52 protein-coding genes, 2 pseudogenes and 2 riboswitches (1 of these 56 cut by a window edge) are annotated in these 56,884 nt (G+C 61.2%); of the genes and pseudogenes, 22 read left to right on the plus strand and 32 right to left on the minus strand.

Translation table 11 applies throughout. The features are described from left to right. Window positions 1-176: 176 nt before the first annotated feature. The 3 genes from CIK76_RS00005 to CIK76_RS00015 all read right to left on the minus strand — a co-directional run bounded on the left by CIK76_RS00005 (window position 177) and on the right by CIK76_RS00015 (window position 1,510). Window positions 177-593 (minus strand): DUF6069 family protein, encoded by a 417-nt coding sequence (locus tag CIK76_RS00005; protein ID WP_096282659.1) that lies wholly within the window; start codon window positions 591-593, stop codon window positions 177-179. A gap of 207 nt (window positions 594-800) precedes the next feature. Next, a complete protein-coding gene (locus CIK76_RS00010; protein WP_096254338.1) occupies window positions 801-1,130 on the minus strand; it encodes a DUF202 domain-containing protein in 330 nt (109 codons plus the stop codon). Continuing rightward, entirely contained in the window at window positions 1,130-1,510 is a 381-nt protein-coding gene (locus CIK76_RS00015; protein ID WP_096254339.1) for a DUF202 domain-containing protein, read from the minus strand. Before CIK76_RS00015 ends, CIK76_RS00010 begins: the two co-directional genes overlap by 1 nt. Before the next feature lie 208 nt (window positions 1,511-1,718). Between CIK76_RS00015 and CIK76_RS00020 the strand changes: the two genes are divergently transcribed. Beyond that, on the plus strand, window positions 1,719-2,765 hold the full coding sequence (locus CIK76_RS00020; protein ID WP_096282661.1) for an MBL fold metallo-hydrolase: 1,047 nt from the start codon (window positions 1,719-1,721) through the stop codon (window positions 2,763-2,765). Further along, window positions 2,762-4,111 (plus strand): MFS transporter, encoded by a 1,350-nt coding sequence (locus CIK76_RS00025; protein WP_096282663.1) that lies wholly within the window; start codon window positions 2,762-2,764, stop codon window positions 4,109-4,111. The genes CIK76_RS00020 and CIK76_RS00025 overlap by 4 nt, the downstream gene beginning before the upstream one ends. A 42-nt stretch (window positions 4,112-4,153) precedes the next feature. Here the strand turns inward: CIK76_RS00025 and CIK76_RS00030 are convergent, their stop codons facing one another. From CIK76_RS00030 to CIK76_RS00045, 3 genes are all read right to left on the minus strand, one after another. Beyond that, complete coding sequence (locus CIK76_RS00030; RefSeq protein ID WP_096257500.1) at window positions 4,154-5,071, minus strand: LysR substrate-binding domain-containing protein; 918 nt, start codon at window positions 5,069-5,071, stop codon at window positions 4,154-4,156. 490 nt (window positions 5,072-5,561) lie between these two features. Continuing rightward, window positions 5,562-6,794, minus strand: a complete 1,233-nt coding sequence (locus CIK76_RS00040) for an acyl-CoA dehydrogenase family protein (RefSeq protein ID WP_096282667.1) — start codon at window positions 6,792-6,794, stop codon at window positions 5,562-5,564. A 32-nt stretch (window positions 6,795-6,826) separates the two neighbouring features. Beyond that, a complete protein-coding gene (locus CIK76_RS00045; protein ID WP_096282668.1) occupies window positions 6,827-8,053 on the minus strand; it encodes an acyl-CoA dehydrogenase family protein in 1,227 nt (408 codons plus the stop codon). A 54-nt stretch (window positions 8,054-8,107) separates the two neighbouring features. Then, window positions 8,108-8,198, minus strand: a riboswitch (SAM riboswitch). A gap of 216 nt (window positions 8,199-8,414) precedes the next feature. Here CIK76_RS00045 and CIK76_RS00050 point away from each other — a divergent pair. Next, entirely contained in the window at window positions 8,415-8,789 is a 375-nt protein-coding gene (locus CIK76_RS00050; protein ID WP_096282670.1) for an SdpI family protein, read from the plus strand. A gap of 75 nt (window positions 8,790-8,864) precedes the next feature. On the opposite strand, the gene CIK76_RS00055 is transcribed toward CIK76_RS00050, so the two are convergent. The 4 genes and pseudogenes from CIK76_RS00055 to CIK76_RS00070 all read right to left on the minus strand — a co-directional run bounded on the left by CIK76_RS00055 (window position 8,865) and on the right by CIK76_RS00070 (window position 12,661). Beyond that, complete coding sequence (locus CIK76_RS00055; protein ID WP_096282672.1) at window positions 8,865-10,226, minus strand: GntP family permease; 1,362 nt, start codon at window positions 10,224-10,226, stop codon at window positions 8,865-8,867. A 262-nt stretch (window positions 10,227-10,488) separates the two neighbouring features. Next, window positions 10,489-11,550 (minus strand): sugar diacid recognition domain-containing protein, encoded by a 1,062-nt coding sequence (locus tag CIK76_RS00060; RefSeq protein WP_096257491.1) that lies wholly within the window; start codon window positions 11,548-11,550, stop codon window positions 10,489-10,491. Further along, window positions 11,547-11,849 (minus strand): annotated as a pseudogene (locus CIK76_RS00065) (aldehyde dehydrogenase family protein); the annotation flags it as partial. The pseudogene CIK76_RS00065 and the gene CIK76_RS00060, both read right to left, overlap by 4 nt. A gap of 509 nt (window positions 11,850-12,358) precedes the next feature. Beyond that, a complete protein-coding gene (locus tag CIK76_RS00070) occupies window positions 12,359-12,661 on the minus strand; it encodes a helix-turn-helix transcriptional regulator (protein ID WP_096257488.1) in 303 nt (100 codons plus the stop codon). A gap of 64 nt (window positions 12,662-12,725) precedes the next feature. On the opposite strand from CIK76_RS00070, the gene map reads away from it, so the two are divergent. Next, entirely contained in the window at window positions 12,726-13,502 is a 777-nt protein-coding gene (gene map / locus CIK76_RS00075; protein ID WP_096282673.1) for a type I methionyl aminopeptidase, read from the plus strand. 7 nt (window positions 13,503-13,509) lie between these two features. Here the strand turns inward: map and CIK76_RS00080 are convergent, their stop codons facing one another. The 5 genes from CIK76_RS00080 to CIK76_RS00095 all read right to left on the minus strand — a co-directional run bounded on the left by CIK76_RS00080 (window position 13,510) and on the right by CIK76_RS00095 (window position 19,032). Further along, a complete protein-coding gene (locus CIK76_RS00080) occupies window positions 13,510-14,046 on the minus strand; it encodes a hypothetical protein (RefSeq protein ID WP_096257484.1) in 537 nt (178 codons plus the stop codon). Window positions 14,047-15,085: 1,039 nt separating this feature from the next. Further along, on the minus strand, window positions 15,086-15,211 hold the full coding sequence (locus CIK76_RS19710; RefSeq protein WP_255248283.1) for a hypothetical protein: 126 nt from the start codon (window positions 15,209-15,211) through the stop codon (window positions 15,086-15,088). Window positions 15,212-15,516: 305 nt separating this feature from the next. After that, on the minus strand, window positions 15,517-16,608 hold the full coding sequence (locus CIK76_RS00085; RefSeq protein WP_096282675.1) for an SDR family oxidoreductase: 1,092 nt from the start codon (window positions 16,606-16,608) through the stop codon (window positions 15,517-15,519). A 704-nt stretch (window positions 16,609-17,312) separates the two neighbouring features. Continuing rightward, window positions 17,313-18,482 carry a glycerate kinase gene (locus CIK76_RS00090; RefSeq protein WP_096257480.1) on the minus strand — a complete coding sequence of 390 codons (1,170 nt, stop codon included), beginning with the start codon at window positions 18,480-18,482 and terminating at the stop codon, window positions 17,313-17,315. A 109-nt stretch (window positions 18,483-18,591) separates the two neighbouring features. Further along, window positions 18,592-19,032, minus strand: coding sequence for a MarR family winged helix-turn-helix transcriptional regulator (locus CIK76_RS00095; RefSeq protein ID WP_096257478.1), 441 nt, complete (start codon window positions 19,030-19,032; stop codon window positions 18,592-18,594). A 93-nt stretch (window positions 19,033-19,125) separates the two neighbouring features. On the opposite strand from CIK76_RS00095, the gene CIK76_RS00100 reads away from it, so the two are divergent. From CIK76_RS00100 to CIK76_RS00110, 3 genes are all read left to right on the plus strand, one after another. Further along, window positions 19,126-20,574, plus strand: coding sequence for an MFS transporter (locus tag CIK76_RS00100; RefSeq protein WP_096282677.1), 1,449 nt, complete (start codon window positions 19,126-19,128; stop codon window positions 20,572-20,574). Between the two features lie 194 nt (window positions 20,575-20,768). Then, window positions 20,769-20,876, plus strand: a riboswitch (TPP riboswitch). Next, on the plus strand, window positions 20,874-22,616 hold the full coding sequence (gene thiC, locus CIK76_RS00105; protein WP_096282679.1) for a phosphomethylpyrimidine synthase ThiC: 1,743 nt from the start codon (window positions 20,874-20,876) through the stop codon (window positions 22,614-22,616). (Overlaps the previous riboswitch by 3 nt.) A 1,036-nt stretch (window positions 22,617-23,652) precedes the next feature. Continuing rightward, on the plus strand, window positions 23,653-25,158 hold the full coding sequence (locus CIK76_RS00110; RefSeq protein ID WP_096282681.1) for a SulP family inorganic anion transporter: 1,506 nt from the start codon (window positions 23,653-23,655) through the stop codon (window positions 25,156-25,158). A 17-nt stretch (window positions 25,159-25,175) separates the two neighbouring features. Here the strand turns inward: CIK76_RS00110 and CIK76_RS00115 are convergent, their stop codons facing one another. Next, the gene (locus CIK76_RS00115; RefSeq protein ID WP_240520576.1) at window positions 25,176-25,640 is read right to left on the minus strand and encodes a GNAT family N-acetyltransferase; all 465 of its coding nucleotides are present in this window, start codon (window positions 25,638-25,640) and stop codon (window positions 25,176-25,178) included. Window positions 25,641-25,912: 272 nt separating this feature from the next. On the opposite strand from CIK76_RS00115, the gene CIK76_RS00120 reads away from it, so the two are divergent. Beyond that, on the plus strand, window positions 25,913-27,208 hold the full coding sequence (locus CIK76_RS00120; protein ID WP_255248302.1) for an MFS transporter: 1,296 nt from the start codon (window positions 25,913-25,915) through the stop codon (window positions 27,206-27,208). After that, entirely contained in the window at window positions 27,205-27,627 is a 423-nt protein-coding gene (locus tag CIK76_RS00125) for a DUF1801 domain-containing protein (protein ID WP_096282684.1), read from the plus strand. Before CIK76_RS00120 ends, CIK76_RS00125 begins: the two co-directional genes overlap by 4 nt. 9 nt (window positions 27,628-27,636) lie before the next feature. Here CIK76_RS00125 and CIK76_RS00130 read toward each other — a convergent pair whose 3' ends face one another. Then, entirely contained in the window at window positions 27,637-28,746 is a 1,110-nt protein-coding gene (locus tag CIK76_RS00130; RefSeq protein ID WP_096282686.1) for a hypothetical protein, read from the minus strand. A gap of 238 nt (window positions 28,747-28,984) precedes the next feature. Between CIK76_RS00130 and CIK76_RS00135 the strand changes: the two genes are divergently transcribed. Then, window positions 28,985-29,635, plus strand: a complete 651-nt coding sequence (locus CIK76_RS00135) for a class I SAM-dependent methyltransferase (protein ID WP_096282688.1) — start codon at window positions 28,985-28,987, stop codon at window positions 29,633-29,635. 181 nt (window positions 29,636-29,816) lie between these two features. Here CIK76_RS00135 and CIK76_RS00140 read toward each other — a convergent pair whose 3' ends face one another. Genes CIK76_RS00140 through CIK76_RS00160 form a run of 5 tightly spaced genes read right to left on the minus strand, consistent with a single transcriptional unit; the run spans window position 29,817 to window position 36,225 of the window. Then, window positions 29,817-31,301 (minus strand): rhamnulokinase family protein, encoded by a 1,485-nt coding sequence (locus CIK76_RS00140; protein ID WP_096282689.1) that lies wholly within the window; start codon window positions 31,299-31,301, stop codon window positions 29,817-29,819. Continuing rightward, complete coding sequence (locus tag CIK76_RS00145) at window positions 31,298-33,334, minus strand: bifunctional aldolase/short-chain dehydrogenase (RefSeq protein WP_096282691.1); 2,037 nt, start codon at window positions 33,332-33,334, stop codon at window positions 31,298-31,300. Before CIK76_RS00145 ends, CIK76_RS00140 begins: the two co-directional genes overlap by 4 nt. A gap of 40 nt (window positions 33,335-33,374) precedes the next feature. Beyond that, entirely contained in the window at window positions 33,375-34,670 is a 1,296-nt protein-coding gene (locus CIK76_RS00150; protein ID WP_205738301.1) for an MFS transporter, read from the minus strand. Continuing rightward, a complete protein-coding gene (gene rhaI, locus CIK76_RS00155; protein WP_096257460.1) occupies window positions 34,670-35,842 on the minus strand; it encodes an L-rhamnose isomerase in 1,173 nt (390 codons plus the stop codon). Before rhaI ends, CIK76_RS00150 begins: the two co-directional genes overlap by 1 nt. 47 nt (window positions 35,843-35,889) lie before the next feature. After that, entirely contained in the window at window positions 35,890-36,225 is a 336-nt protein-coding gene (locus CIK76_RS00160; protein WP_096257458.1) for an L-rhamnose mutarotase, read from the minus strand. Window positions 36,226-36,394: 169 nt separating this feature from the next. On the opposite strand from CIK76_RS00160, the gene CIK76_RS00165 reads away from it, so the two are divergent. From CIK76_RS00165 to CIK76_RS00175, 4 genes are all read left to right on the plus strand, one after another. Further along, window positions 36,395-37,501, plus strand: a complete 1,107-nt coding sequence (locus CIK76_RS00165; protein WP_343251934.1) for a LacI family DNA-binding transcriptional regulator — start codon at window positions 36,395-36,397, stop codon at window positions 37,499-37,501. Window positions 37,502-37,603: 102 nt separating this feature from the next. Then, complete coding sequence (locus tag CIK76_RS19235; RefSeq protein WP_176484034.1) at window positions 37,604-38,002, plus strand: LysR family transcriptional regulator; 399 nt, start codon at window positions 37,604-37,606, stop codon at window positions 38,000-38,002. Next, a complete protein-coding gene (locus CIK76_RS00170) occupies window positions 37,966-38,469 on the plus strand; it encodes a substrate-binding domain-containing protein (RefSeq protein ID WP_255248303.1) in 504 nt (167 codons plus the stop codon). The genes CIK76_RS19235 and CIK76_RS00170 overlap by 37 nt, the downstream gene beginning before the upstream one ends. 165 nt (window positions 38,470-38,634) lie before the next feature. Then, a complete protein-coding gene (locus tag CIK76_RS00175; RefSeq protein WP_176484035.1) occupies window positions 38,635-40,014 on the plus strand; it encodes an LCP family protein in 1,380 nt (459 codons plus the stop codon). 11 nt (window positions 40,015-40,025) lie between these two features. Here CIK76_RS00175 and CIK76_RS00180 read toward each other — a convergent pair whose 3' ends face one another. Both CIK76_RS00180 and CIK76_RS00185 read right to left on the minus strand, forming a co-directional pair. Next, window positions 40,026-41,777 (minus strand): plasmid pRiA4b ORF-3 family protein, encoded by a 1,752-nt coding sequence (locus CIK76_RS00180; protein WP_096282694.1) that lies wholly within the window; start codon window positions 41,775-41,777, stop codon window positions 40,026-40,028. 94 nt (window positions 41,778-41,871) lie between these two features. Then, window positions 41,872-43,557, minus strand: coding sequence for a formate--tetrahydrofolate ligase (locus CIK76_RS00185; RefSeq protein ID WP_096282696.1), 1,686 nt, complete (start codon window positions 43,555-43,557; stop codon window positions 41,872-41,874). Between the two features lie 199 nt (window positions 43,558-43,756). Here CIK76_RS00185 and CIK76_RS00190 point away from each other — a divergent pair, with 199 nt between their 5' ends. The 3 genes from CIK76_RS00190 (at window position 43,757) to CIK76_RS00200 (ending at window position 46,189) form a co-directional block, all read left to right on the plus strand. After that, entirely contained in the window at window positions 43,757-44,236 is a 480-nt protein-coding gene (locus tag CIK76_RS00190; protein ID WP_096257449.1) for a DUF2975 domain-containing protein, read from the plus strand. Between the two features lie 237 nt (window positions 44,237-44,473). Continuing rightward, window positions 44,474-44,644 carry a hypothetical protein gene (locus CIK76_RS19240; RefSeq protein WP_170947924.1) on the plus strand — a complete coding sequence of 57 codons (171 nt, stop codon included), beginning with the start codon at window positions 44,474-44,476 and terminating at the stop codon, window positions 44,642-44,644. A 471-nt stretch (window positions 44,645-45,115) separates the two neighbouring features. Beyond that, a complete protein-coding gene (locus CIK76_RS00200) occupies window positions 45,116-46,189 on the plus strand; it encodes a Fic family protein (RefSeq protein WP_096282698.1) in 1,074 nt (357 codons plus the stop codon). A 107-nt stretch (window positions 46,190-46,296) separates the two neighbouring features. On the opposite strand, the gene CIK76_RS00205 is transcribed toward CIK76_RS00200, so the two are convergent. Next, window positions 46,297-46,866, minus strand: coding sequence for a plasmid pRiA4b ORF-3 family protein (locus CIK76_RS00205; RefSeq protein WP_096282700.1), 570 nt, complete (start codon window positions 46,864-46,866; stop codon window positions 46,297-46,299). A gap of 155 nt (window positions 46,867-47,021) precedes the next feature. Between CIK76_RS00205 and CIK76_RS00210 the strand changes: the two genes are divergently transcribed. After that, window positions 47,022-47,720: a maleylpyruvate isomerase family mycothiol-dependent enzyme gene (locus CIK76_RS00210; RefSeq protein ID WP_096282702.1), complete on the plus strand. Its 699-nt coding sequence runs from the start codon at window positions 47,022-47,024 to the stop codon at window positions 47,718-47,720. Between the two features lie 97 nt (window positions 47,721-47,817). Here the strand turns inward: CIK76_RS00210 and CIK76_RS00215 are convergent. The 5 genes and pseudogenes from CIK76_RS00215 to CIK76_RS00230 form a co-directional block, all read right to left on the minus strand. Next, a pseudogene (locus tag CIK76_RS00215) lies at window positions 47,818-47,946 on the minus strand ((S)-ureidoglycine aminohydrolase); the annotation flags it as partial. Between the two features lie 350 nt (window positions 47,947-48,296). Beyond that, on the minus strand, window positions 48,297-49,283 hold the full coding sequence (locus CIK76_RS19715; protein WP_255248284.1) for an IS1634 family transposase: 987 nt from the start codon (window positions 49,281-49,283) through the stop codon (window positions 48,297-48,299). Window positions 49,284-49,316: 33 nt separating this feature from the next. Continuing rightward, window positions 49,317-49,886 (minus strand): hypothetical protein, encoded by a 570-nt coding sequence (locus CIK76_RS19720; RefSeq protein ID WP_255248285.1) that lies wholly within the window; start codon window positions 49,884-49,886, stop codon window positions 49,317-49,319. Between the two features lie 242 nt (window positions 49,887-50,128). After that, a complete protein-coding gene (locus CIK76_RS19245; protein WP_176484037.1) occupies window positions 50,129-50,584 on the minus strand; it encodes a helix-turn-helix transcriptional regulator in 456 nt (151 codons plus the stop codon). Between the two features lie 606 nt (window positions 50,585-51,190). After that, window positions 51,191-52,603 (minus strand): MFS transporter, encoded by a 1,413-nt coding sequence (locus tag CIK76_RS00230; protein WP_096282706.1) that lies wholly within the window; start codon window positions 52,601-52,603, stop codon window positions 51,191-51,193. 90 nt (window positions 52,604-52,693) lie between these two features. Here CIK76_RS00230 and CIK76_RS00235 point away from each other — a divergent pair, with 90 nt between their 5' ends. From CIK76_RS00235 to CIK76_RS00250, 4 genes are all read left to right on the plus strand, one after another. Then, window positions 52,694-53,350, plus strand: a complete 657-nt coding sequence (locus CIK76_RS00235; protein ID WP_096282708.1) for a MerR family transcriptional regulator — start codon at window positions 52,694-52,696, stop codon at window positions 53,348-53,350. After that, on the plus strand, window positions 53,347-53,628 hold the full coding sequence (locus CIK76_RS00240) for a 2TM domain-containing protein (protein WP_096282710.1): 282 nt from the start codon (window positions 53,347-53,349) through the stop codon (window positions 53,626-53,628). The genes CIK76_RS00235 and CIK76_RS00240 overlap by 4 nt, the downstream gene beginning before the upstream one ends. Further along, the gene (locus CIK76_RS00245) at window positions 53,628-54,212 is read left to right on the plus strand and encodes an NAD(P)H-dependent oxidoreductase (RefSeq protein WP_096282712.1); all 585 of its coding nucleotides are present in this window, start codon (window positions 53,628-53,630) and stop codon (window positions 54,210-54,212) included. Before CIK76_RS00240 ends, CIK76_RS00245 begins: the two co-directional genes overlap by 1 nt. A gap of 80 nt (window positions 54,213-54,292) precedes the next feature. After that, window positions 54,293-54,517, plus strand: a complete 225-nt coding sequence (locus tag CIK76_RS00250) for a relaxase domain-containing protein (RefSeq protein ID WP_176484033.1) — start codon at window positions 54,293-54,295, stop codon at window positions 54,515-54,517. A 395-nt stretch (window positions 54,518-54,912) separates the two neighbouring features. Here the strand turns inward: CIK76_RS00250 and CIK76_RS00255 are convergent, their stop codons facing one another. Both CIK76_RS00255 and CIK76_RS00260 read right to left on the minus strand, forming a co-directional pair. Further along, entirely contained in the window at window positions 54,913-55,749 is an 837-nt protein-coding gene (locus tag CIK76_RS00255; RefSeq protein ID WP_096282716.1) for a bifunctional allantoicase/(S)-ureidoglycine aminohydrolase, read from the minus strand. A 10-nt stretch (window positions 55,750-55,759) separates the two neighbouring features. Continuing rightward, on the minus strand, window positions 55,760-56,884 hold the 3' portion of the coding sequence (locus tag CIK76_RS00260) for an aldolase/citrate lyase family protein (protein WP_096282718.1). The gene runs 129 nt beyond the window's last position; the window shows 1,125 of its 1,254 coding nt (coding positions 130-1,254); the start codon falls outside the window, past its right edge; its stop codon occupies window positions 55,760-55,762.

Here is a 56,884-nt window from a genome sequence, read left to right on the forward strand (position 1 = left end):
TCATGAAATATCGAGGCTAAGGGCCGCGGGCCGGGACAATCTTGGGATTGTCCCGGCCCGCGGCCTTGCAGCTCTAGAGCACAACTCAATAACTACGAGCTCACAAATGCCTGCTGCCCACGGATTTCTATCCGTGGGCAGCAGGCATTTTGCGTCGAGTTGCAGGAGCTCGGTTGCTAGTTCGTGTGCAGGCTCTTGTTGCCGTAGTGCACCGCGAAGAACAAGCCAAGGCCCACGAACAGGTGAATGATGCTTAAGGTGAGCGCGGTAGCGATGTCGCCGGCGGCCATGATTGGCAAGATGATCGAAACAACCGCAACGACCAGACCCAACCACTGGGCGACCGTGCAGAATGCTGGCTTGGCGCGGCCGATAACAAAGACCACCGCACCGAGGATGAGGATCGGCAGCAAGGTGAAACCGTAGACCTGAGCGAAGCCAATGTGCTCACCGGTGTTCTCACCGAGCACCATGGAGGCTCCTGCGGAACTGCCAATGAAGTAGGTGATGACGTTGAGGAAGCCAGTACCAGCGGCGGCAATCAGGACCTGAACGAAGTTAAACGGGCTTTTGGGTTGAGTCTCAGCGTTCATGAGCCGGAGCGCTCCTCTAAATAGTTGATTTTATCCAACTAAGTCTAGAACCTGACCCGCGTTCCGCGCGTCTCACTTGCCAGTGAAATCCGCAACACCGCAGTGCGCTACCGCCGCTCACCGCGAATCGACACCCCAAGCGCCAACGGGATATGCGGCAGCAAAGCCAGATGGCTCGCCCGGGAGGCCCGGCTCGACAGACCTGGCTTAGCTCGGGCCGAGCACCAAGATGATTCCGAACACGCCGATGGCGATCAGCACCAGGGTAGTCATGAGCACCGCGACGATATCCGGCCTGACCCGCTCGGATTTCACGCCCAGCGCCATGCGCCGGTAGCGAGCGCGCTGCGAGGCAAAGATTCCCAGCGCCATCGTCGCGGAAATCGCGATCATCAACACGATGCCCACGCCATAGTGCGGCAGCCAGCGCAAGAAGACGGCACTGACCACAAGGAATGACACCAGGGTGCGGCTCCACGCAAATACCGTGCGCTCTGGCTGCAGCCCCGGATCGGCGATCTGGATGGGCTCGCGCATCAGGCCCGCGAACCGACAATCATGGCCACGGCCGCGATGGAAGCGGCCACGGCGCCGAAACCCAGGAGCGGAACGATGGCCGGAATCGGCAGCGGGCGCCCGGTGCGCATGCTGCGCTCCACGCGGACCCAGCGGACCGCGGCACCTGTGGCAATCAGGATTCCCACGCCGATGATCAGCACCGCGAGCCACGTGCGCAGCGGCGAGGGGAAAGCCTCGGCGGCAAATGCCTCTAGCGCGGTGCCGCCGGCAAGGAATGCCAGCGAGGTGCGGATCCACGCCAGGAAGGTACGTTCGTTGGCCAGCGTAAACCGGGGATCCGGCTCTGCGCCATGAGGCAGGACCCAGCGCGAGAGGCGGCTTCGTTCGTGATCAGACATGCCACTCCTACAGGTACGTGTTTCTTCCACTCAGTACATCATGCACAACGCTCGCTCATCGCCCGAAGATGCTTCGCGTCGCATTGAAGTCTACCGACCAGTTCATAAGTAAAACCATTGTTAATGGTAGATAAAAACAGTTTTACGAATGTGAGCCAGGGCATAAGAATGATTGGTAGATACTAGAACAACGAAAGGTCGCAGAGACATGGCCTCCACTAATTTGAATCCACACGTCGTCACCCTCGGCACCGCAGGCGGTCCACGCTGGTGGACCGGCGAGCACGCCGGCGAGCGGGCAGGAATCTCCACCGCGGTAGTCGTCGGTGACAGCGTCTATCTCGTAGATGCCGGCACCGGCGTGGGAAACCAGCTGATGAAGGCGGGGTACAGCCCGGCGAACCTGCGCGGCATCTTCCTCACCCACCTGCACTCCGACCACAGCATCGATCTGGCCTCGCTAGCCATCTTCGGACTGTTCACGCTGCCCTCCGATAAGGAACCCATCACCATCCTCGGCCCCGGCGAGCGCGGCGCCTTACCACCGGTCTCCCCGAGGGCGAGCGTTCCACCGCAGGCGCTCTACCCGCAGAATCCGACGCCGGGCACCGCCTCGATGTTCGACCATCTGATGCAGGCCTACGCAACGGACCTCAACGACCGGGTGATCAACGCCTTGCGCCCCTCCCCGCTGGATCACTTCTCGGCCCAGGACATCCAGATTCCTGCGGGCACCGGTTATCACCCGAATGAGAACCCGACGCCGGAGGCGTTCAAGCCATTCGTGATCTACCAAGATGAATTGGCGACGGTGAGCGCCACGCTGGTGAAGCATCCGCCGATCGCGCCGGCCTTCGCTTTCCGCTTTGACACCGCCGAAGGCTCGGTCACCATCTCCGGAGACACCTCGCCTTGCCAGAACCTTGTCACCCTGGCCCGGGACACGGATCTGCTGCTGCATGAAGCCATCGATTTCGAGTGGGTACAGCGCACCTACGGCCCGATTGGAACGCTGGAATCCCAAGCCTCCATGGACCATCACCGACGGGCCCATACCTCGGCCGAACAAGCCATCGAGATCGCGGCCCAAGCCGGGGCACGCACCCTGGCCCTGCACCACCTGGTGCCGGGCACCACTCCGCTCTCCGTCTGGCATTCGCACGCCGGCAAGTTCTCCGGGACCTACCTGGTCCCCGACGACCTCGATAAAATATCCTTCTCCCGCATCCACAGTGAAATGGCGGCATCCCGATGAGCAATGCAGTGAAGCCACAAAACCAGCCGACAGGCGATGGCGAGCTCAAAGTTCCCTCGCTCAATTCCCCGCAGATGCGGCGCATCCTCGCCTCGAGCTTCATTGGAAGCGCGATCGAGTTCTACGACTTCATCCTCTACGCCACGGCCGCCTCGCTGGTCTTCAACAAGGTGTTCTTCATTGGGCTCACCCCAGGCGTGGCGCTCTTCGCCTCCTTCTCCACTCTCGCCGTCGGCTACCTGGCCCGCCCGCTGGGCGGAATCGTCTTCGGCCACTTCGGCGACAAGGTGGGCCGCAAGGGCGTGCTGATTACCTCGATGGTGATGATGGGCGGCGCCTCAACGCTGATCGGCCTGCTGCCTCCGGCCGCGCAAATCGGCATGATCGCGCCGATCGCGTTGATCACGCTGCGCATCGTCCAGGGCCTGGCCGTGGGCGGCGAATGGGGAGGCGCCATGCTGATGGCGCTGGAGCATGCTCCGAAGGAACGCCGCGGCTTCGCCGCGAGCTTCGCGAATATGGGCGGGCCGGCCGGCGCCGTGCTGGCGACCCTCGCCGTTTCCGCGGTCTCCATCCTGCCCGATGACCAGTTCCTGGCTTGGGGCTGGCGCATCCCGTTCCTGATCAGCATCGCGCTGGTAGGCATCGGCCTGATCATCCGGCTCAAGGTGGCCGAGTCCCCGCTCTTCCTCGCCTTGGAAGACAAAGCCGAAGAACGCAAGACCCCATTCTTGGAGGTCATCACCAAGTACCCCGGTTCGGTGATCCGCGGAACGCTGGTCGGCATGAGCTCCTACACGGTGCAGGGCCTGATGACCGTTTGGGCCGTCGCCTATGTGGTTGAAGAGGTTGGCATGGACCGCACGGCCGTGCTGAATGTGAAAGCCATCGGCGCTGCGTTGACCGTCGTCGGCATCTGGTTCGCCGCCCGCTACTCCGACAGGCTCGGACGCCGCCCGGTCATGATGGTTGGCATAGCCGCCGGCGCGGTCATGGCCCTGCCGATCATGTGGATGCTGGAAATGGGCGAGCTGTGGCTCTTTGCCATCGCCCTGTTCATCGCCAACGGCATCATCCAGGCCACCATCTTCGGACCCTTCGGCGCGTTCACCGCCGAGCTGTTCCCCACCCGGATCCGCTACACCGGCGCCTCGCTGGTGTACCAGCTCTCCTCCACCGTGGGGGCAGGCTTCACCCCGATGATCGTCACCGGCTTGGTGCTGCTCGGTGGCGGAACGCTGTGGATCGCCGGTGCCGTCTGGGCGGGCGCATTCATTGTCGCCGGGCTCGCCATACGCGGAGTGAAAGAGGGCCGCGAGGCGGATCTCGAAGCAGAAAACCTGTAGTCCGCTGAACAGGATCCAGGGCTGGCCGGAGTCGCAAGGACTCTACCCAGCCCTGTTTTCTTTGTCGGCTCCAACTTCTTCACAGAAGTCGAGGAATGCGCGCAGCCGCAGGCTCGGACGGTCCGAGGCAGTATAGGCGACACAAATATCGCTCTCGCCGACCGGACCCTCAATTTCCAGGATTGCCAGCGGCAGTCCGTCATAGCTGAGATTGACCGGAGGCCGCTGCACCAGCACCGTGTAGCCCAACCCCCGGGCCACCAAACCGCGCACGGCCTCGAAGCTCTGCGAACTCCAACGCACCTTGGGATCCAGCCCGGACATCCGCAGATTCACCAGCTGGTTATCGCGTACCGTCGGAATGTCCAGGGACACAAAATCGTCTCCCGCCAATTCCGACAGGGCCACACTGCCTCGCTTGGCCAGGCGGTGATTGCCTCCGACCAGGACATATGGCCGCCCCGACATGACGCGGCGCCACCCCACATGGGGCAGGAGATGCCGGGTATGCGTGAGCACCGCATCCAGATGCCCTTGCAGCATCCGTTCCTGCAGCTCGGCGCCGTCTCCCTCGATGAGGGTCACCTGCAGGTCCGGGTGCACGTTGGTGAAGCGTTCGCAGATCACCGGAATCCAGAAGGCTGCCAGCGAGGAGTAGCAGCCGATGACCAGCGGCCCGGAAAGCTTGGTCTGGCGCTCCACGATCTGGTCCTGCACCTCTTCGGCATGGCGCACCAGCTGCTTGGCATCATGGAGGAAATCCGTACCCACCGCGGTGAGGACCACGCCGCGCGCCCGGCGCCGCACCAGCAGCTGCGATCCAACCACCCGTTCAAGTTCATCCATCGCCTGCGACATGGCGGCCTGCGAAATGTGGCAGGCGCCAGCAGCCGCGGAGATGGACCCGGTTTCGGCGACGGCGACAAAATACTGTATTTGACGCAGGGTGTAGTTGATCACCCACACAGTCTAGCCAGCGGCATCAGACCCGCCGAAGCAGATTCCATAAAGCACGCTGCGCGCAGCCGTTCGAAACAACCTGCTCGGAGCCCCCTTGGAACGGGCGCCTGCGATGGAAATGCCCGTGATCTTCAGGCATGCCTGCCTAGTGACGAGGGCATAGGTTGCCGCAACGCAGTACCTTCAGAAATACGCTGAGAGCCCTCTTCCGGAACGGATCAGCACCGCGCCTCGAGATCTATCTGGTCTTCGGCAAGCATCGGATTGCAGACGGTGACGTCCGCTACGGAATCAGGCAATCGCCGAGACCGGGCGCTGCCTACTATCTGAGGGACACCGCCGACCAAGAATCCCCGGAGCATTATCTGCAGAGAGTTGTTGCCGGCGAGGTGAATCCAGGGGGTGCCGGAGAGCTGCTCGGTCATTGATGCGCTACACGCAGCAGGCCCAGCACTCCAGATGTGTGCTGGGCCTGCAGCATCCGGGGATGCTACTTCGAGGCGCCGATGGCCCAAACCCGCGGCAGCTCGGTGCCGTTAACCGCCAGGTCGCCGATCAGCCGGGCCTTGAACACCCACGGGTTGTGGTTTCCGGCGGTGCGGGCATTGCGCCAGTGCCGGTCCAGGTTCTTCGAAACGCTGGTGGCCGAAGCGGCCAGCGCGTCGAAGGCGTGGGTGATCGCGTTGAGCACCAGAGGTGTTAAGACCACCTGGGCCTGCGCGCTGGCCAGCTCGGCCGCGTCATTGGCCGCCTCGTCTTCCTCCAACGTCACCTCGCCCTCGTGCAGCGCCAACGCGGTTTCATAGGCTCCCTGCAGGGACTGCGACACGCGTTCCACGGTTCCGGCCGCCGCGAACGCAGCCGCTGACACCTCGCCGATGACCTGCAGCAGCTGCGGATCCTCGGCGGCCACGTTGGCGGCGCCATGGCTGAAGGTGCGCTTGCGGGCCTTCAGCTCGGCGGCGAAGTCACGTTCGGCGGCCTTGGCGGACCCCGCCAGCACAACCAGCAGCACCTGCTGGTAGAACGCGGTCTGGTATTTGAAGCGGGTGTCGAAGTCGATCAGGTCCTCTTCGGCGACGACCGCGTCGGTGAAGGTGGAGGTTCCGGTGCCGGTGGTGCGCTGTCCGAAGCCGTCCCAGTCATCGGCCAGCACCACGCCGGGCTGGTGGCGGTTGACCGCGGCGATCACGCGCTTGCCGGTATCGGTGCGTTCGGCGTAGGTATCCAGCCAGTCGGCGAAGATCGAGCCGGTGGAATAGTACTTGGTGCCGTTGACCAGGAACCCTCCTGCGCCATCCGGAGTGACCTTGGTGATCACCTCGCCGACCTTCACGGTGCCGATCTCGGTCCAGGAGTTCCCCACCAGCTCCCCCGCGGCGAAGCGGGCCAGCCATTTGTCGCGGCCCGGCCCCGGAGCGGCGACCAGGCGGTCCTCAACGAAGGCGAAGTGCGCGCGCAAGGCCTGAGCGATGCTGGAGTCCGCGGCGGCCAACTCCACGAGCAATTCGAAGAGCTCGGCCAGGGTGGCCCCTGCCCCGCCGTGGGAGACCGGGACGCGCAATGCGCTGAAGCCGGCGGCGGCCAGCTCGGCCACCTGCTGGTGCGGCAGCTCTCCGCTCCGGTCGCGTTGGGCGGCGCCGTCGGCGATCTTTGCAAAGTGCGGGGCGAAGCGTTCCTTGAGTTGGGCAAGGCGATTGCGCGAGATGGCAAGTGCAGTCATCAGTTCGGTCCAATCCGTGGGTGGGGTGAGGTTTAGGTGTAGAGCGAGAGCGGCTGGGTTTCCCCGCGCAGGAAGTACGCGCCGACCTCGATCTTCTTGTAGTCCACCGGGTCATGCAGCGAGTGGGTGCGCACATTGCGCCAGAACAGATCCAGGCCCACATCATTCTGCGTCGAGGAGGAACCGGTGACCTCGAAGATGCGGTTGGCGACCTCCACGCCGATCTCGGTGGAGACCACCTTGGCTTCGGCGATTTCCACCGCCAGCGCTGCGCGTTCAGGCTGGGTGACATTCCCGGCCTTGGCCAGCAGCGCATCGAACTTGCGGCCGAGCTTCTCGGTCAGGGCGGCCACCGCGGCGGTGCGCGCCTTCAGCTCGCCCACGGTGCGCTGGAAGACGACGTCCTGCGAGTAGGTCTCCGCCTCCGAGAGGAACCAGGCGTTCTTGCGGCCCAGCAGGATCTGCTTGCCGCGGGCCAACGCGCCCTCGGCAATGCCCAGGTAGAAGTTCGCGAAGGCCAGCTGGATCCCGGGGGTGAGCAGGGTGGACACCGGCTCGTCGGTTACCGCCCCGAGCAGATCGGCGGCCTCGATGCGCACGTTGTGGTACTTCAGCGAGTTCGAGGCACTCAAGCGCTGGCCCAGGTAATCCCAGTCATCAACGATTTCCAGTCCTTCCCGGTCGCGCGGGAGGACAAAGGCCAGCACTTCGCCGTGGCGCGTTCCTCCGGAGACCTCGGCGTTCACGACGATCACCTCGCCGACTCCGGAGCCGGTGGAGAAACGCTTGGCACCGTTCAGGCGGAAGCCATCGCCCTCCGCGGTGAGCGTCAGCTGCGGGTCCACCGGATTCACCGAATCGCCCCAGAGCCAGCCGCCGGCCACGGTGCGCTGCCACCACTCGGCCTGGGTTTCGGCCGGAGCGTAGAAGGCGATGCCGGACTGGTTGATGTAGTGGTAGGCCAGCAGCTGGGAGATGGACCCGTCGGCCGCGGCCAGGATGCGGATGGTTTCAAAGGCGGTGGCCCAATGCGCTCCGGCTCCCCCGAATTCGGCCGGAACCAGCAGGTTCAGCAGACCGGCTTCGCGCAGCAGCTGCACCTCGGCGAAGGGCTGCTCGTTTTTGCGGTCGCGCTCCAGCGCATCGGCGGCCAGTGTGGCCGCGACCTGGCCGGCGATCTCGCGCCAGTGGGCGAGCTCGGCCTCGTCTGCGCTCCCGGTGTAGGGAACCCGGGGCAGTTGCGTGCTCAGTGCGGTCATTTTCGTTCTCCCTTAGAGTCTTGCTCCGAAGGAAGCAGAAAGTTGCTTTCTGCTGATCCATCGAACCTGGCGTTAGCACTAGCTGCGGAATGCAGGCTTGCTGCGGCGTCGTCGAGCCAGGTCTCTTAGCCGCTCTGGATGGTTGGTACTTCGAGTGAAACACCGCGGCATGAGCAGATGGAAGAAGGATGTAACTCGGCGGAACAGTCGGTCAGAAGTCGTCATCTTCGAGCTACATGCCTGCCGGATCAGTGGCGGAACGGCCGTCATATGACCCTCGCATGACGAAGTTTGAACTCGGGAACTCAAATGCGACCGCATAGGATGGCTGTTCACGGCAAAACGGCAGAATAGGTTGAAAGTGGATCCAGCAGGCGTCATTGCCTTCATGTTCGGGTTGCTGAGCATAACGTTGGTGGCAGCGTTCCTCGCCCCGATGGCACGGGACCGAAAGCTCGCTCGCAATGCGTCGATCGGCATCAAGACGCGCCACACTTTGGCCAGCGATGGTGCCTGGCTTGCCGGGCATCAGCAGGCTGCGCCCCTAATTGCCGTGGCCTCCTTGGCCGGCTGGGCGGCATTGGCCAGTGCAGCAGTCCTTTGCGTGCTGGGCCAGTTCGGTTTCGCCTTCGCCGCAACCGGGACCGGCTACTTGGCCGCCATCGCGTTGCTGGTGATCTCGACTGCCAAAGCGAATAAAGCCGCGCGGGGCGTCGATGCGGCTGGCCTCGGCTAATCCAGCACTGCTTAAAGAAACGGATCGCGCCATCTGCCGATGGTGCGATCCGTTTCTTTCTTGGAAAGCGTGCTGCTACAGCAGTACGGCTCCGAGAACCAGTACAGTCAGGAATGCCGCGGTGCCCTGGATGGCGGTGGCCACGCTCAAGGTCTTGTAGGCCGTGATGACCGGGATGCGGCTGAGCTGGGAGACCACCCAGAAGTAGGAATCGTTGGCATGCGAGACGACCATCGCGCCGGCGCCAACTGCCAGAACACTGAGCACCATGCCCAGTTCGGAGTCCAGACCGAGGGAACCGAGCATCGGGGCGACCAGCGCCGAGGTGGTCACCATCGACACGGTGGACGAGCCCTGCGCAGATTTCAATGCCGCGGCGATCAGGAATGGCACAGCCAAGCCGAGACCCAGACCGCTGAGCGAATCGGAGAGGATTGTGGTCAGCTCCGAGGCTGCCAGCACAGCACCAAAGGCTGCGCCGGCACCGGTAATGAGCAGGATGGGTGCCGCGGTGCGCACGGCTTCATGCATCTGCTCATTGAAGTCCGCAAGCTTCCTATTGCCGTTCAGGAGCAAGGTCGCGGCGAGCAAACCGAAGATCAGCGCGATCACCGGGGTGCCGATGAAGGACAGCGCTTCCAGCGCGGAGCCTTCGCCGAAGGGATGCGATGGAAGCTTGGCAATCGATGCCGCGCAGATCAAGACCAGCGGAACGAGGATCGGCAGGAAGGCCAAGCCAGGGCTTGGCAGCTTGCCGAAGCTTGCACGCAGCTGCTCGTAATCGAGCTCGGAGATGTCGTTCTCATCCTCGGATGGCAGCGGAGTCCACGTGGACTTGTTGAAGCGGCTGGCATAGAACAGCCCGGCCATGGCCGAGACCACTGCCACCGGCAGGCCGATGGCGATGATCAATCCGAGGTTGTCGGCGATGCCGATGGACTCGGCGGCTGCCAGCGGTCCTGGGGTCGGCGGGACCATGGTGTGGGTGGCATACAGGCCGGTCATCAAGGCAATGGAGGTGGCCAGCGTGGAAACACCGGTGCGCAGGGTGATGGCCTTGCGCAGGGAGTTGAGCACCACGTAGCCCGAGTCGCAGAAGACCGGTATGGAAACGATGTAGCCGATGAGCGACAGCGTCAGGTTGGGGAATCTGGTGCCCAGCACCTTGATCAGCGCATCGGCCATGGAGATCGCGGCCCCGGAACGCTCCAGGATGATGCCGATCATCGTGCCGAAGAGGATTACGAGGCCAATATTGCCCATGGTGCTGCCAAAGGCGGTGGTCACCGTGGAGGCGACCTCGGCGATGGGGATCTTGTAGGCGAAGGCCGCGAGGATGGCCGCGCCGATGAGGGCGAGGAAGGGGCTGATTTTCCAGCGTGCGGTGACCAGCACAATGGCCACCACGAGGATCAGCAGAACGAGGAGTTCATACACGGCGAGTTGGCTCCTTTGCCAATATCTGTGGCCCCCAGCCCGAACCTGCAATGGCGCAGGCGGTCGTTCTGGGTGCGAGTTCCGGCCCGTTGCTGCCGCCCGCTATTCCGCCAGGTCAAGCTGCTCAGGCTTTTCCTGCGAAGGTTGTTTCGGCCGGGAGGACCGGTTCAGCGGGCGCTCAACTTCGAGCATCTTGCCAATACTAGGGACTGCGGACTCAATCACCTATGGGCGCACGCCCATATTCTTATGCCGGAAATTCCTAGAATATGTGTTTCTGGTCTAGGGCGACCGCTGCGTAGATGGCATGCTGCAGCCGCACCGCCTGGCCGGTGTGGCGGATGTCCACCCCGGCGATCAGGGCTACGCGCTCCAGACGCTGCACTAGGGTATTGCGGTGTATGTGCAGTTCGGTTGCGGCCTGGGTCATCGATGCTGCGGCAGTGACGACCAGCAGCGTCTTCGCTTGCTCTTCGCTCAAGTCCCGGGCGGGCCGGGCAATATGGCTCAGGCTCTGCGCCGGTGTGCGCGCGATAGCGGTGGCGATTTCCGGGCTCCAGATCTCCCGGTTTCGTCGCTGGGGTATCAGCGCCGGGAGCGCCACGAGGGCACGGAGGGCTTCGGCTTCGGCCAGCAGGTGTCCGGCGCCTTCTGCCGGGGCGGAGGCAAGATAGCGCTCCGTTGCGCCTTGGTCTTCCTCGAAGGCCGGTTCGTTCGCCAGCCGGATCCGCCAGAACGCACCGGAGAGGTTGATCCAGGAAGTGCGCCGGCCCTCAACGGCCGGCACATCCAGCAATGGATCCTGCGCGCTGCGCGGGATCCATGCCTCCAGTTGCGTTGGTCCGCGCAAGCCGTGCGCTGCCAGGCTCCGGTCAATGGCTTCTGGCTCGGCCCATCCGGCCAGCAACGCGGAGATAATGTCCCGGGCTTCTGTTTCACGGCGGGTACTGCGCGAGTGCTCGCGTTCCTGGGTGAAGAGCAACTGCACGGTCAGTGCAATCAGATCGGCTAGCGGCTCGACCTCATGCGGGGCTCCGGTGACGCCGACGACCCCGCACAGCTGATTATCCAATGTGAGCGGAACGTTGACCCCGGGCTGGGTTCCGGCGCTGCCATCGGCCTGGCTGACGCGGATGATCTGGTTGCGGCGGATCGCCTCGGCGCTGCCCTCGTGATGCGTTCCGATGCGGGCCGCATCGGTGGAAGCAATGATCACCCCGTGGGAATTCATGATATTGACATGGCGGTTAATCGTCGGCGCGATGGTGTCGACGACCTTTTGCGCCAGTGCGCTGCCTAACCGGGGCTGCTCCTGTTCGCTCATGGTTTTATCCTAGCCGTCCGAGGCCTTGGGACCCTTTCCATACCCCAGCCGGACTGCTTGAAACCGCCAGATGGCATGTTCGCGTCCATGCCGGCTCCGGTATTCACGCGGAGATTGCCAGCCTGGATTTTCTTCGCAATCAGCAACGCCTCGGAGATGTCTCGGGTGAAAATGATCGAATTCAGTCCGTAGCCATTGCCGATGGCTTGGCGCAGTACGACCGCGCGGGAATCTTCATCACTGAATTTTGTGTCCGAGAGCTCCGGCCCAATGATCTCTTCTTTTGACACCGACATTTCGGCTTCACATTGTTCAGGACGGTTGGCGGAACGAAGAGCCCTCCGCGCTCACCGGTTCTCCGCAGGTAACCAGTTCGGCACCTTCTGCGAGGCCCGCGGCTATGTACCCGAGCACGCATACATTCAGCACGTCTCATTATCACCGGTGGCAGCTTCAGCATCCAGGTAGTCGATGAAGACCGCCGCTGGGCAAGGAAGCCCTCGCTTAGATCGAACCGGCGGGCACGTGCACCTCATCGGGTTGCCACAGGGCAAGCCACTAGGACTCAATGCCATGCTAGGCATGCCCATGCACCAACGCAGCCTGCACGGGATTTGAAAGGGCCCCTCGAACGCCCGCCAGGGCGCTCCGTACTAAGCGGAACTTCATCAACAAGGTCGGCTGAACTTAGATGATTTGACCGCGCAGGAGATTCCGCTGGAAAAGATCAATGAGGACTACTGGGCACAGGAGAGCGGAGCGATCGCCAGGGGCGTGATCCGCTTCGAAAGCGCAGCATTTCAGCGAACTAGCTCGCAAGCCGCTCGCGCGCCATTCTGCTGGATCGGGCACCGCTGGCGTCCGGCTCTTGGGCAAGCACGGAATTCCATAGTTCATCCAGCGAGAGTCCAAGGACCCCCGCGATGGCGGCAATAGTTGAGAATGCGGGGGTGGCCACTCGCCCGGACTCGATCTTGCGTAGCGTCTCCGGGGAAATTCCCGCGTCAAAGGCAATGTCAACCATGGTCCGCTCGGCTCTTGCCCGGCGCAAGAGGGCGCCGAGGCGCTCGCCGCGTTCGAGTTCTTCAAAAGTGAGGGGCAATCTAACCATAAAACCAATCATAGTACCGGTATAGTATGGACGGTATTGTTATTGGTTTTATGAAGGGCTTCGCATGATCGAGATCCTGAATTCCCACGAAGCTGCCCGGGCTAAGGTCACCGGAGCTCTCGTGGGGCAGATCCTGCAAACCCTGCGGGACCGCAGCGTGGTGGGCACCAACCTTTTGGACATCAACGCTTGGGCCCGCGAGATGATCCTCGGAGCAGGCGCAGAATCCTGCTATGTCGATTACGCACCAGCTTTTGGACGCGGACCATTCGGCCATTACATCTGCACCGCGGTCAACGATGCGGCGCTGCACGGATTACCCCACGACTACGCACTGGCCGACGGTGATTTACTGACCCTGGATCTTGCGATTTCCAAGGAAGGCATCGCCGCTGATGCTGCCATCAGCTTTATCGTGGGGCCGACCCAGGACACCGCAAGCACCCAGCTGATCCAAGCCACGGAACACGCGTTAGCTGCCGGAATTGATGCGGCCCGGCCAGGGGCCAAAATTGGCGATATTTCCTATGCCATCGGCACAGTCTTGCGCGAGGCCGGGTACTCGATCAATACCGAATACGGCGGCCACGGGATCGGCTCGACAATGCATCAGGAACCTCACATTTCGAACAACGGACGGCCCAACCGAGGCTATAAGCTGGTTCCCGGATTAATGCTCGCGCTGGAACCATGGGTTATGACAAACACCGCGAAGCTCATCACCGATCCCGATGGCTGGACCTTGCGAAGCGCAACGGGTTGCCGTACCGCGCATACCGAACACACGGTACTGATCACCGAGGGGGCGCCTCAAGTATTGACCCTGCCGCCCTCCTCCTAGGCCGGGCTTACTCGGCCTCGGCGCGCTCCTTGACGATTGCCTCGGCCACGCTGGCAACATCTGGCGCGAAAGCGTACAGCTTGCCTGCATCTTGGTGCACCCACCAACGTCCACAGAGCGCGGTGCTCTGCAATTCAGCGCCTGCCGGCCACCAGTCGGCTTCGAGGGTTCGGTAGGTCACGAAATCCTCTGGTGCCATGTCCTTGGTCCGCGAATCGGCGGCGTAGCCTTTTTCCAGTTCCTTGGCGCTGGGAACGCCGGTGTTAGCCAGCGGCTCGCATTTGCCGCTTGGAAGTTCACCTGAGTAGTCCATGGTGAAAATTCGCTCGTGCCCGGTGCTGCGTTGCTCCAGGCGGACGTCGGTTCCACCATTGGGAGCCCAGCTGGGAAGCAACCCGGAAGCTACGCCTTCTGCGGAAGTCTTTGCGGTTTTGGAGGCCGACTGCTCATATTTGTCTTCGGTTAGCTGACTGACGTCACATCCGGTCAGCAGCAAAGTGGTCGGAATGGCTAGTGCTATCAAGGGAACAAGGTTTTTCTTCATCACAACACAAGCCTATGAAAGCCTGTGGCGCCACGTCCTCAGCGGACGGGTGTAACTGTGCGTACTCCAAGTCCACCCCTGGCATGAGATCTCTGGACTCGGCGGTGGATAAGCCTCGGACCGAACCACGCCCCCAGTAGCGGAGGACCATGGAGGCCTGCCCCAGGCCGAGGAACCGAGTAGTCGTCGGTTCGCTCACTGCACGGCCCCCGCAAGTAGAGCCGCATCCTGAGTTCCCAGCGCATTGACGATCGGCGGCGTGCGCCACACCCATCCCCTGCATGCAGAGCTGCTGGATGCTGCAGGCACGTGGATCGCAGTTTCGGTGGATTTGTTTTCAACGCAACACTGCGCACCGACTACGGCCAAAGATCAAGGATGCCCTGGATCCTACAGCCATTCTCCCTCGGGCAAGCTAGGAATCTGGCCCGAACATTCCCGTCAGGAACGCGCTATTGTGCCGATGGCGCCGCATAAAGAATTGCGTCGAGTCGAGGCCAAGACTCCTCAGCCCGAGCCACTAACCCGTCTCTTCAATGCATAAATAAAAAATAATGTCCCGCCGAAGGCTTTGCCTTCGGCGGGACAAAATCAAAAAGTACTACATTGCGGGGCTTTAGCCGCCGAGCCCACCGAGAAGGCCGAGAATGATCTCCAAAAGAGTATCGACCAGATCCATGATTCCTCCAGAAAGTGCGATGTGAATAAAAGTCCACGTTATCAACGGGTGTTGATGTAAATAAAACTAACAGTGGACGAGTTTCCTGCGGTGAATATTCTCAATTATTACGAGTTTTATTCTTTGAATATCTAACTAACCTCAGGTAAACATCATAAATCAAATAAATTTCACCGTGTCAATAATACTTAAGTAGGAGCCCAAAAGACTCAGCTTCTCCCTAACCGATTCATGGAAGTGACTCTTGCGAACGTTCTAGTTAAGCCAGTTGATCCATTGGGTTAACAATAACTTTCATGTTCTTGCTCAGCCGATGGAACCTGGAATTCCAGTGAAGTTAAGTACCCAAACCTGCTCCGGCTACAGTTTCGTCATGAACGGGTGGCCTTCGGTGAAATGATCATCGCTCGACTCCATAAACTCGTTCTGATGCTGTGCATCTCGCTCGTCATTGACCATCGCTACGAGAACCTCTTCGTACGTCAAGAGCGCATCGTGCCGAGTTTTAAGTACATCATTCCCAGTTCTGTGCACAAAACTGGGAATGACTCCGCCCTCAGCTCAACCGCCATATTTCTCCGCTGGAGAACTACGCCCCGACGCCGGCCCGCAATCCCGCGAAAATTCCCACCTACGGAGATTCCGCTTTCACCAGACTTTGATCCCCCGCCCAGGCCGGTTAAATGCTTCGATAACAGCGCATTCCCAGCTGCTGCGCCTGTTTATTCTCGACGTGGACGGCTAAGCCGTTGCGGCGACGCTCGTCTCTCTGGCCCAGAGATAGGCACCACTTAGGGGATGAGTTGATCCACGCGATAGCGGTCGAACAGCGCCACGAAAGCATCAAATGTTCGACGATACCCGGTAAAGCCAGCCACCCTGCTCTTCCCCATGTCGGCCACCACTTCTATGTTTCGCCCTAGGTCACCGTCGGTGTGCCACCACGAAGCCATGCGACCCAGCTTTTGTTCCGCCAACCCGTGTTTCAGCGCCAACTCGCTCCACTGCCTTTCCCGGCCGCTCATGGCCTGCTCGAGAGGCCGAGGCGCCTGTTGGTAGCCTTCCCATTCAACTCCAAAGTGCGCGGCGAGCTTCGGCCACATCCAGCGCCACCGAAAGACATCGCCATTGACGATATTAAAGGCCTCATTGGCAGCAGCAGGGGTCGTCGAAGCCCAGAGCATATGCTCTGCAAGCAGACCGGCGTCTGTCATGTCAGTCAGCCCGTTCCATTGCATTTCTGAGCCCGGGAAGACGAACGGTTCTCCCGTTTCCTTGCACAGCGTTGCTTGCGTGGCGAGCGTGAGCCCCATATTCATTGCGTTTCCCACAGCATGCCCAATGACGGTGTGCGCGCGGTGCACGGACCAGGTGAACCCCTGCTCGGCGGCCGCGGCGAACAACTCGTCTTCTTGCGCGTAGTAGAAGTTCCGAACGGGCAGCCGCGGTTCTTCTTCATGGAACGGAGTATCCGGCATCTCGCCGGCGGCGTAGGCTTCGAAAGGGCCAAGGTAGTGCTTTAGCCCCGTCATCAGAGCCACATGGGCAACCGGCTTGTCCCGCAGCGCGGCCAAGAGAACTCGCAACATGCCTGCGTTGACAGTGATGTTCTCTTCCTCAGAGTCCTGCCGCGACCAAGCGGTGAAGAAGACGTGCGTCGGATGTTCAGGAGCGAGAACGGCCGCCACTGATTCAGCCGAAGTCAGGTCCGCGGAAAGCCAGCGCACTCCGTCGCGATCAGCCCCCGGCCTGCGGGACAAGGCAATAACTGACCATCCTGCGGTGGCGAGGGTCTCCACAAGTGCAGATCCTGCGATGCCCGTCGCTCCAACCACGAGCGCTGTGCGTTGTTCACTCTGTACCGATTTGTCATTGATTGCCATACTGGTGCCAAGCTACGATGCAGGCTAGATATTCCCGGCTGTCCGCCCGGTCGCCTGCTCGGAGCAATTCAAAAGATTATTCATCCGCGCGCCCACCCTGAGCGACTCGCTTCTGAAGCTACGCCACTCCCCCAACTCGGCATCTCAGACTCGAAAGATTGGCCTCAAAAACAGCTGAATTTCACGGTTCCTGGCTCCATACACACCACGATTTCCGGGCCGACCCAGATTGTTCGCCCTAGACTTCCCCTCCTACGCAACCAGCTACGTCCTGAACTACGCGTTCAGGAAGCGGACGGTTCGTGCGGAGAACAGGGGAGCCTCGCCGCGCCGTTACACAACAGTTCACCAGCCCATCGCGCATCGCGATCCAGGGCCGAAGCAAGAATCTCTGCATGCTCCTGTTCAACATCGCGTTTCACGTCACGGGCGTCTGGTCCTGCGCAACGCCCATAGGGCTGGATCCGGACCGAGGCGTTTGTGTCGGGTCCGTCTGCAGCGGCACACCACGGCCACTCGCCCAATTTGGTGTGAAAATCTTGGTGTGAAGGATTCAACTCAGGTGTGTAATCATTCGGGTCTTCTGCCGAACTACGCGGGGAGCCATGCGGACAGTGGCAAATATTACGAGGAGCCGGTGCGCGTGATCATGAATGCCGGATTGCTCAGCGCCGATCCGGCAAGCGCCCGAATAGGCGCCTACTTTAATGCAGGTAAGTGCGCGCCACCTGATATGCGGTGCGCCGGATGAGCTCCAAAGCCTGCGATGAAAGCTCACCGAGATCGGCCGGGCCCTGTGCTATCGAATAGGCTGCGAGAATTCCCGACTCGGCGAGCAGCTCCTCGGCAAGGTCTACCGATCCGGCGATCACGATAATGTCTGCATCTCTGCGCGCAGCTTGCAGCACCCCGCTGACCACCTTGCCCTGCAGGGATTGCGAATCCAGGCGCCCCTCACCGGTAAAGACCAGCTGCGCGTCGGCAAGAATCTGGTGCGCGTTCAAAGCCTGCGCTACCAGTTCCCACCCGGGCACGAGCTCAACCTCGCAGTAAGATCCAAGGCAGAGCGCCAAGCCGCCGGCGGCTCCCATGCCGGGCTGCTCGCGCAGCTTTCGACCGGACGCGGTTTCCAAGGTGTCAGCGAGCCGAGCCAGTCCCGCATTCAGTGCTTCCACTTCCTGGGGCGAGGCGCCCTTTTGCGGTCCGAAAACCGCGGCGGCCCCGTTTTCTCCCAGCAACGGATTGGTGACATCGCAGGCGATCTGCCATTTGACTCGAGAAGCTCGCGAATCCAGACCGGAGATATCGATGCTCGCCAGGTCGTTCAGCGCACCACCGCCCGCAGCCAATTCTTTGCCCTGAGCATCGAGGAACTTCGCACCCAGAGCTGCGAGCAATCCAGCTCCGCCATCGGTGGTGGCCGAGCCACCAAGACAAAGAATGATTCGCTGCACTCCAAGCTCCAAGGCTTGAATGACAAGTGGGCCCAGCCCAAAAGTGGTGGCTTGAAGTGGTTGCCGCGGTACGTCACTGACCTGGGGCAATCCCGCGGCTTCCGCCGCCTCGATCACGGCGGTCGTTCCATCTGCAGACAACCCGAAACGCGAGTTGACGGTCCTGCCCAGCGCATCGGTTGTTTCAACGACCTTCGCTTCGGTTCCCCAAGCGTCGATCAACGCATCGAGGGTTCCCTCGCCGCCATCGGCAAAGGGAACGGCGGTGATCGATACCGTACGGGCCACAGAGGTAGCAGCCGCATTCACCCCTGCGGCGATCGCGTCCGCGACTTCGCTGGCCCGGGCGCTGCCTTTGAAGGAGTCCGGAACGATTGCCACATTTAGTGGTTGGGCCGCGGCTGGCGTGCGCTGTGTCATGGACTCAACATTAGGTGCTCTTGAATCCCGGGAATATAGGCAGGCATACATACTTTTGAGCACCAGCGAGCTGATTTATATGCATTACGCACCCTTGACGCGTAGCCGACTACTTACCGCCCTGCTGTTCGCGGTAGTCCTCGATTGACGCGTTGAACTTATGCAGAAGTTCTGCGAATTTGTTGACTTCTTCGGCCGGCCAATCCGAGGTAATGCGGTCGATTGCGCTGACCGAATGCTCGCGAACCTCCGTGAGCCGCTGCTGCCCCAGTTCGGTCAAGGCAAACTTTCGCGCAACACTGCCCGCCGGATCGAGGATTCGTTCGAGATAGCCGTCCCGCACAGCGGTGGTGGTTTGACGTTGCAGGGTCGAGGCGTCGAGGAGAAAAACCGTGCTCATTTCACCGATCGACATCGGCCCCTGGACTTCGATGCGGCTCATCAGCAGATAGACGCTGCGATCCAAGCCATCACCGCTTCGGCGCTGCGCGATGGTGTAGCGGCTGAGCAGCGTTTGCTCATACTCGATATCTGCTGTGCGGCGTTTCATGTACCTAATTCTCCACTTCTACTCATTCGATCATACCCGAACATGTATTATGAACATTTTATGTATCTTACACATTCATTCTGAGAGGCTCTCGTGTCCAAACCCACCTCTGCCGGGATTCCCGGCTCAGGTCTAGCCGTCGCCGTTCTCGCCTCCGCGGGCATCGCGTCGTCGATCACCCAGACCATGGTCACGCCGCTGATCCCGCAGCTTCCCAGCATCTTTGGCACCTCAGCGTCAAACACCGCGTGGATCATCACCGCCACGCTACTTGCAGCCGCGGTGGCAGTACCAATTTCCGGGCGCTTGGGCGACCTCTTTGGCAAACGGCGCATGCTGCTCATCCTGGCGCTGCCACTGATCCTCGGTTCCATCGTGTGCGCCATGGCCCCCACGGTGGAGGTCATGATCGTCGGCCGCGCGCTGCAGGGCCTTGGCTCGGGCATTGTGCCACTGGGCATCGCCATGCTCCGTGACCTGGTTCCGAAGGAACGCCTGTCTTCGGCCATCGCCACGGTCAGCGCCACGCTGGGCGTCGGAGGTGCAATTGGCATGCCGATCTCAGCCGCCGTCATTGATTTCGCCAACTGGCGCGCCCTGTTCTACGGCAGCGCGGTAGTCACGCTGCTGGTAGTCATCGCCATCTGGAAACTCATCCCTGCCCTGCCAGCAGGAGCCGCCGGACAGCGCTTCGACTGGCTGGGAGCCATTGGGCTGGGCATTGGCCTGATCTCGCTCATGCTTGCCGTCTCCAAGGGCTCCTCTTGGGGCTGGGCGGCACCGCTGACGCTGGGCCTGTTCGGAATCGCCGCCCTCACGCTGCTGCTCTGGGGCATTTGGGAAACACGGACCAAGGATCCACTCGTTGACCTGCGCACCGCTGTTATTCCGCGCGTGCTGCTGACAAATATCGCCTCAATCTTCGTCGGCTTCGGAATGTACGCCAGCATGCTGGTCATGCCACAGATCCTGCAATTGCCGTCGCAGACCGGCTATGGCTTGGGCCAGTCGATTCTCGCAGCCGGCCTCTGGATGGCTCCAGGCGGCCTGATGATGCTGGTGCTCTCCCCTGTCGGCGGGCGGCTTTCCGACGCACGAGGCCCGAAGTTCACGCTGGTACTTGGCGTTTCGGTCATCGCCGTCGGCTACGGACTGACCCTGCTGGGCATGAGTAGCGCGTGGAGCCTGATGCTCACCAGCCTCGTCATCAACGGTGGCGTGGCACTGGCCTACGGCGCCATGCCGGCGATCATCATGGGCGCAGTCCCCCGCAGCGAAACGGCTGCGGCCAATGGCTTTAACACGCTGATGCGTTCACTGGGTACCACCACAGGCGCCGCGGTCATCGGCCTGGTACTGGCCCAGATGACCACCGATTTCGGCGGAGCTTCACTACCGTCAGAATCCGGATTCCGCATGGCGCTGATACTTGGAGCTGGCATTTCCGTGGTCGCGGCCATCTTGGCGGCCTGCATTCCTAACGCCGGGAAGAAGCCCGCGATCGAAGTCGACGCATCGCAGGAACTCAGCCTGAACAAGTAGTCGCCCCGACTCTTCGGAATTGCCGAGTTTATGCTCAGCTTTGACATAGAAACCCCGGGTAATGTCGTAGACACCTCCTTGAAGGTGCGAGTGATGATCGTAAGGCTCCCGTTGGATATTGCCCAACGGGAGCCTTTCACTTTAAAGTTTCTCGTCTTCCTTGCAAGACCACGTTGCCAGTCGTGATACCTTGTTTGAGACCACACGGGTGCCCTCGCAGGGGCTGAGATCGGGCTAGCGCCGTCCGCGACCGTTGAACCTGTCCGGGTAATGCCGGCGAAGGAAGTGAGTTTCCCACAGTGGAACAATTTGAACAGCACCCTGCCCACACCCTTGCCTACCGTGAGTCTGCGGGAATTTCGGTTCCCGTCACGCAGATCCAGCTGGCAGATGCCCCCAACGGCGAGCCGAACGAACCGCTGCAGGTGTACCGCACCAGCGGCCCGGGAAGCGACCCGACCACCGGGCTGAAACCATTTCGAGAGTCGTGGATTCGTGAGCGTGGAGATGTCGAAAACTATGCAGGGCGCGAACGCAACCTGCACGACGACGGCAGATCCGCGGTCCGCCGCGGCACGGCGAGCGCCGAATGGGCCGGGCGCTCGGCACCACCGTTGCGTTCGGCCCCCGGGACGCGGGTCACCCAGATGCATTACGCACGGCAGGGGGTCATCACCCCGGAAATGCGCTATGTGGCCCTGCGCGAAGAATGCGACGTCGAGCTGGTGCGCAGCGAGCTAGCGGCCGGCCGGGCAATCCTTCCGCTGAATATCAACCATCCGGAATCCGAACCGATGATCATCGGCAAGGCCTTCTTGGTAAAAATCAACGCGAACATCGGCAACTCGGCGGTGACCAGCTCGATCGCCGAGGAAGTCTCCAAACTCCAGTGGGCCACCAAATGGGGTGCCGACACGGTGATGGACCTTTCCACCGGCGACGATATCCACACCACCCGTGAATGGATCATCCGCAACTCGCCGGTCCCCATCGGCACCGTCCCGATCTACCAAGCACTAGAGAAGGTCAACGGCGAAGCGAACGAACTGACCTGGGAGATCTTCCGCGACACGGTCATCGAACAGTGCGAGCAGGGCGTGGACTACATGACCATTCATGCAGGTGTGCTGCTGCGCTACATCCCGCTGACCGCCAACCGGGTCACCGGAATGGTCTCCCGCGGCGGGTCGATTATGGCCGGCTGGTGCCTTGCGCATCATCAGGAGAATTTCCTTTACACCCACTTCGACGAACTCTGCGAGATTTTCTCCCGCTACGATGTCGCATTCTCCCTGGGCGACGGGCTGCGTCCAGGCTCCATCGCGGACGCGAATGATGCGGCCCAGTTCGCCGAGCTGGATACCTTGGCGGAGTTGACCAAGCGTGCCTGGAAATATGATGTTCAGGTGATGGTCGAAGGCCCCGGGCATATCCCTTTCCATCTGGTGCGCGAGAATGTGGAACGCCAGCAGGAGCTTTGCGACGGGGCGCCGTTCTACACGCTCGGCCCGCTGGTCACCGATATCGCTCCGGGATATGACCACATCACCAGCGCAATCGGCGCGACCGAAATCGCCCGCTATGGCACCGCGATGCTCTGCTACGTCACGCCCAAAGAGCACCTGGGCCTGCCCAACCGGGATGATGTGAAGACCGGGGTGATCACCTATAAGATTGCGGCGCACGCGGCGGATCTCGCCAAGGGCCACCCGGGCGCCACGGCGCGGGATGATGCGCTGAGCAAGGCGCGCTTCGAATTCCGCTGGAATGACCAGTTCTCCCTTTCACTGGACCCCGTCACCGCTCAGGAATACCACGACGAGACGTTGCCGGCGGAACCAGCGAAGACCGCGCACTTCTGCTCAATGTGTGGCCCGAAATTCTGCTCCATGCGGATCTCCCAAGACATTCGGGATGAATACGGATCCGCCGAGGCACAGGCTGCATTGGCCGGGATGGCCGAGAAGAGCCGGCAGTTCCTTGAAAGCGGTGGCAAGGTATATGTCGGAGAAGAGATACCCGTTGGACCCGGCACGCTCTAGAACCGGGAAACCCGAAGCGCAGCCAAAGTGCCTGCACAGAAAGCGCGCTTAAAGTTATAAGTACCTCATTGAAGGTGCGAGTGATGATCGTAAAGCTCCCGATGGATTGTATCCATCGGGAGCTTTTCACTTTTAACCGTTCAACTCACCGGACGGCCCGAGCCCGACGGTTCAGACGAAGGCCCGAAATTTGTCGACGGAATGATCGGCAAACCTTTCCGCCGTTTCGGCATCAGCTACCGAGCGGTACTACGGGACCTTCCAACTCAAGATTCCGTGTTTGCCGGAGATCGCCAATACCCAACATCCAGCTCATTCACCTGATACCTCTTCTTCTGCCACCAGACGGATCCGTAATTCTTGCGGATCCGGTGCCGGGATAAATCGCGTGCCACCTACCCGTTGCTTGAATACGGAGCCCACCCAAAGCTCCAGCATAGAGTCCTGTCTTAGAGTGGAGTTACCTCATTGAAGGTGCGAGTGATGATCGGGAGCATCCCGCCGGGCAACCGGCGGGATGCTCTTGTTAATCGACAAGATAATCCTCGTCAGCGGGCCGATCTTGGATTGTCGGGTTATCTCGCGGAATTACTCAGCCCCAGCACAGAGTCGACTCTTAGGCTGGAGTTACCTCATTGAAGGTGCGAGTGATGATCGTTAGAATTCCCGCCGGCTTAGCCGGCGGGAATTCTTGGTTAAGCCGGGCGCCCTCGAGCGGCGAGAGGTTCCGTGAGAAAACGGTGGTGGCAGTTGGGCGCCGTCCATGGCCGTCACGCCCACACCACAGGGCGCACCGGCTTCCCGGGTTGAAAACCCCACACCGATCGCCAACAGAACTTAAAACGTCATCCACAGAGCCAGCGTAGTTCGGGGTATCCTCCGAGACCCCAATCGAAAATAGTGTTTGGACTGCTCGGCTAAGACATGTAGTACGCATCATGCACTCGGCGCTCGCTGAGGCTTCGGTAAATGAGATAATTCTGTCAGGTCCCCTCCGCATTTTCGATTCGGGGATGTCTAACTGAATGGAGCCCCTATGGCGATCGTGGCCACCGACCTGACTCCGCTAGAACGCCAGTCCGTATGGCGCACGCTGAAGTCCCCGAGACTTCTGAAAACCGAGCTTCTGGCCGGGTTAGTAGTCTCCCTAGCATTGATCCCGGAGGTTATCGCCTTCTCGATCATTGCCGGTGTGGACCCCAGAATCGGCATCTTCGCCTCGTTCACGATGTCGATCGTGATCGCTTTTACCGGAGGCCGTCCTGCGATGATTTCCGCGGCTGCCGGCGCGGTGGCCCTAGTGGTCGCTCCCCTGGTGCGCAGCCATGGGGTGGACTATCTCTTTGCCGCGGTCATTCTCGCCGGAATCTTTCAAGTCGTCCTCGCCCTGCTAGGTGTGGCGAAGCTGATGCGGTTCATCCCCAGACAGGTAATGCTCGGCTTCGTCAATGCTTTGGCCATTCTGATTTTTCTCTCACAGATGCCCGAGCTGACGGCTGTACCGTGGGTCGTTTACCCGCTGGTGCTGCTCGGGCTCGGCATAGTCTATTTCTTCCCCAAGATCACCAAGGCGGTTCCCGCCCCGCTGGTCGCAATCGTGGTGCTGACCCTGATCACCGTGTTCGCCAAGGTCGCCGTGCCTACGGTGGGAGATAAGGGAGAGCTGCCCGATTCGCTGCCCTTCTTCATCATCCCGCAGGTTCCCTACACCGTGGAGACCTTGAAGGTGATCGCGCCCTATGCGTTGGCAGTCGCATTCGTTGGCCTACTGGAATCGCTGCTGACGGCCAAACTCGTAGATGACATCACCGACACCCCGTCGAGCAAGACCCGGGAATCCTGGGGTCAGGGGACCGCCAATATCGTGACCGGATTCTTTGGTGGAATCTGCGGCTGCGCCATGATCGGCCAAACCATGATCGGGGTGAAGGCCTCCGGCGGGCGTACCCGCATCTCCACCATGTTTGCCGGCGTGTTCATGCTCTTGCTTGCGGTACTCTTCGGCGACATCGTGGCGCAGATTCCGATGGCGGCGCTTGTCGCGATCATGATTTTCGTGTCGTTCACGACGTTCAATTGGCACAGCATCCGTCCGAGCACGCTGAAGATGATGCCCAAGAGCGAAACCGCGGTCATGGTTGTCACAGTGGTCTTCACCGTGGCCACCAACAACCTGGCCATCGGTGTGGGCCTGGGCGTGCTCACCGCAGTGGTGCTCTTCGCCAACCGGGTAGCGCATTTCGTGACGGTCAAACGCAGTGTCACCGGGGTGGAGGACGGCCAAGCGGCCATCTACACCGTCGACGGCGAATTGTTCTTCGCTTCCTCCAACGACCTATACACCCAGTTCGACTACGCCGGTGATCCGCAACGAATCATCATCGACATGTCCGCCTCCCATCTGTGGGACGCCTCCACGATCGCAGCGCTGGATTCGGTGACGGATAAATACGAGAAGTACGGTAAGCAGGTTCAGGTACTGGGCCTCAACGAGGCAAGCCTGAGAATGCGCGAACGCTTGGGCGGGAAACTCGGCGCCTAAGGCGCGCAGCGCCCGATTCAGTCGAGCCGACGATGCATGAAGACGCTGTGCGGGTCCTCGGCATAGGAACCGAACGGTTCGCAAACTGTGAACCCGGCCGAGGCATATAGTTGGCGTGCCGGAATGAAATGATCGTGTGTTCCCGTCTCCAAATAGAGATCGCTGATGCCGGTCGCACGGGCGTGCCCGATCAAACGTTCCAGCATCGCTCGGCCTAAACCCCTGCCGCGGTGCGCCGCTGCGGTGCGCATGCTTTTCAACTCGGCTCTCGACTTGTCCAGGTTCCGCAACGCCCCCAAGGCTGCGATCTGGCCTCCGAGATAGCCGGCAAATATCGTCATGTGGTTTTCCCCGAGCTGTGTGCTGTTCAGCGCGTGGCGGCTTTCCGGCGGCGCGGTCGGGCTCATCTCACGCAAATGCTCAGAGATCGATAATTCCACGGCCGGATCGGAGGCGCTAACGTGCCTGAAGATGATTTCCATATTCATAGCCTTGCAACATCCGATGACAGCCTGATTTCCCGGATGTGACCTGCCGAATAATAATCTGCGCGAAGACAAGTGAGCCAACAAGTTCTGTTGCTACCTATCGGGCCCGCTGACATTGTCGGTAGTTGTCAGTATTCTTTTCACTACTACACACTGGCGCACCATATGAACATGGGACCCTTCCGATGACCGATGTACCTCCGGATCGTGAACTAGACTCGATCGCACCGAACCCAGGGGTTCCACGCGACGGGCAACGATCCTTCATGCATATCCTCGTCAACACGGCGGTAGCAAACCTCACCACGAGCTACTTGTGGTTTGCGCTGACGTTCTGGGTCTACCTCGAAACCGAAAACGTGATGGCCACCGGAATCATCGGCGGTACCTTTATGCTGCTGATTGCGCTGTTCTCCATGGTGTTCGGAACCATCGTGGACAACCACAAGAAGAAGTCGGTGTTCGTATTCTCTGCAGTGTTCACCGCGCTCATGTTCACTTTGGCAGCGTTGATCTACCTGTGGCTGCCCACCGAATCCATTCTGAATATCGGCGGCTGGCAATTCTGGTTGTTCTGCGGAGTCATTCTCATCGGCGCCGTGGTGGAGCAGATGCGTGGCATCGCCTTGTCGACCACCGTAACCCTGCTGATTCCCGTGGAACGCCACGCCAACGCCAATGGGCTGGTCGGTACGGTTCAGGGCATCGCTTTCATCGTCACCAGCGTGTTCAGCGGGTTGTCCATTGGCCTGCTGGGCATGGGGTGGACGCTCACCCTGGCGTTGGTCCTGGTCGTGGTGACGCTCATACATTTGCTGACGGTTTCGCTGCCCGAAGAAGCACCCGAGGTGGAACCGGGGCATACCAAGCGGACCGACCTCAAACTCGGATTCACCACCGTTCTGGCCATCCCTGGCCTGTTCGCCCTGATCATATTCTCCATGTTCAACAACTTCATCGGCGGGGTCTACATGGCGCTGATGGATCCCTACGGGCTGACGATCATGAGCGTAGAAGCCTGGGGCATCGTCTTTGGCCTAGCTTCGACGGGGTTCATCATTGGCGGTCTGCTCATCGCCAAGTTCGGTCTGGGCAAGAACCCGATTCGAACCCTTTTGCTGGCCGTGGTGGTGATGGGCATGCTCGGTGCGCTCTTCACCATTCGAGAATGGACCTGGCTCTATATTCTGGGAATCTGGCTGTACATGATCCTGATCCCGGCGGTTGAAGCCTCCGAGCAGACCGTGATCCAGAAAGTCGTACCCTTCCGGCGCCAGGGGCGGGTCTTCGGGTTTGCGCAGATGATGGAGGCCGCGGCAGCACCCATCACCGCATTCATGATTGCCCCGGTGGCCCAGTACCTGATCATTCCATTCATGAAAACCGAAGAGGGCGATGCGAGCCTCGGCTGGCTTGTAGGCCAGGGTGATGCACGAGGTATCGCGCTCATCTTCCTCGGCGCGGGGCTAATCATGGTGGTTGCGGCCTTGCTGGCCATGGGCAGCAAGCAATACCGCAAGATCTCTTCCATATTCCAAGCGCCCGAACCGGTGACCACGTGAGCACCGCGAAAACCCGACCTACCAACGCAAGCGTGGAGGACTTCATCCAGTCGGCCACCCCGATAAAACGACGCGAAGACGGCCAACTGCTCAACAGCATCTTTCGCGAGGTCACAGGGGCTGAACCGGTGCTGTGGGGGCCATCGATTATTGGCTACGGGCAGTACACCTACGTCTCACCATCAAACTCCAGGAACACCGGAATCTGGCTCAAGACCGGTTTCTCTCCCCGCAAGGCGCAACTGTCCATCTACGGGTTGAAAGATCAGGAAGCTGGCGCACAACTGCTCCCCCGGCTAGGAAAATACACCGAGGGAGCAGGCTGTGTTTACGTGAAAAAGCTGGAGGATATCGACATGGAGATCCTGCGTCAGCTCATCAAAATTGCTTTCGCCAGAGCGGAGGATTCCCCGGAGTAGCCGGCAAGCCTATTCCGATTCTTCGATCAGGCTCTCCGCTTCGCTCAGGCCTGCAGAAATGACCGGTAGCAGTCGCTCGTCAACACCGTACTCTTCGCCCTTGACCTGAAGCAGCCCGAACGCCGCCAGCGAGGCCAGTGCCTCACGAGCTTCGGGAAGAACCGCGTCGAAGTTCTTCGGACCGCAATTGCGGCGTAGCCCTTCGAAGTCAGCCTCACGGCCGGTGACGGCGGTGACCAGCAGATTCCGCAGCACCAGGAAGAATGCTTCGTCGCGTTCGGTGAAGGCATCGTTAGGGATAAGGTGGCTTTGCACGCAGCCGACGCCCATCTCGAAGAGCAGCTGCGCGCTCTCGGATTCTTCGCCTTCGACAAAGTGCGCGAAGGCCTCTTCGTCGCGAACGATCTTGCCGCCGGAAGGGTCAACAACTGAGAGTATGGCCGCGTTCCAGACGTGGGCGAACACATCCGGGGCTGGCTCGTCGACCTTCACCGTCGCCGCGTCCACACCGACCGCGTTCATCACGCGAACCCGTGCCTCATTGTCGGCTTCGCTGAACGCGCTGATGTCCACGCCGTCTCCCAGAGCTTCGGAGAAGGCCTTGACCTTGGCGTACAGTTCAGTGCCGCGCAGCAGTGCGCACAGCTCCGCGTCTTCCTCGGCGAAACCCTTCAGCGCGTCGTCGAGCAGTTCACGTAGTTCGGTGAGGTTCTCTTCCCCGCCTTCCCAGGTTCCACGGGAGGTCAGGAAGGAGAAGTAGTCCAGCCAGGCGGTGAAGATTGGCTCGGCTTCGAGGCCCTCAGGCAGGTTCACCAAGAATTCGGCGAATACCTGTCCGAAGAGCTCTGGGTCGATATCTCGCAGATTGGAGCTGCGCGCCAGTTCGGCATATTCGGCGCCGACCGAGCGCACCACGCCCAGCTGGATCTCAGCGATCTGAGCGGCTTCCGCGGCGCCGAAGGCCGGCACGGTTTCGGTGACCCACGCGGCGTAGTCCTCGCGCATCGCATCTACCGAAATTTCTGCCTGGACTTTGAAGACGCTGCGGCCGCGCTGTGCTGCTTTTGCGGGGTTTCCTGCGCCCGAGTTCTTCTTGCCCTGCTTCTTTTTGCTGGCCATGAAATGTCCTTGGTTCTTGTGCGGATTCGTTTTGTTAAAGCCTACGGGCTGAGCCCGGCTCGCACTCATTCGCTCCGCATCCACCGGGGTGCGAATTATCTCGAACTTTGGCTCTCCACGAGTGAATTTCATCGATTGCGATCCCACTTTTTGCGCGTGAGGCAAATTCGGATGCCAGCATCGCGGAATCACCTTAGGCTGAAGGCATTACTTTCAATGATCGCTAAGCGGGGACTCAATGCACGAACACCACCACACCACAGCACCGGACGCGGTGGCCTTCTGGGAGAGCCACTACGGACAGTCCGAACGGATCTGGTCCGGGAACGTCAACAAAATGCTTGCCGAGATCGTGGCAGATCTTCCCGCGGGCAGGTCTCTGGACTTCGGTTGCGGAGAGGGTGCAGACACCATCTGGCTGGCGAACAAGGGATGGCAAGCAACCGGTGTCGATATTGCTGCGACCGCGGTTGAACGGGCACGCTCCGCGGCAAAGGAGCAGGGACTCAGCGAGAAAGACGCCAGCTTCATCGCGGAGGATCTCACCACCTGGGACAGCGAAGAGCGATTTGACCTGGTGACCCTGAGCTTTTTCCAAGCCCCCTTCGAAATTCCGCGGGCAGAAATCATGCAGAAGGCCGCCTCGCTCGTAGCCCCGGGCGGGCATTTGCTGGCGGTTTCGCACGCCGCGGCCCCCTCCTGGGCCTCCAACGAACAAATGGCTCAGCATCGATTCCCCACCCCGGATTCCGAGCTGGAATCGCTGAGCCTGGACTCGAATGCGTGGACAATCCTGCGAGCCGAAATTGTCGAACGCGAGGTCACCGATCCCGACGGCAAACCGGCGACCTTGGAAGATACTGTCGTATTTGTGCAGCGCGGCAACTAGGCACGGTCAACACACTCGCCGAAGGCAGCCGCCGAATTTGCGGCTGCCTTCGTTTGCGCCAGTTTTGTCTCACGGCGCATTAAAGTACAAGACCTAGCGAATGAAGAAGATCTTCGTTCACTAGGTCTTGGCACTATTCATGGGCTATGAACAGCGCTGATACGAGATGCCCACACGAATCTCATACCAAGTTTTTTGCCAGCCTGGGTTGGTAGCTCACCCAATCAACAGATTTTCGTACCAGCTCACGCACTTCCCCCGTGGTCCAGGGGCGCGATTCCATGGCACGCAATTGCACCAGCACATTGCCCAGGGCCGTGCATTCGACCGGTCCGGCGATGACCGGGATTCCCGCACGATCGGCGGTACGCTGGCAGAGCAAACTGCCTTGCGAACCACCACCCACAAGGTGAATCGCGTCAGGCACAAACCCGCCAAGTGCTGCGGCCCTGAACGCCTGGGTGGCGAAGCTCTCGGCGAGGGACTCGATCACGATTCGAATGATCTCAGCTCGGGATTCCGGCTTCTTGCCACCTGCTTCGATGACCGCGTCGCTGATCCGTTCGGGCATTGCCCCCGGAGCCAGGAAGCTATCGGCCTGCGGGTCGATGAGCGTGCCAGGGACCCCCAGCTGTTCGGCCTGCGCCAAGAGCTGCTCCAGCTTCACGCTGTCGCTGCCGTCGGTTTCGGCCTGCTCATTCCATTCTCGTATTGCCTCGCTGAGCAGAAAAGTTCCGGTCACATTCTTCAGGAATCTGACGGTTCCGTCGAGGCCCAGCTCGTTGGTGAAACCCGCTTCCTGCGCACGTGGCTCAAGCACCGGCGACTGGAGCTCAACCCCCACCAATCCCCAGGTGCCGCACGAAATATAGGCCGAATGCGCGCTCGCCAACGGGGTGGCCGCCACGGCGCTTGCCGTGTCGTGCGAGGCGACAGCGAGCACCCTGACCTCAGCGTGGGCTCCGAACTCGCGAGCCAGCGATCCACGCAAGTTTCCGACCACTTCACCCGGGCGAATCAAGGGAGCTAGCAAGCTAGCGACTTGCAAATGCTCGCTCAGTTCCGCGTCCCACGTCCCGGAGTTCAGGTTCAACAGCCCGGTGGTGGAGACATTGGTCCACTCGCTGCGCGCCATTCCCGTCAACAAATAGTTGATGTAGTCCGGGACCAAGAGCAGCGTATCGGCTTGGGCCAGCCGGGATTCTTGCCGTTCGGCTTCCAGCTGATACACCGTATTAAAAGGCAGGAACTGCAAGCCGTTGCGGGCAAACAACTCCTTTCGGTCAAAGCTGGCTTCCAGCGCCGGGACGGCGAGCTCATTGCGCGGATCCCGGTAGTGCCGTATCTGCCCCAGACGTTGCCCATTTTTCAGCAGCGCATAGTCCACCGCCCACGCGTCCACGCCGATGGAAGCGATGTCGGGTTGCTGGGCGAAGGCCATCGCCAACCCGTGGCGAATTTCTTCCCACAGCTGGTCGATGTCCCAGGCCAGCGCCCCGGTGTCCGCCCCGTCTCCCAACGTGGACAGCGCAACCGCGCCGTTGGCGAAGCGATGCACCAGGCTGAGTTCAACCTTGCCGTCCACCAGCTGGCCGAGCATTACTCGGCCGCTGGTGGCGCCCAGATCGATGGCCGCAACAGGTGCGGTGTCCAAATTCGAACTCATCGCAGGAAGGCCGCCGCAACACCCGAGTCGACCGGGATGTGCAGGCCGGTGGTGCGGGTCAGCTCCGGACCGGTGAGCACGTACACGGCATCCGCCACGTTCTCCGGGACCACTTCACGTTTGAGGATGGTGCGGTTCGCGTAGAACTGGCCGAGGTCTTCCTCGTCTACCCCGTAGGTGGCGGCGCGGTTGGCGCCCCAGCCCGAGGCGAAGATGCCCGAGCCGCGCACCACTCCGTCGGGGTTGATCCCGTTCACGCGGACCCCGTGTTCGCCGAGTTCCACGGCCAGCAGGCGCACCTGATGGGCCTGGTCGGCCTTGGTGGCCGAGTAGGCGATGTTGTTCGGGCCGGCGAAGACGGAGTTCTTGGAGGAGATGTAAATGATGTCTCCGCCCATGCGCTGGTCGATCAGCACCTGGGCCGCCGCCTTGGACACCAGGAAGGAGCCCTTGGCCATCACGTCGTGCTGCAGGTCCCAGTCCGCTTCGGTGGTTTCCAGCAGCTTCTTGGACAGCGACAGTCCGGCGTTGTTCACCACCAGGTCGATACCGCCGAAGGCGAGCACCGCGGCGTCCATGGCCGCCTGGACGGCCGCGCCATCGGCCACATTTGCGGCGACTCCGACGGCCACATCGGCATTGCCCAATTCCGCGGCCGCGGCCTGCGCCTTGGCCAAATCCAGATCGGCAATGACCACGCAAGCACCTTCGGCGGCCAGCCGGGTAGCGATCGCCTTGCCGATGCCCGACGCGGCGCCGGTAACCAGGGCGATGCGCCCGGCATGGCTCTTCGGCTTAGGCATGCGAGCCAGCTTGGCTTCTTCCAGCGCCCAGTACTCGATGCGGAACTTCTCCGCGTCGGAGATCGGCGTGTAGGTTGACAGTGCTTCGGCGCCACGCATCACATTGATGGCGTTCAGGTAGAACTCACCGGCCACGCGGGCGGTCTGCTTATTTGCACCGTAGGAGAACATGCCAACACCGGGGATCAGCACGATCAGCGGGTCGGCGCCGCGGATGGCCGGGGAGCTTTCATCCTTGTGGGCGTCGTAGTAGGCCTGGTAGTCGGCACGGTATTCCACGTGTAATTCGGCCAATCGGGCCAGCTGCTCCTGAAGGGTAGCGGTGGCCGGAAGATCCAGCACCATTGGCTTGATCTTGGTGCGCAGGAAGTGATCCGGGCAGGAGGTGCCCAGTGCGGCAAGTTCGGCTAGTTTTTCGCTCGCCAGGAAATCAAGGACTCGCTCGTCGTCGGTGAAGTGGCCAATCATCGGCTTGTCTCTCGAGGCCAGACCGCGAAGGGTCGGTGCCAGGGCGGCGGCGCGCGCTAGGCGTTCGGTTTCCGGCAGTGCTTCGAAGCCGGGCAGCTGGGCCCCGAATGGCTGGGCCTTGCCGTGTTCGCTGATGTAGTCCGCGGCGGTGTCGATGATCCACAACGAGTTGGCTTCGCATTCCTCGGAGGTCTCGCCCCACGCGGTGATGCCGTGTCCGCCGAGGATGCAGCCGACGGCGTTCGGGTTTTCATCCTTGATTGCGGCGATATCCAGTCCCAGCTGGAAGCCCGGGCGGCGCCAGTCCACCCAGAGCACCTTGCCGCCGAAGATCTGCGCGGTCAGCTCCTTTCCATCCTTGGCGGTGGCGATGGCGATGCCGGAATCCGGGTGCAGGTGGTCTACATGGGGCGCGTCCACCAGGCCGTGCATGGCGGTATCGATAGAGGGTGCGGCTCCGCCCTTGCCGTGTAGGCAGTAGTCAAAAGCCGCCACCATCTCATCTTCGCGGTCCACACCCGGGTAGACGTTGGCCAACGAGCGCATCCGGTCCAGCCGCAGGGTCGACAGGCCCTTCTCGGTCAGGGTGCCTAGGTCTCCGCCCGATCCCTTGACCCAGAGCAGCTCAATCTGTTCTCCGGTGACCGGGTCGGGCTCGAAGCCCTTGGCCGAGGTGTTGCCGCCGGCATAGTTGGTGTTCTTCTTTTCCGCACCGAGGCGGTTTGAACGGCTGATGAGCTGTTCTGCGGTGCTGATGGTCATGGTTTCTCTCGACATGTCTGTGTTCAATCCTTGAGTCGTATTAGGCGTTGATCTTGGTGCCGTAGCGCTGGGCTTCGATTTCTTCGAGGGACTTGCCGCGGGTTTCCGGCGCCCAGATGGTGCCGATCAGCAGGGCAACTACCAGCAGGCCGATGATCAGCAGGCCGAGCTTTTCCAGCCCGATGCCGGAGAGCAGGACCGGGAAGACCAGGGACAGCAAGCCGACCAGGACCCGGGCGAGCATGAACAGCACGCCCTGTGCGCTGGCGCGGTATTTGGTGGCGAAGAGTTCCGCGGTCCATAGGCCGTAGAAGGCTTGGGCTCCCAAACCGGCGGAGATGCCCCAGGCGCAGGCGAAGAACAGCAGGGAGAAGGCTCCCGGAGGGGCGAAGATCAGCACCACCCAGGCGACAACGCCCAGGGCGGCTCCGCCAAAGTACAGCCAGCGGCGTGAGACCCGGTCCCCGTACTTCATGAAGCCGAAGTAGGTGGCGGCCGCGGTGAGCACCCAGACCAGAACCTGCAGCAGGTTCTGCTGCGTGGCCGACTCGACGCCGGCCGCCGCGTACACGCGTGGCTGGAAGATACCGGCCTGGCCGGCCACGGTATTCCATAGTCCGTACACCCCGAGCAGGAAGAACAGCGCCGACCAGTTCTTGCGTTCGGCCAGCAGCCCCTTGATGCCGGAGAAGAAGGAGATCTTGGCTCCGGAGGCGATTTCCTCCGCGCGCTGCTGCTTCCACCGGGTGGATTCGGGAAGCCCGCGGCGCACCCACCAGGTGATCGCGGCGACGATGAACAGGTGGAAGAAGATCAGCCGGGACCCATTCACCCCTAGCGGTGCCACCATGATGGCCAGGGCAAAGCCGACCGCCGGGCCGAAAGACCAGGCCAGCTGCGCGGTTCCCACGTGCGCTGCGCGCGACTCCTGCGGAGCCTCCTCGGCAATGTAGGTCCAGGAAGCCGGAACTCCGGCGCCCACGGCGATGCCCATGAGGATCACGCCGATAATCAGCAGCACGGTGCTGGCGGCGAAGGTAATCATCAGCGCACCGACCATGAACACGATCAGGTCGTAGGTGTAGATGAATTTGCGTCCTAGCCGGTCGCACAATGGGCCGCCGATCAGCGCACCCACCGCGGCGCCGAAGGCGTTGGCGGAGATCGCCGCGATGACCCCGACCATGCCGTCATCAAATCCGAAGGCACCCTGCCAGAGGGTCAGGCTGGTGGCCAGGGCAATAATTGCCCCGGCTTCGATGTAGTTGCTCATGGCCACCGCAATGGTGGCTTTCCAGCCGCTGATGCCGCGCTTTTTCGCCAGTGCCGTTGCCATCAGGCACCCCACCCTGCCTGCACGCCGCCGGCGCGTTCGGCTTCGATGCGGCTCTGGTAATCCGAGGCGCGGAAGGCTTCCATCGGGTCCGCAGGCAGGCCACGCGATTCACGCCAGTTTGCGAGTTCGCTGCGGATATCGGTGTAGAACGCGTTCATGAAAAGGTCGTTGGCGGCCAGCACATCGCCGGAGAGCTGCGCCTCGGTTAAGGCGACCCGGTCGATGAGCAGCGCGCGGGCGGTCATTTCCTGCACGTTCAGCACGCTGCGGATCTGGCCGAGGATCTTGTTTTCCACGTTGTGGCACTGATCGAGCATGAAGGTGATCGGGGTATCGATATCCAGTCCGCCGCCGCGGGCCACCTCGGCCATGATGCGGAAGAGCTGGTACGGGTCGGCGGAGCCGACGATCAGGTCGTCATCCGCGTAGAAGCGCGAGTTGAAGTCGAAGGAGCCGAGCTTGCCCAGGCGCAGCAGCTGCATCACGATGAACTCGATGTTGGTGCCCGGGGCGTGGTGCCCGGTATCCAGGCAGACCAACGCCCGCTCGCCGAGCGCGGCCACCTGGGCGTAGGAGGTGCCCCAGTCCGGAACATCGGTGTGATAGAAGGAGGGCTCGAAGAACTTGTACTCGAGCACCAGGCGCTGCTCGCCGCTCAGCCGGGCGTAGATTTCGGACAGCGAGTCCGAAAGCCGGTCCTGACGTCCGCGCATATCTGCCTGACCCGGGTAGTTCGAGCCCTCGGCCAGCCAGATTTTCAGGTCCTGGGAGCCGGTGGCGTCCATGACGTCTACGCACTCGATGTGGTGGTCGATGGCCTTCCGGCGGACCTTTGGATCTTCGTGGGTCAGCGCACCGAACTTGTATTCGTCGTCCTGGAAGGTGTTGGAGTTGATGGTTCCCAGTTCCACCCCGAGGTCGTTCGCGTGAGTGCGCAGCGAGCCGAAGTCCGCCACCTTATCCCACGGAATGTGCAGGGCCACGGCCGGAGCCAGTCCGGTCAGGCGGTTGACCTGCGCGGCGTCGGCGATCTTCTCATAGGCGTCGCGTGGGGTGCCCGGGGTGCCGAACACCTTAAAGCGGGTGCCGGAGTTGCCGTAGGCCCAGGAAGGGACTTCGATGGCCAATCGTTCAAGGGTGGTCAGGATCTCGGGGGTCAGCTTAGCGCCCATGGATCTCTCCTTCTGCGGTGGTGGAATTGGGTTGCCGGTGTCGCCGTTTAGAGCTGGGCCAGCTGGTCTTCGAGGTTGAATACCTCGCTCAGGCGCGGCGCGCCCTGATCGGGGCGTCCGTGGAGGGAGATGAAGAACTCGGACATCTGCGCCTCCCAGGCCGAGGTGCGTGGATCCGCATCCAGTGCGGCCTGGGCGGCTGCGTCGTCGGCGGTTTCGTAGTAGCCGATCAGCAGGCCATCGGCACGGAGAAAGAGCGAGTAGTTGCGGCGTCCCGCGTCGTTGATTGCCCGCAGCATCTCTGGCCAGACGGCGGCGTGGCGTTCGGCGTATTCGGCGAGCCGGTCCGGCTTGACCTGCAGCTGAAAACAAACCCTGTTCATGCGTTGCCCTCTTCGTTGAATGCTTGTGACGCTGAGTCGGTGATGATCGACCCTTAATGAATCGTTTCAATCACCGAACTTGACCGACTTTAGACCAGAACATGGCTCAAGTTCAAGCAGAATCCAGAAATCTGCCAAAATTAATTGAATCCATTCAATCCTGTACCGCATGGCAAGCCGAGCGGGCGCCGCGCGATATACTCGGGAGAAGACCATCGGGGCAAAGGCGGGAAACTACGTGTCGGTAAGCGTGAAGGAAGTCGCTCGCGCGGCAGGTGTTTCGGTCGGAACGGTCTCCAATGTACTCAACCGCCCAGAGGTCGTCGCACCGGCGACGGTTCGCAAGGTCACCGAGGCCATCGACAAGCTCGGATTCGTGCGCAATGACGCCGCCCGCCAGCTGCGGGCCGGGCACAGCCGCAGCTTCGGGCTGGTGATCCTCGATGCCCGAAATCCGTTCTTCATGGACGTCACCCAGGGAGCCCAGCACCGGGCCCTGGAAAACGGCTACACGGTGCTGATGGGCGCCAGCGATAGCTCGCTGACCACCGAACAGCAGCTGCTTGACCTTTTTGATCAGCAGCGCGTCGCCGGAGTGCTCATCTCCCCCATGCACAGCGACCTGAGCCGGCTTTGGCGCATCCGCGAATCCGGGACCCCGGTGGTCTTGGTGGACCGCGGAAGCGGAGACCGCAGCTTCTCTTCGGTCTCCGTCAACGACGTAGAGGGCGGCCGAATCGCCGTCCAGCACCTCGTCGAGCTGGGACGAAAGCGCATTGCCTTTGTCGGCGGTCCGCAAAGCATTGAACAGGTCCGGCATCGTCTGGAAGGCGCGCAATCGGTCATTGCCGGCACTTCGGATGCAGCCCTCGAATATCTGCCTACCAAGCAGCTGAGCGTCATCGAAGGCCGCGCCGCCGGAGAACGCATCTTGGCCATGACGCCCGGGCAACGCCCGGACGGTGTTTTTGCCGCCAACGATCTACTGGCTTTAGGCATCCTGCAGGCGTTCGTGATGTCCGGGAAGCTGAAGGTTCCAGAGGACATTGCGCTGGTCGGATACGACAATATAGCGTTCGCCGAGTCGGCCGTCGTCCCGATCACCACCGTGCGCCAGCCGGCCGAAGAAATCGGGCGCACCGCGGTCGATGTCCTGTTGCGCGAAGCCGAAGCCGGCGAAAATGCGGTCCGCGAGCAGTTTGTCTTCACCCCGAAGCTGGTCATCCGAGCCTCCACCATAGGCACCGCCAACGCTCCTGAGCCTTCCCCCAGATAATCCCGCAGGCACAGGATGGAGCTCGGCGAAGCGCCGGAGCATGCTACCGTTTCCCTGCAATCACGCCAGATGCAGTCATAGTTCACAAGGGACGTCCGATTTATGGCCAACCACCTCAGCTCCAGCAATATTTCCCTAGCTCAGATCGCGGCCGTGATCACCGTGGTGGACTACGGATCCTTCACCGCCGCGGCGGATATCCTCGGAATTTCCCAGCCTTCGCTGTCACGCAGGATTCGAGCGCTGGAGCAAACCCTGGGCATGCCGGTCTTCCGGGCCGCGGGACGGAATATGCTGCTCACCGAGGCCGGGCGGAGCATCATCCCGGCCGGGCGGCGAGCCCTGCGCGAGATCTCCTCGATCGATGCGCTGGCTTCTTCAACCCGGTCTCTGGATTCGGGCTCATTGCCGGAGTCCTTCCGGAATATCTCGGCCCGTTCCACCGCAATCATCCCGGGATCCAAATCGAAATCGTCAGCGTCGAGGATCACGAACAGCTGATCGACTCGGTACGCCTGGGACGCGCAGATCTCGCATTCGGCGTGGACGAGCGCATCCCCGCCGACCTTCAGGCGCGCTTCGTGCGCAAGCAGAGGTTCACGGCGGTTCTTTCCACCGATTTGGCCCACGCGGTGCGCACCGCGTTGGACGCCGAACTGCTCGGCGGGCTCACGCTGGTCACCTTGCCGCAGGGGACCTCCACCAGGCTGATCACCGATGAGGTCTACCGAAACCTCGGCGTCACCGCGCCACGCATCATCACCACCACGCAGCGCGACGCCCTGGTCCAGCTGAGCATCGCCGTTGGCGGCATCACCATGGTTCCCCAGGTGCTGGCCAGCACCGCCGAAGTCTTCGGCGGACTGCAGGTTCCGCTAGCCGCCGATGCCGGACGGCCCATCGGAGCAATCTTCCGGAAGGACTCGTTCAAGAACCCCGCCCTGGAGGAGTTCCTGGATCACCTGTGAGACGCAGATCTCGCGGAATCTGCGCTCCCGCGGAAAGTCCGGGTGGCGGGCAGATACATAGGGAAAATGCATGGGTCCGCACACTTTGGCTATTGGTGCGATCCATCTCTTGCATGGTCGGCTGGTGTAGATATTCCCGCCTGACTTTCGCAGGAGACCTGAGCTATGACCCATCAGCGGCCCGCAACGCCCACCAGGAAAAATTCTTCGCGACGCAAGCGCAATTTTCGCATCATCGCCGCGGCGCTGGTCCTGGCACTGGTCGTCGGTGTCGGAGCGGCCTGGTTCCGGCTTCAGGGAAATATCTCCACCGCCGCGATGCGCGCCACGGAGCAGCGGGTACCCGATTCCAGCCGGGGCATGAACATCCTCCTGCTGGGGTCGGACAGCCGGACCTTTAGCTCAACGGAATTCGGCAAGGACAACGGATCGGCGCGCAGCGATTCCATGGTGCTCGTTCATCTGGCCGCCGGCAATGAGCGCATCGACGCGGTGCAGATCCCGCGCGATACATTGCTCGAGATTCCCGCCTGCGCGGATACCGGCCACGGGCATTACACAGGCGGCCACGGGATGATCAATTCGGCACTGAACTACGGTCCCGCCTGCTCGGTAGCCGCCGTTGAATCCCTGACCGGCGTGGATCTCGACCACTTCATCGAAGTCAATTTCGAGGGCTTCATTTCCATCGTTGACGCGCTCGACGGCATCGACGTGTGCCTGGCCGATCAGATGCAGGACCCCAAGGCGAACCTGGATCTCCCGGCGGGCAATCAAATAGTCAAGGGAGAAGACGCACTGGCCTTGGCCCGCACCCGGCATGCCGTCGGGGACGGCAGCGATATCGCCCGCCTGGGCCATCAGCAGATGGTGATGTCGGCCGTCGCCCAACGGGCCACGAGCCGTGAAACGCTCACCCGGCCGGACCGGCTTTATTCCTTCCTGGATGCGGTCACCTCATCGATGACCGTTGATCCGGGACTCAGCTCCCTGGCTCAGCTTGCCTCGCTGGCCACCCGAATCCAAGCGGTGCCCACCGGGGAAATCACCTTTATGACCATGCCTTGGCAGCCGGCCCCGCAGAACCGCAACCGTGTTGTCCCCGCCCCCGAGGCGTCCACGATCTTCGAGCGGTTGAGCGCAGACACCCCGGTAAATCTAGGCGATGAAGAGAGCTCGAAAGCTGAAGCGGCACCAGCGGCCAGCTCGCGCGAGACTGCCGTGCAAATCACCAACGGCGCGCGAGTGAATCAGCTGGCATCGCAGTTCGCCGCCAAAGCAACCGCGCAGGGCTTCTCAGTCTCCGAAATTGATACCGCCGAAGCTCCCCAGGCGGCAACGCGGCTGCTGGCCGCCGACACCCAGGAAGCGCGGCAGACGGCCAAGGCCTTGGCCAAGGAACTTGACCTGGATCTTCGTCCCGTCAAGGCGCCAATAGAAGGCGTCCAGCTGCTCCTCGGCCAGGACTATCTTGAGATCGAGGGCGCCGAAAAGGCTCCGGTCAAAACGACCAACCGCAAGGCTAGCCAAAGCTTGTGCGGCTGAGCGACCTTTGGCTAGAACTCCTGGTCTAGTGCTTCGTTGATCTGCTGCATGCTGAAGGCGGCCGGATCGATCTCATCGAGGCCCATATCTCCGAGCCATTCCATGACTTCCCCGTGCTCTGGATGGGCGGGGTCGCCGATGGCGGCGACTTTTTCCGACCAGCCCCAGGTGCCGCCGCTGTCTTCGAGCGGTGCCATGCGGCGGCCTCCGGTGCAGCGCGGCAGCGCCCCGGCCTCGGAATCGAGCACCTTTTCCACCTCGATGCGGATCTCCCAGCCATCACCGAAATCATAGGCGTAGTCCAGCCGGTCCTTTTCGGCTTTGAGCAGTTCGGAAATCAGGACACCTGACTCGTCTTCGTCATACTCCATATGCTCGATATCGGGCCCGTAGCTGGTGCCGCCATATCCGCCCGAGCGGAACTCGTGCAGATGCCCGTCGTACCAGTCGAAGCTTGCCTGGATGATGTCGTGCAGGTCGCCCAGGTGCAGATCCAAGGGCACCAGCACCCGGCGCCAGATCGGCGGCTTGGCCTCTTTCAGGCCCAGCTTCAGCTGCAGCACCTTGCCCGCATAGGGTTCGGCACGCTTTTCCCGCTTGGGCTCTTCCGAATCGAAGCCGAAGAGCGCGTCCAGCTCATCGTCTTGCAGATCTTCCTCATCGAGCTCATCATCGTCCAGGTCGGTGAGGGTCGCCGCGACGAGGCGCGGGAGGGTGTAGCGCTCGCCTTCCTCGACCAAGCCGAGGATCCGCAATTCGCCCAGCCGCTGGTGGGCCTGTGCCCAGGCCGCCGGCGACCATTGCTCATCTCGCGGCGCGGCCACCAGATGCGCGGATCCTTCGATGGCTTCAAGCAGCCAGAGGTTGGACAGCCCCCAGGCTTCCAAGGTTTCTTCATCGGCGTCCTCGGGCGCTTCGAGGAAGAGATCGAGGAATGCCTGCAGGAAGGCATAGTTCGCGGAGAACGCCTGCTGTCCCTCGGACTTGTGGAATTCCTCGGCGGCGGGTCCGGCCTTCGGCGACGCGTGCGCTTCGAGGGTGATGATGCCGGCCATCGCGAGCGAAGCGATGGCCTGGGAAACCACCAGCTCGGTTTGCGCCTCGTCCAGCCCCTTGGGAAGTTCGCTCTCCAAGGCCTTGGCGGCGGCAGCCAGGAATTGTTCTCCCGGGCCAGCACCCCATTCGGCGGCGCCCTTCCCGATGCACCAGCGGGCCAGCCCATGCCCCAATTCCACGATGGGAAGCTGGCGCAGTTCGGCGAGCGCCTGCTCCTCCAACGCACCAGGATTCCCGGGCGAGGAAAGAGCTTCTGCGCTAAACGGATCCGCGGTCTCCAGATTGCCGCGCAACCAACTCAGCTCGGCGGGGTCTTGGGTCCAGCGGCCGGTATCCTCGATAAAATCAAGGTAGTCTGCCCAGGCCATGTAGAGCACCATGCGCAGTTCCCCGGAAAGATCTTCCGGCTCTTCGGCTTCCTCGAATTCGATCATGGAGTTCAACACCCCGAACAGCTTGGGTGCGTTGAACTCGGTGACGGATTCAAGTCCTACGACTTCGGCGTACATCCCCAACGTTTCGCGCACGGCCGCCAAGGCGAGCAACGCGGTTTCCGAATCCTGCCGCCGCTGGCCGTACCAGCGCACGAATTCAGGCGACAGCGCATCCAGCCCGCGGTCGACCTTCACTCGACCTATGGACACCACCGGAGCCTGAACGCGTCCGGGGTGTCCCTGCTTTACTTGCTTTTTCTTCTTCTTGGCCACCGGGTCTCCCTCACACGCTTGAATATCTTTGTTTCAAGGCTACGTGGGATAGGCCCTTCCGGCTCGGAAATAGGGCATTCTTCGGCTAGCTGTCCTACGACAGCCCCACGGCGTTCCCGTTGCCATCGACGTCCATCTGCATGGCGGACGGAACCTTGGGAAGGCCCGGCATGGTCATGATCGTCCCGGTGATGGCCACGATGAAGCCCGCGCCCGTCTTGGGGATCAGGTCGTGGACCTGCAAGGTGAATCCGTCCGGAGCGCCCAGGAGCTTGGGGTCATCGGAGAAAGAATATTGGGTCTTGGCCATGCACACCGGCAGGTCGTCCCAGCCGTTAGCGTGGATCTGCTCGAGCATCCGCCGCGCGCCGGCGGAGTATTCGACGCCCGCTCCCCCGTAGATCTCGCGCACCACGGTCAGGATCTTCTCCTCGATGGGCAGCTCCAGTTCGTACAGCGGAGCGAAATTGTTTGGCGCTTCGATGGCCCGCAAGACCGCGGCAGCCAGGTCGCCGGCCCCCTCGCCCCCTTGGCCCCAGACGTCGGCAATCGCGCATTCAACGCCCTGCGCTTCGGCCCAGCCGGTGACCACCGCCAGTTCGGCCTCGGTATCCGCGGTGAACCGGTTGATCCCGATCACCGGCTGGATGCCGAACTTCCTGATGTTCGAGGCATGCCGGGCGAGGTTCGATAAACCATTGCGTACAGCCGCGACATTCTCCTTGCCCAACTCTCCCTTGGGTACTCCCCCATGCATTTTCAGCGCGCGAATGGTGGCGACGATCACCACCGTGTCGGGGTCGCATCCGGCATAGCGGGCCTTGATGTCCATGAACTTCTCGGCACCGAGATCGGTACCGAAGCCTGCCTCGGTCACCACGACGTCCGCCAGCGCGCGTGCGGTGTTGGTGGCGATGGCCGAGTTGCAGCCGTGCGCAATGTTGGCGAACGGCCCGCCGTGGATGAAGGCGGGCGTGCCGCCCATGGACTGGACCAGGTTGGGCTTGATCGCGTCCTTGAGCAGCATCGCCATGGCTCCCGCGGCGCCCAGGTCATCAACGGTGACCGGCGCCTTGCCGTAGGTGTATCCGATGGTCATGCGGCCAAGCCGGGCGCGCAGGTCCTCTAGCCCGGTGGCCAGGCAGAAGACCGCCATGACCTCGGAGGCGACGGTGATCTCAAAACCGGTTTCCCGCGGGACTCCCTCGGCTGGTCCGCCAAGGCCGATGACCACGTGGCGCAGCGCGCGGTCGTTCATGTCCAGAACGCGCTTGAATGTGATGCGCCGCGGATCGATGCCCAAGGCATTGCCCTGGTGCAGGTGATTGTCGAGCAGCGCCATCAACAGGTTGTTGGCGCTGGTGATGACGTGGAAATCCCCGGTGAAATGCATATTGATCTCATCCATGGGGAGCACCTGCGAGTATCCGCCACCGGTGGCCCCGCCCTTCATGCCGAAGTTCGGGCCCATGGACGGTTCGCGCAAGGCGATCATGGTTTTGGCCCCGGTGGCCGCCAGCGCATCGCCCAAACCCACCACCATGGTGGATTTCCCCTCCCCTGCGGGCGTCGGGGAAATTCCGCTGACCAGAACGATCTTTCCGGGGCGGACGCCGCGAGCAGTCAAAAGCGACGGGTCGACCTTGGCCTTGTACCTGCCATAGGACTCAACTGCGGCTTCAGGGATCCCCGCCGACTCGGCGATCTCGGAAATTGGCCTGAGCGCCGCCCGCGAGGCAATCCCAAGATTGCTCATGTCGGTTTCTGGCGTTGCTGTCATCGCATGCCCCCCTAATCTGGCGTCCCGTATTCCGGGAGATGAGGAAGACCGAGGTTTTTGGTATTCCTTGATTCCTTTCAAGCTACCACTGCGGCAATAGCGGGCGCTGGCACGGCTTGGCCGAACCCGCATTCGCCGCGGGAGCGCCTCAACCACACAACCTATTGATATTCGATAGGTTTTTGTTGATAATCACTCTATGAACAAATTGCTAATGGTCCTGCTTCGAGTATGCCTTACGCTGATTTTTCTCGGCGGACTGCTGTGGCAAGCGTGGGTCGTGCCGACCCTTGCGGCGCAGAATGCGACGCTCTTTCCCGAGGTCGCATTCCTAGCCACCCCCTATACGGTAGTTGTCATAGTCGCAATTGCCTGCCTGCAGGTCTCATTGGCTGCTACCTGGAAGTTGCTGAGCATGGTGGAACGTCGGACCATCTTCACCCAGCGGGCCTTCGGCTGGGTCAACGCCATCATTGCGTCAATCGCCGTGGCCACATTTCTGGCCCTATCTCTTGGTGTTCACCTATTAGGAATTATTGGCGTGGGCGGACCTGGTGTTGCACTGGCGATTGCTGCCCTCACGACCTGCGGAAGCGCGTTCGCCCTCCTGATGCTGGTTATGAAGGGACTCCTGCGCCGGGCGACCAACCTTGAAGGCGGGGCGGCAGAGCTCGTTTAGTACCCATCATCGCTGAAAGGCGAACGGCGGAACCATAAATACTCGCGGGCCCTCCCGTTCGTTTCTCAACCCCATCCGAGCGCACTGGATTAGTTAGCTGGGAGCTTGCTCCAAAACGCTCGCGTACCGGCGATTCTGGTGCTACATTGGCCGAGTAAGGATCGCTCAGCCCTTAGTCCTTGGCCATTATTGGCAGGCAAGTGGCTGGTGGCGGAAGTTCGAGTAAAGGGAGAAGATATGAACGAAAACGTCCCAACGAATTCCACCGATATTTCGGATAAGACGCTGGAGGATCACATTTCGGATCCTGCGCTTTCCGACGAAGCGGGACATGACTGGACCGACGAAGGCGGGGCGACCCCCGATGGTCCGGCAACAGAAGTCAGTCCCGAAGAAACCCAGCGATAACCTACCTACAAGCGCATTTGCTCCCCAGCAGTGGCCAAGCCATTGCTGGGGAGTCTTACTTTTACCGGTCGATCTTGGCCCTAGAACCCAATCTCGACCGATTCCTTGATCGCCCCGGCGCCACGGAACCCAGGCTCAACTGCATCGTAACAAGCACTCAAAACTTCGCGTTGGGCGCGCGAGGAAGCCCGATCACCCCGGCCAGCGCCATCTGCTCGAGTTCGCCCGCATCTAGCGTCTGACCGATGCCGCAGCGGCGATTGGATCCGGCACCTCAAATTTGTCGCTCAGCCATTACGTCTCCTCGGAGCCGTGTGCCCAAGGCCCATGCCTCAAGACAAACCAGGCATTCGGCCTACAGCGGGAAAATTGCCGAGAAGACGTGTAAAGGTTTTTTGCATATCAGATAAACGTGTAAAAAATACGTACATTTTTTTACACGTTTCCTGATGGCTTAGATAGACTGTCCCTATGTGGAAAGCAGAACTACCGTTCAACGATCTAGCAGCTCCTCCCGCAAGTGAGCTTGAAACCCGGCCGGTACTCAAAGCGACAACTAAGGCCCGGGCTTCACTGGCCGCCATGAATCAAGCCGTCCTTCGTATACCTAATCCCGGGGTGCTCATAAGCTCACTGCCGTTGCTCGAAGCACAAGCGAGTTCCGAGATTGAAAATATCGTAACGACTACCGACGACCTATTTCGTTTAGCAGCGGATTCAGAAGTTCATGCATCCTCCGACACCAAAGAAACTCTGCGTTACCGCGAGGCACTCTTCACAGGACTCCAAAGCATCGAAAGCCGTCCGTTGACAACACGGACCGCGCTTGAAGTTTGCACAAATATCAAGGGCCGCGACATGGACGTTCGCGCTCTTCCGGGCACCTGCATTGGAAATCCTGTGACTGGCAAAGCCCGGTACACACCACCCGAAGGCCCGGATCGGATCAAAGAAAAATTGGCCGAGTGGGAACGCTTCATTCACGAAAACCCAGACATTGATCCATTGGTCATTATGAGCGCCGCTCATTATCAATTCGAAGCGATCCATCCCTTCTCAGATGGAAACGGCCGCACCGGGCGTATTTTGAACATCCTCCTACTCGTTGAAGTCGAGCTGTTAAGGGAGCCAGTTCTCTACTTATCGCGATACATCATTCGCCACAAAGAGGAGTACTACACTAGGCTCCTAGCCGTCACCAAGGACAATGACTGGGAGGGCTGGCTGCTATACATGCTTAAGGGTATTCAAGTGACAGCCGACGAGACTCTGCAGCTAATTGACAGCATCCAAGAGTTGCAACTAGTCATGCGCGACGAGCTGCGAACTGAATCCTCAGCAGGACCGAACGCGGAACTGCTTGATCTTTTATTCGAAAAGCCTTATTGCCGAATCAATGACGTAGTCAGCCGCTGTGGAATCTCGCGCCCGACTGCGACAAAATGGCTGAATGAATTCAGCTCCAATCGGCGACTAACGCAGATCAAAATAGGCCGTGAGTGGCTATTTATCAATCACCGCTTCATCGAGCTACTGGCAGGCTAGAACCCAAGAAGACATGTAAAGGTTTTTTACATGTCGGGTAAACGTGTGAAAAATGCGCCCAATTTTTTACACGTTTACCTGAGGGACTCAATGTGTCCGGTCAGCAGCTAGCGGGCATACTCAAACATTTCGTTGACGCGCTGCTTGTCGAAAAGCGAAGCGTCGAACTGCTCACCGTCGCGCAAGAAGAGCCATTCTCGGTATTCCGCCCGATCCGGATGCTCCGGGTCCTTCAGCGCTTCGATCACCATGGCCCACCCCAACGGACCTCCCGAGTCCTCCCGCGGAGCCATCCTGCGTCCGCCAATACACCGCGGCAACAGAGCAGCGTCGACCGGTGGCAGTCCTTCTAGTTCGATACGGACTTCCCAGTAATCACCGAAGTCATAGACGTAGTCGAGCCTTCCCCGCCCGTGACTTAAAAGTTCGTCGAGGCATACCGTGGACTCATCAACATCGGATCTAATCTCGGAACCAGCCGGACCGAAGCTCACCCCATTAACACCATTGAGCTCAAACTGGTGCGGGTGCGCGTCGTACCAACCGAAGCTGTACTGAATCACCTGATGCAATTGGTCCAGCCGCATCGAACCTGGAACCAAAACCCTGCGCCAGATCGGCGGACTGGTACGTCTGATTCTGAATTTCAATTGCAATACCGAAGCGTATGAACTCATCAGCCCCTACTCCTGAAACTTCGACTTCTTATACTCAAATCCAGCTGCAGAGCTAGGCTCCAAGCACTGAAACTTCTGACGGGTGCGGCGATACTCGTTCGATATAGATCGGTTTTCCGAGTCATTTTCAAACCACCCATTGGTAGGGTGACAGCATGATCAACACCGCCCGATTGCATTCAGACCTCTCCCGACTCAACCGTGAAACCTCGATGATGATGGCCACGATTGACACCCTGTCCGCCGATGAGTTGGCCGCCGATTCTCTCTGCGAGGGCTGGAGCCGAGCGCATGTCATCGCCCACCTCGCATCCAACGGCCGCACCCTGGTCAAGCTCATCGATTGGGCCATTACCGGCGAACCGCAGCAGCTTTATGCGTCCACCGAGGCGCGCAACGCAGAAATCGCCGAGCTTGCCGCCTTGCCCCGCGAAGAACTGCTCGCGGGTTTCCGCGACGCGGCGACGTTCTTTGCCGAGCAGTCCGAGCGTCTCACCGGCGAGCTGGCGGTCGAAGAGGTGGATCTGCACGGCAAGATCATCCCGGCGACCTCCATCGTGGCGCTTCGGATCGCGGAGATCGTCATCCACCACCACGATCTGGACACCGCCTGGACCATCGAGGAGGCGGACCCGGATTCACAAGAAAACGCCGTGGAGGCCGCGGTACGCACCATGCGCGTGAAGAACGCCCCGGGCATGACGCTGGTCACCGAAGAAGGCGACGAATGGGTTATCGGCGACGGCGCGCTGAAGGTCCGCTCGGACCGCGAAGGCCTCATCGAATGGCTCGCCCGCGGCCAGTCGCGGCACATTGAGGCAGATGGTCCGATCCCGGCCCTGCCTGCTTGGTAGCAAGCCCCACGCGCACCCGGAACTTCTCTCCGGCACGCCCAAGGCTCACGCTGGCTGCGGAACTCAACGAGTTCCGCAGCCAGCGTTCTTTAATGCCCTACAACGCGACCTGGCGGTTCTGATCCTTGTACAGCAGGTAGCGGAAGTTCTCCGGACCGTCGGCGTAGCAAGCCTGCGGGCAGAAGGCACGCAGGGACATGTAATCCCCCGTCTCGACCTCGACCCAGCGCCATTCATCCGGTACACGCCCTTGTCTGGGTGCGAGGTGTTGCAACGAAGGGCTGGACTCGCTCCACCCTGACAGACAGAGTGGCACCGATTCATCAGTAATAGATCAACACATCAATCTTCGCGAGGCTACCACTCATTCTTGCATCGATCGACGAAGCCGATTCGTGAGATCAACGCATGTAACAAATAAAAGCGCATCCCTAAGTTCAATATGCAATACAGAAGAAACGCCATAAAGACCTCGGAAGAGTGCTGCTAAGTTTCTTTAGTAACAACGCGTTTCAACAGTCTTACAATAACTAACCCTGCTAAGAACACGATTCCTCCTGTGTCGTGCCAAATGCCTTAGTAACCACCACGAAGCTTCGTAAGCACTTCTTCCAACCCTTCGGGGACCTGCGCTGCAAAGGTCAACACTTGGCCATTGATCAGTACTTTCGCTGAGCGGATAGCTTTCAGATCGGTGATCAGCCGTTTCAACGGCACACCAGATAATTCCTGCAAATGCCGGCCAATAGCCAACGCCGCGAACACCACCGTCAAATGCGCATCAATGGAATCCTTTTCACGATGGAAAATCGGTCGGGCCCGCAGATCCGATTTCGTCATCCTGAACGACGCCTCAACCTGCCATAAGTCGTGATAAGCACTGATCACCAGCGTGGCAGGCACAGAATCGACGAGCATATTAGTGACATAGCCCTTCAGCCCGGCCAGCATCCTGGCCCGCTCGATGACCTTCTCATCCAGCTCCTTCTCAGCCCCTGACACTTTCAAGAACCGCACTTTCTTCATCGGCGATTTCCCTTCGGCGACCGCCAAAGCCTTGCGCTCCATGAGGTTGATATTGCGGTTATCTCTAGCAAAACGCTTGGCCGACCACTGATAAACAATCCGACGTTCCCGAGCGTTTTTCCCGGTGCCCATCACCCGCGTGGATTCCAGGACCTGCCCGTTGGTGAACCGATTGCCTTTCGTATCAAAATGCTCCTGCAGGTCATAGGGTGCCTTGGTCAGCCGGGAGCCGACAATGAACTTGAATCCGGGATCCTCGATCGCGTTCAGGTTGTTTGCTGAAAGCATGCCCGCGTCAGCGACGACGACCAAGTCGGTGATTCCGTGGCGTGCCTGGAATGCTTGGAGCACGGGAATGATGGTGGTCGTTTCGGCCTTGTTGCCTTCGAACATGTGCAGTTCCAGCGGGAATCCTGCCGGGTCCACGAGTAGCCCGACCTGGATTTGCGGGTCGACGCGGCGTTCTTTGCTCATCCCGACTTTGCGTAGCTTATCTTCGTCTTTCGCCTCGAAATGTAAGGTGGTCACGTCATACATCACTAAGGATGCCAAGCCTGCGGTTAATGACCGCTAGGCGACCATGGCCTTGGCCAGCTGGTCGCGGTAGTCCTTCTCGATGCAGGCGCCCAGGCTGCGGAACAGCGTACGCAGGGACGGGTGGGGTGCATCGATCTGTTGGAGCACTCGAATGCTCTGGGCTTTCGAGATGGGTTCGATCAGCCTCGCCAGCACCATGGCTTTGAATGCAGTGTCATCAAGGATGTTGAATCCCAGCCGGTCGTAAGCTGCTTCGAGGATCTCCCAGAGCTCAGTGGCTGGCGAAGCGATTACCTTCGCGTCGGCAGCAACCGGTGCGCTGCGTGGCCTGCCTGCGGAGCGTGTTTCTGCGGGTAGTTCTTGAGCGGTCCAGTTCGGAAGATCACCCATTGCGACGGGTTTTTGCTCGACACTGAAATCCAAGGTGTCCTGGCCAGGAAGCAGCCGTTCCTTGGCTGAAGCAAGCAGGACGGCAAGGTCTTCGTCGGTGTTGGCGGAGCCGAGATGCTCAATGCCGATCACGGTTCTGCCGTTTTTCTCCACGATTTGCACTGCTATCGCACCGGATGCGGTGCGAACTTTGCGAATGAATCGTGATCCCATGCTCTTCAGCGTACCGAAATACCTATTTTTAGTAACCACATCACGCTTTGGTGCCACCTAAAGCTGCAAGTCAACATTCATATCGGTCTTACGATTTCAAAACATGGCACGAAACAGGCCAGAGGTGCCTGCGGCTGGCTGATTTCTAGCGCCAGCTTTCTTCCACACACGATCGGCAATCAACGATGGACGATGACGAATCGCATCGGAAGTCACATCCCGCCTCGGGCAAGGGTCGCTGGTCACGGCTTAGGTGATTGGCGCGGTAAAGTCTCGAACTTTGCCACTGATCGCCGATACGTGCTCGCGTACACCCGCGGAGCCACCCCATGTCGCTGCTTGAACGAGCGTGATGCGACCGCGGCATCCTCCCATCCCACAGCGGCACCCGCATCCCTCACGGTGAGGTCCGTGGTCAGCAGCAACTCGGCCATATGGTCGGCACGGATTTGACGAAGAAACGCCGCCGGTGAGATCCCGATCTGGGCGCGGAATAGCCGAGCCAAGTGTGCCGGAGACACCGAGATCTCGCGTGCGAGCTCATCAACCCTCCAGGGTCTGCTCAGATCCGCTCGCAGCAACGCAATCGCGACGGCGATCTCCCGGCGGGGCCACATCCCTGCAACGTCGCGATTTCCCGTCGAGACGCCGCTGAATCGTCCCACTGCATCGAATACTTCGGATGCGTTCGACAACATCGCGAAGTCTCCCTGCCAGTCGGCCCGAGGCTGGGTCAGGCCGAGTAGAGCAGGTGTGAGAGCATGCATTGTCGTCGACGCGAGTTGCAGCGTCTGCAGATCGGCGCACCCGTTCAGTGCACCGTGCAGGTGGTGCACGAGTGGATGTGTGACGGGCAGCCATCGCAGCTGGTCGGCCAGGTAGTCTGCGTGAATGTAGAACGTCACTGTCCGCGTATACCCTTCAGGGAACCCGTGACATTCCATCCCTGGTGGGATTGTCAGTATGCTCCCCGCTTCGAGGAACGCATCGCCTGACGGCCCTTGCACCCGTGCCCAGCCAGAGATTGTGAACACCACCTTCGCTGACGACACTCGTACCGGCCCGGACGGAGAAGACGCTGTCTGCTCCCGCACCAGCATTGGACGTCCTTGCGAGCAAGTGCGCGGCTTCTTGTCTGCATGGCTAGTCATAGGCTTGCCGAGCTGTTCGACCACTTCGGTTGGCCCTCGGCGAGGACCGTGGTCCTACATCGCCCTCTTCCATGGATCTGGCGAACATCTTGAGCGAAGCATCCATAGTCGCGCCGGAAGTAGCTCCCGGAACCCTAGGTGACGCTGGCGGCTTCAGTTCCATTCGGTGGCCTTGGAACCGTGAGCCAAGTGCTTCGCGCGCTGGGGCAGCACGGCGACGCTGAGGGTCGCGACGGCGAGGATGACGGTGCAGACGATGAGAGCGGGTTGCAGGCCGTCAACGAACGGTTGACCGGGCAGGTACTCGCCGGTGGTGGCGAAGATCGCGGTGCAGATGGCGATGCCGACTGCGATGCCGAGTTGCCGGAGTGTGCTGTTCACGCCCGAGGCGATTCCATGTTCTGTGTCGGGGCGTCCGGTGAGCACTGCGGTGGACAGGGGCGCGAAGCTCAGGCCCATGCCGATCCCTGCCAGCAGCATTGGCGCGACGATCAACGGGTACTCGACGTCGGCGGTGATGATAAGCGTCATGAGTAGCAGGGCGAGTGTCTGCAGGCTCATTCCGGTGATCAGGACGGTGCGTACTCCAATGCGAGCGACGAGTAGGCCTGCGAGGGGTGCGACGAACATGGGTGCGAGCGTCCACGGTGTGGCCCTCAGCCCGGCTTCGAGCGCCCCGTACCCCATCGAGACTTGGAGGAACTGGCTGAGCAGGAAGATCGCCCCAAAGACTCCGGCGGAGAAAAGGAACCCGGCGAGGTTCGCCAGAGAGAACGTGCGATTCTGGAACAGTCGCAACGGGAGAAACGCTGCGGAGCTGTAGTGCTCTCGGAAGAGGAACCCGATCAGCCCGGCTGCTGAGAGGGCGAACGCTGCGAGCACGGGGGTTGCTGTCCAGCCACGCTCAATGCCCTCGACGATCGCCCAGGTGAGGGGCAGGACGAACACCGCGGCGAGCACGATGCCGAGGGCGTCGAATTTGCTGGGTCGACCGAGGCTCTCAGGCAAAAGTCGCCAGCCAAGGATGAGGGCGAGTGCGCCGATGGGGAGGTTGAGCCAGAAGATCGCCGACCAGTGGAGACCGGTGAGGACTGCTCCGCCCACGATCGGCCCGACTGCGATCCCTAGCCCGTTCACACCGCCCCAGATCCCGATCGCCATCGCTCGCCGTGCAGGTGGGCTGGCGACCGAGAGGATCGTGAGCGACAGGGGCACAATCGCCGCAGCACCGACGCCCTGGATAGCCCGCGCAAGAATGAGGGCCGTCACACTGTCGGAGAGTGCCGCACCGACCGAAGCCGCAGTGAAGATCACGATCCCGGCGAGGAACACCCGCCGCCTCCCGACTCGATCCCCGAGAGCTGCTGCCGGCATCATCAGCGTCGCGAAGAGCAATGTGTAGATGTTCACGAACCACTGCAGCTCGGTCAGCGTCGCTCCCAAATCGTCACGGATGACGGGCAAAGCGAACGTCATCACGAGGTTGTCCAGCGCTGCCATGAACATCGGAATCGATGCGGCCGCGATCACCCCTCCGAGCCTCGAACCCTGACCCTGCTGCACCATGACGGCCTCCTAAAGCTTACTGGATAGTTGCACTATTGACACTCACAAGATAGCATTGTTATCCAGTGGTTGGTCAACCCAGGAGGCACGATGCGCATCTCGGAACTCTCGGAACGCTCGGGCGTGCCCGTCGCGACGGTGAAGTACTACCTCCGCGAGGGGCTCCTTGCTCCCGGCGAGGTGCTCAACGCACGCGAGTCGGCGTACTCCGAGGAGCACCTGGCGAGGCTGCGGCTGATCCGCGGCATGGTGCACGTTCTCGGCGCATCTGTCACACAGGTTCGCGAGGTGCTCTCGATCATCGAGACCCCCGACCAGAGCCCGCTCGAAGCGATGGGGAAAGCGACCTCAGCCCTGCCGACGATCGGAACCAGCGGCAACGATTCGCCCACCGAGGAACCGAGACGGGCACTCCGGCTGCTCGCGAGTCTCGGCTACCGCTTCGCGGCAGACACCCCCAGCGTCCGGCAGCTTGAGACCGCTCTGGAACTGGCAGAGAGCGTGGGGATCACGCTAGACGACGCACAGATCGCGGTCTACGGCGACGCAGCCCGCGTGATTGCCCGCGCCGACTTCGCTCGCATCCCCTGGGAGCAGCCCGACGCCGCGATTGCGTTTGCGGTGCTCGGTACTGCGCTCTACGAGCCAGTCCTGCTCGCGCTGCGACGACTAGCGCACTACGAGCTCGGCCTCGCGCTCGAAGCCGAACATCCCACGGATCCCGACACAACAGGAGGAGAAGCATGAACATCGACGAGCACGACCTGGAACGCCGCGCGCGCGCCATCGTCATCGCCCGCAACGTCTACAAAGGCGTCGTCTCACTCTGGGCGATCGCCGCTGTTGGGATGCTGCTCATCTGGTGGCTGACGACACCGAGCGGATACTTCTGGGTCATCTGGCCCGTCCTCGGCATGAGCATCGCCGCCGTGATTTGGGGCCTTGCCATCTACGGCAGGACGCCATTCCGGGTGCGACAGGAACAGGTCGAGCGAGAAATGACGCGTTTGCAGGCGCGCCGCTGATGAAGACGCTGATCATCCAGGGCCACCCCAACACTGCGAGCTTCGGTCAGGCCGTCGCCGACGCCTATCAGCGCGGCTTACGCACTCATACTGGCGCCGAAAATGTGCGCGAAATCAACCTCGGGATCGAGGACTTCGACCCCGTGCTCAGATACGGGTACCGCGAACGGATGGAACCCGACCAGCTCATCGAGCGCAGCCAAGCCGACCTCGCCTGGGCCGACCACCTCGTGATCATCACACCCGTGTGGTGGACGACGTTTCCATCCGTGCTGCACGGATGGTTCGAGCGTGTGCTCACTCCCGGCTACGCCTACCGAATGAATCACTCAAGACCGGAACGTCTCATGCAAGGCAAGACCGCGTCCCTGATTGCGACAAGCTGGGCGCCCGGCTTTTACACCAGGCTTATCCCGAACTCGCCCGCACGGCTGTTGCGCAAACACGTCCTCGGAATCTGCGGCATCAGGTTGGACAAGACCCACATCCTTGGTTCGATGGACGGACCCAAAGACACTGTCGAGCGTCGCATCAGATTCCTTGAGTATGTTGAATCTTCCGTCAGGAAGACCGGACCTCGTTAGCGCCAACTATCGCCCAGGAAGCACCTCATCCTCGGTGTAGTCCAGTTGGAAAGGTCGTAGCGCACCTGTCGAGTGTGACGGTGTCGATCAGGGTGATGACCGCCGGTGACGGATACCGGTATCTGCTGAACTCTGTCGTCATCGGCGATGGGGATCGTGACGGCGTTTCTGCGTTGACGAGGTACTACCTCGAGTCGGGAACACCCCCGGGCGCATGGATCGGTTCTGGACTTCCTGGTCTGTCTGGTGGCCTGGCGGCGGGCGCGACGGTGACCCACGAAAAGACGCGAACCCGTATCCACTAACTTTCCTGCGGAAACAACTAAAGTGCTGCCTGCGCTTTTCGGGCTTGATCCCCACTTTGAAATCGACCAATGTTGGTCGATTTCACTCTCCCACGGGTGCAGGGTCGCAACCCACTTCCAGATCAACCAACGTTGGTCGATTTGGTGGGGCCCGCGATTTCAGGGGATGGGACCGGTATTGCCGATGTGTGTGATGAAGAGTTCCGAATGATGGTTTAGCCCTCACGAAACAACCCCGGGACTCCAAAGCCGAAGGCCGCATCCCGCGCGACCCTGCCGTCAGCCCACCACGTCCGAGCAAAGGAAACATCACTGGAACATGAAAAGGACACGGTGTGCCGATAATCGGCGGGTCAGCGCGGGGTGCGGCCCCGGCAGTCTCTGGAAATGAACGCTTACAACGCGATCTGGCGGTTCTGATCCTTGTAGAGCAGGTAGCGGAAGTTATCCGGGCCGCCGGCGTAGCAAGCCTGCGGGCAGAAGGCGCGCAGGGACATGTAATCCCCTGCCTCGACCTCGACCCAGTCGCCATTCATCCGGTACACGCCCTTGCCTTCAAGCACGTACAAGCCGTGCTCCATGACGTGGGTTTCGGCGAACGGAATCGATGCGCCTGGTTCGAAGGTCACGATGTTCACGCCGAAGTCGAAGGCGACGTCGTTGGGATCCAGCATGCGGGTGGTGCGCCACTTGCCATCGGTGCCCGGCATCGGGCCAGGTTCGATATCGCGCTCGTTGCCCACCACGGGAGCCGGTGCGGCCACTCCTTCTAGGACTTCGTAGCGCTTGCGCAGCCAGTGGAAGCTGGTCAGCTCGGTTCCGTCATTGCGGGCTGACCAGGTGGCGCCGGCTGGCAGGTAGGCGAAGCCGCCGTCCACCAGCACATGCTCGGTGCCCTCGATGAGAAGGGTCAGCTGGCCGGTGAGCACGAAGATGAATCCCTGCACCTGCGCCTGCGGTTCCGGCTTCTCGGCACCGCCGCCGGGGGCGACTTCCACAATGGCTTGGGAGAATGTGGTGGCCCCACCGGCAACCGGACGGTTGAGCACCCAGGCGCGGGTGTTGGTCCACTCGGGGAAGACGCTGGTGACGATGTCGCGCAGCACGCCCTTGGGGATAACAGTGTAGGCCTCGGTGACGATGGCGCGGTCGGTGAGCAGATCGCTCTGCGGCGGATGGCCGCCGAAGTTCGAGTAGTAGGACGAGGAGTTCTGGATGGCAGGAACAGTCATGGTGCAGTCCTTAGGCGTGGGAGCGGTTCAAGGCGATCGTCTCGAGTTCGGGCAGGGTGATCTGGGCCAGTTCGGTGACCTCGTCGGCGGTGACAGCACCGCAGGCGACCCCGCGGTGGATGTAGCGGGCCAGGGCACGCGCGGTGGCTGGTTCGTCCATGATGGCCGAGTTGATCTGGTGGACGTAGTTGCGCAACCGGGTGCCAGCTGCCTGCAGGCCTTCGCGGAAGAAGGCGAAGGTTGCCAGGTAGCGGGTGACCAGGTGGTTTTCGTGCATATCCCAGCCCTGGTAGATGCCGCGGGACAGGTGGCGGGACACCAGACGGGCGTGCAGCTCCCAGGCGGCTGCAATGTTCTCCGGGTCGCCGGCCGGGATGATGTTGGTGGAGCCGTCGGACAGTTCCACGCCGGTGCCGGCCACGGCTACCTGCATGACGTCCTTGGCGAAGTCTGCCACCGGGTGCTCCATGGACTGGTAGCCGGCGGCCACGCCCAGCGAGGCGGAGTAGTCGTAGGTGCCGTAGTGCAGCGAGGAGACCCGGCCCTTGCCCGAGGCGATCAGCTGGGCTACCGGATGGGTTCCGTTGGCGGCCAGGATGACCTGCGGGGTTTCCACCTGCACCTCGAAACGGATCCGTCCAGCTTCCAGACCATGGACCCGTTCGACCTGCTCGGCAAGGTGCACCATGGCCTCGACCTGCGCCACCGTGGTGACCTTCGGAAGGGTCAGGCGCAGGCCTTCGGGCAGCGGCCCGTTTTCCAGCAGCCGGGTGATGAACAGGTCCAGGGTGCGGATGCCGCGGGCCCGGGTGGGGGCCTCGAAGCATTTGAAGCGGATGCCGATGCAGGCCGGAGCCTTGCCAGCGGATACCGCCGCGGACACCGAGTCGGCGGCAGCGATGACTGCTGCGTCCTCCTCGGCATCCGGGCGGTTGCCGTAGCCGTCCTCGAAATCGAGGCGCAGGTCTTCGATGGGTTCGCTAACCAGTTTCGCGGCGACCAGCTCGCCCAGGCGCTCGGGCTCGGCCAAGTTCAGCTTCGCGGCGAGCTCGGCCAGGCCTGCGGCGTCGCCCGCGGCGGCCAGGGCGTTGGCACCCCAGGCGGCAGGCAGATCCGCGGTGTACTTGTCCCCTGG

Origin of the sequence: Glutamicibacter sp. BW80 (genome assembly GCF_002332385.1) — a bacterium.
In the GTDB taxonomy this organism is placed as follows: Bacteria; Actinomycetota; Actinomycetes; order Actinomycetales; family Micrococcaceae; genus Glutamicibacter.

Coding starts and splice junctions, on each gene's coding strand:
- CIK76_RS00005 (WP_096282659.1), bottom strand. CDS start 593: ATGAACGCTGAGACTCAACCCAAAAGCCCGTTTAACTTCGTTCAGGTC.
- CIK76_RS00010 (WP_096254338.1), bottom strand. CDS start 1,130: ATGCGCGAGCCCATCCAGATCGCCGATCCGGGGCTGCAGCCAGAGCGC.
- CIK76_RS00015 (WP_096254339.1), bottom strand. CDS start 1,510: ATGTCTGATCACGAACGAAGCCGCCTCTCGCGCTGGGTCCTGCCTCAT.
- CIK76_RS00020 (WP_096282661.1), top strand. CDS start 1,719: ATGGCCTCCACTAATTTGAATCCACACGTCGTCACCCTCGGCACCGCA.
- CIK76_RS00025 (WP_096282663.1), top strand. CDS start 2,762: ATGAGCAATGCAGTGAAGCCACAAAACCAGCCGACAGGCGATGGCGAG.
- CIK76_RS00040 (WP_096282667.1), bottom strand. CDS start 6,794: ATGACTGCACTTGCCATCTCGCGCAATCGCCTTGCCCAACTCAAGGAA.
- CIK76_RS00045 (WP_096282668.1), bottom strand. CDS start 8,053: ATGACCGCACTGAGCACGCAACTGCCCCGGGTTCCCTACACCGGGAGC.
- CIK76_RS00060 (WP_096257491.1), bottom strand. CDS start 11,550: ATGAGCGAACAGGAGCAGCCCCGGTTAGGCAGCGCACTGGCGCAAAAG.
- CIK76_RS00070 (WP_096257488.1), bottom strand. CDS start 12,661: ATGGTTAGATTGCCCCTCACTTTTGAAGAACTCGAACGCGGCGAGCGC.
- map (WP_096282673.1), top strand. CDS start 12,726: ATGATCGAGATCCTGAATTCCCACGAAGCTGCCCGGGCTAAGGTCACC.
- CIK76_RS00080 (WP_096257484.1), bottom strand. CDS start 14,046: ATGAAGAAAAACCTTGTTCCCTTGATAGCACTAGCCATTCCGACCACT.
- CIK76_RS00085 (WP_096282675.1), bottom strand. CDS start 16,608: ATGGCAATCAATGACAAATCGGTACAGAGTGAACAACGCACAGCGCTC.
- CIK76_RS00090 (WP_096257480.1), bottom strand. CDS start 18,482: ATGACACAGCGCACGCCAGCCGCGGCCCAACCACTAAATGTGGCAATC.
- CIK76_RS00095 (WP_096257478.1), bottom strand. CDS start 19,032: ATGAAACGCCGCACAGCAGATATCGAGTATGAGCAAACGCTGCTCAGC.
- CIK76_RS00110 (WP_096282681.1), top strand. CDS start 23,653: ATGGCGATCGTGGCCACCGACCTGACTCCGCTAGAACGCCAGTCCGTA.
- CIK76_RS00115 (WP_240520576.1), bottom strand. CDS start 25,640: ATGGAAATCATCTTCAGGCACGTTAGCGCCTCCGATCCGGCCGTGGAA.
- CIK76_RS00120 (WP_255248302.1), top strand. CDS start 25,913: ATGCATATCCTCGTCAACACGGCGGTAGCAAACCTCACCACGAGCTAC.
- CIK76_RS00130 (WP_096282686.1), bottom strand. CDS start 28,746: ATGGCCAGCAAAAAGAAGCAGGGCAAGAAGAACTCGGGCGCAGGAAAC.
- CIK76_RS00135 (WP_096282688.1), top strand. CDS start 28,985: ATGCACGAACACCACCACACCACAGCACCGGACGCGGTGGCCTTCTGG.
- CIK76_RS00140 (WP_096282689.1), bottom strand. CDS start 31,301: ATGAGTTCGAATTTGGACACCGCACCTGTTGCGGCCATCGATCTGGGC.
- CIK76_RS00145 (WP_096282691.1), bottom strand. CDS start 33,334: ATGACCATCAGCACCGCAGAACAGCTCATCAGCCGTTCAAACCGCCTC.
- CIK76_RS00150 (WP_205738301.1), bottom strand. CDS start 34,670: ATGGCAACGGCACTGGCGAAAAAGCGCGGCATCAGCGGCTGGAAAGCC.
- rhaI (WP_096257460.1), bottom strand. CDS start 35,842: ATGGGCGCTAAGCTGACCCCCGAGATCCTGACCACCCTTGAACGATTG.
- CIK76_RS00160 (WP_096257458.1), bottom strand. CDS start 36,225: ATGAACAGGGTTTGTTTTCAGCTGCAGGTCAAGCCGGACCGGCTCGCC.
- CIK76_RS00165 (WP_343251934.1), top strand. CDS start 36,395: ATGGCAAGCCGAGCGGGCGCCGCGCGATATACTCGGGAGAAGACCATC.
- CIK76_RS19235 (WP_176484034.1), top strand. CDS start 37,604: ATGGCCAACCACCTCAGCTCCAGCAATATTTCCCTAGCTCAGATCGCG.
- CIK76_RS00175 (WP_176484035.1), top strand. CDS start 38,635: ATGACCCATCAGCGGCCCGCAACGCCCACCAGGAAAAATTCTTCGCGA.
- CIK76_RS00185 (WP_096282696.1), bottom strand. CDS start 43,557: ATGACAGCAACGCCAGAAACCGACATGAGCAATCTTGGGATTGCCTCG.
- CIK76_RS00190 (WP_096257449.1), top strand. CDS start 43,757: ATGAACAAATTGCTAATGGTCCTGCTTCGAGTATGCCTTACGCTGATT.
- CIK76_RS19240 (WP_170947924.1), top strand. CDS start 44,474: ATGAACGAAAACGTCCCAACGAATTCCACCGATATTTCGGATAAGACG.
- CIK76_RS00200 (WP_096282698.1), top strand. CDS start 45,116: ATGTGGAAAGCAGAACTACCGTTCAACGATCTAGCAGCTCCTCCCGCA.
- CIK76_RS00205 (WP_096282700.1), bottom strand. CDS start 46,866: ATGAGTTCATACGCTTCGGTATTGCAATTGAAATTCAGAATCAGACGT.
- CIK76_RS00210 (WP_096282702.1), top strand. CDS start 47,022: ATGATCAACACCGCCCGATTGCATTCAGACCTCTCCCGACTCAACCGT.
- CIK76_RS19715 (WP_255248284.1), bottom strand. CDS start 49,283: ATGTATGACGTGACCACCTTACATTTCGAGGCGAAAGACGAAGATAAG.
- CIK76_RS19720 (WP_255248285.1), bottom strand. CDS start 49,886: ATGGGATCACGATTCATTCGCAAAGTTCGCACCGCATCCGGTGCGATA.
- CIK76_RS19245 (WP_176484037.1), bottom strand. CDS start 50,584: ATGTTGTCGAACGCATCCGAAGTATTCGATGCAGTGGGACGATTCAGC.
- CIK76_RS00230 (WP_096282706.1), bottom strand. CDS start 52,603: ATGGTGCAGCAGGGTCAGGGTTCGAGGCTCGGAGGGGTGATCGCGGCC.
- CIK76_RS00235 (WP_096282708.1), top strand. CDS start 52,694: ATGCGCATCTCGGAACTCTCGGAACGCTCGGGCGTGCCCGTCGCGACG.
- CIK76_RS00240 (WP_096282710.1), top strand. CDS start 53,347: ATGAACATCGACGAGCACGACCTGGAACGCCGCGCGCGCGCCATCGTC.
- CIK76_RS00245 (WP_096282712.1), top strand. CDS start 53,628: ATGAAGACGCTGATCATCCAGGGCCACCCCAACACTGCGAGCTTCGGT.
- CIK76_RS00255 (WP_096282716.1), bottom strand. CDS start 55,749: ATGACTGTTCCTGCCATCCAGAACTCCTCGTCCTACTACTCGAACTTC.